Source organism: Flavobacterium sp. BFFFF1, from assembly GCF_002256285.1.
Classification (GTDB): Bacteria; Bacteroidota; Bacteroidia; order Flavobacteriales; family Flavobacteriaceae; genus Flavobacterium.
This window is the reverse complement of the sequence record NZ_NKJE01000006.1, coordinates 78,683-136,353: the sequence shown is the minus strand read 5'-3', so window position 1 is coordinate 136,353 and position 57,671 is coordinate 78,683. Positions and strand designations below refer to the sequence as shown.

The 57,671-nt window shown below is 43.0% G+C and carries 59 protein-coding genes (2 of these 59 running past the window's edge); 24 read left to right on the top strand and 35 right to left on the bottom strand.

Annotated features, from left to right (window positions below):
* From CFE23_RS05795 to CFE23_RS05735, 13 genes are all read right to left on the bottom strand, one after another.
* Positions 1 to 45: the start of a hypothetical protein gene (locus tag CFE23_RS05795; protein ID WP_291085391.1), read on the bottom strand. 1,983 nt of this gene lie to the left of the window's left edge; only the first 45 of its 2,028 coding nucleotides appear in the window; its start codon is at positions 43 to 45; its stop codon lies off the left edge, out of view.
* Positions 46 to 130: 85 nt separating this feature from the next.
* Entirely contained in the window at positions 131 to 877 is a 747-nt protein-coding gene (gene fabG, locus CFE23_RS05790; RefSeq protein WP_291085388.1) for a 3-oxoacyl-[acyl-carrier-protein] reductase, read from the bottom strand.
* Between the two features lie 235 nt (positions 878 to 1,112).
* On the bottom strand, positions 1,113 to 1,301 hold the full coding sequence (locus CFE23_RS05785; protein ID WP_291085385.1) for a hypothetical protein: 189 nt from the start codon (positions 1,299 to 1,301) through the stop codon (positions 1,113 to 1,115).
* A gap of 104 nt (positions 1,302 to 1,405) precedes the next feature.
* Positions 1,406 to 4,177: a T9SS type A sorting domain-containing protein gene (locus CFE23_RS05780; RefSeq protein WP_291085382.1), complete on the bottom strand. Its 2,772-nt coding sequence runs from the start codon at positions 4,175 to 4,177 to the stop codon at positions 1,406 to 1,408.
* Between the two features lie 150 nt (positions 4,178 to 4,327).
* A complete protein-coding gene (locus CFE23_RS05775; RefSeq protein WP_363331560.1) occupies positions 4,328 to 4,756 on the bottom strand; it encodes a hypothetical protein in 429 nt (142 codons plus the stop codon).
* A gap of 119 nt (positions 4,757 to 4,875) precedes the next feature.
* Positions 4,876 to 5,748, bottom strand: a complete 873-nt coding sequence (sucD, locus tag CFE23_RS05770) for a succinate--CoA ligase subunit alpha (protein WP_291085376.1) — start codon at positions 5,746 to 5,748, stop codon at positions 4,876 to 4,878.
* A gap of 103 nt (positions 5,749 to 5,851) precedes the next feature.
* The gene (locus CFE23_RS05765) at positions 5,852 to 6,214 is read right to left on the bottom strand and encodes a nuclear transport factor 2 family protein (RefSeq protein ID WP_291085373.1); all 363 of its coding nucleotides are present in this window, start codon (positions 6,212 to 6,214) and stop codon (positions 5,852 to 5,854) included.
* A 3-nt stretch (positions 6,215 to 6,217) separates the two neighbouring features.
* Complete coding sequence (locus CFE23_RS05760; protein ID WP_291085367.1) at positions 6,218 to 7,147, bottom strand: UDP-3-O-(3-hydroxymyristoyl)glucosamine N-acyltransferase; 930 nt, start codon at positions 7,145 to 7,147, stop codon at positions 6,218 to 6,220.
* Positions 7,148 to 7,239: 92 nt separating this feature from the next.
* Entirely contained in the window at positions 7,240 to 7,806 is a 567-nt protein-coding gene (gene efp, locus CFE23_RS05755; RefSeq protein ID WP_291085364.1) for an elongation factor P, read from the bottom strand.
* A 44-nt stretch (positions 7,807 to 7,850) separates the two neighbouring features.
* The gene (gene lpxA / locus CFE23_RS05750) at positions 7,851 to 8,615 is read right to left on the bottom strand and encodes an acyl-ACP--UDP-N-acetylglucosamine O-acyltransferase (RefSeq protein ID WP_291085361.1); all 765 of its coding nucleotides are present in this window, start codon (positions 8,613 to 8,615) and stop codon (positions 7,851 to 7,853) included.
* Between the two features lie 53 nt (positions 8,616 to 8,668).
* Entirely contained in the window at positions 8,669 to 10,057 is a 1,389-nt protein-coding gene (locus tag CFE23_RS05745) for a bifunctional UDP-3-O-[3-hydroxymyristoyl] N-acetylglucosamine deacetylase/3-hydroxyacyl-ACP dehydratase (RefSeq protein ID WP_291085358.1), read from the bottom strand.
* Between the two features lie 92 nt (positions 10,058 to 10,149).
* Positions 10,150 to 11,169, bottom strand: a complete 1,020-nt coding sequence (lpxD, locus tag CFE23_RS05740) for a UDP-3-O-(3-hydroxymyristoyl)glucosamine N-acyltransferase (RefSeq protein WP_291085355.1) — start codon at positions 11,167 to 11,169, stop codon at positions 10,150 to 10,152.
* 108 nt (positions 11,170 to 11,277) lie between these two features.
* Positions 11,278 to 12,513, bottom strand: coding sequence for an HD domain-containing protein (locus CFE23_RS05735; RefSeq protein WP_291085353.1), 1,236 nt, complete (start codon positions 12,511 to 12,513; stop codon positions 11,278 to 11,280).
* 86 nt (positions 12,514 to 12,599) lie between these two features.
* Here CFE23_RS05735 and CFE23_RS05730 point away from each other — a divergent pair, with 86 nt between their 5' ends.
* The 5 genes from CFE23_RS05730 to CFE23_RS05710 all read left to right on the top strand — a co-directional run bounded on the left by CFE23_RS05730 (position 12,600) and on the right by CFE23_RS05710 (position 15,731).
* On the top strand, positions 12,600 to 13,457 hold the full coding sequence (locus tag CFE23_RS05730; protein WP_291085350.1) for a hypothetical protein: 858 nt from the start codon (positions 12,600 to 12,602) through the stop codon (positions 13,455 to 13,457).
* 24 nt (positions 13,458 to 13,481) lie between these two features.
* Positions 13,482 to 13,886 carry a hypothetical protein gene (locus CFE23_RS05725; RefSeq protein WP_291085348.1) on the top strand — a complete coding sequence of 135 codons (405 nt, stop codon included), beginning with the start codon at positions 13,482 to 13,484 and terminating at the stop codon, positions 13,884 to 13,886.
* Positions 13,887 to 13,979: 93 nt separating this feature from the next.
* On the top strand, positions 13,980 to 14,780 hold the full coding sequence (locus CFE23_RS05720) for an SRPBCC family protein (RefSeq protein ID WP_291085345.1): 801 nt from the start codon (positions 13,980 to 13,982) through the stop codon (positions 14,778 to 14,780).
* 92 nt (positions 14,781 to 14,872) lie between these two features.
* The gene (locus CFE23_RS05715; protein WP_291085342.1) at positions 14,873 to 15,169 is read left to right on the top strand and encodes a hypothetical protein; all 297 of its coding nucleotides are present in this window, start codon (positions 14,873 to 14,875) and stop codon (positions 15,167 to 15,169) included.
* Between the two features lie 169 nt (positions 15,170 to 15,338).
* Positions 15,339 to 15,731: a hypothetical protein gene (locus tag CFE23_RS05710; RefSeq protein ID WP_291085339.1), complete on the top strand. Its 393-nt coding sequence runs from the start codon at positions 15,339 to 15,341 to the stop codon at positions 15,729 to 15,731.
* A gap of 68 nt (positions 15,732 to 15,799) precedes the next feature.
* On the opposite strand, the gene CFE23_RS05705 is transcribed toward CFE23_RS05710, so the two are convergent.
* Complete coding sequence (locus tag CFE23_RS05705) at positions 15,800 to 16,177, bottom strand: hypothetical protein (protein WP_291085335.1); 378 nt, start codon at positions 16,175 to 16,177, stop codon at positions 15,800 to 15,802.
* Between the two features lie 374 nt (positions 16,178 to 16,551).
* Here CFE23_RS05705 and uvrA point away from each other — a divergent pair, with 374 nt between their 5' ends.
* From uvrA to CFE23_RS05660, 9 genes are all read left to right on the top strand, one after another.
* Positions 16,552 to 19,386, top strand: a complete 2,835-nt coding sequence (gene uvrA, locus CFE23_RS05700; protein WP_291085332.1) for an excinuclease ABC subunit UvrA — start codon at positions 16,552 to 16,554, stop codon at positions 19,384 to 19,386.
* Positions 19,387 to 19,603: 217 nt separating this feature from the next.
* Positions 19,604 to 20,332, top strand: a complete 729-nt coding sequence (locus tag CFE23_RS05695; protein WP_291085329.1) for a TIGR00730 family Rossman fold protein — start codon at positions 19,604 to 19,606, stop codon at positions 20,330 to 20,332.
* Between the two features lie 126 nt (positions 20,333 to 20,458).
* The gene (locus CFE23_RS05690) at positions 20,459 to 23,296 is read left to right on the top strand and encodes an aminopeptidase (protein WP_363331559.1); all 2,838 of its coding nucleotides are present in this window, start codon (positions 20,459 to 20,461) and stop codon (positions 23,294 to 23,296) included.
* A gap of 264 nt (positions 23,297 to 23,560) precedes the next feature.
* Positions 23,561 to 25,966 (top strand): alpha-ketoacid dehydrogenase subunit alpha/beta, encoded by a 2,406-nt coding sequence (locus CFE23_RS05685; protein ID WP_291085326.1) that lies wholly within the window; start codon positions 23,561 to 23,563, stop codon positions 25,964 to 25,966.
* Positions 25,967 to 26,068: 102 nt separating this feature from the next.
* Complete coding sequence (locus CFE23_RS05680) at positions 26,069 to 26,356, top strand: hypothetical protein (RefSeq protein ID WP_291085323.1); 288 nt, start codon at positions 26,069 to 26,071, stop codon at positions 26,354 to 26,356.
* An 84-nt stretch (positions 26,357 to 26,440) separates the two neighbouring features.
* Complete coding sequence (locus tag CFE23_RS05675; RefSeq protein WP_291085320.1) at positions 26,441 to 27,124, top strand: peptidoglycan DD-metalloendopeptidase family protein; 684 nt, start codon at positions 26,441 to 26,443, stop codon at positions 27,122 to 27,124.
* On the top strand, positions 27,121 to 27,576 hold the full coding sequence (locus CFE23_RS05670) for a hypothetical protein (RefSeq protein ID WP_291085317.1): 456 nt from the start codon (positions 27,121 to 27,123) through the stop codon (positions 27,574 to 27,576). Before CFE23_RS05675 ends, CFE23_RS05670 begins: the two co-directional genes overlap by 4 nt.
* Positions 27,577 to 27,585: 9 nt before the next feature.
* Positions 27,586 to 28,122: a hypothetical protein gene (locus CFE23_RS05665; protein WP_291085314.1), complete on the top strand. Its 537-nt coding sequence runs from the start codon at positions 27,586 to 27,588 to the stop codon at positions 28,120 to 28,122.
* Positions 28,123 to 28,596 carry a nuclear transport factor 2 family protein gene (locus CFE23_RS05660; protein ID WP_291085311.1) on the top strand — a complete coding sequence of 158 codons (474 nt, stop codon included), beginning with the start codon at positions 28,123 to 28,125 and terminating at the stop codon, positions 28,594 to 28,596.
* Positions 28,597 to 28,606: 10 nt separating this feature from the next.
* Here the strand turns inward: CFE23_RS05660 and CFE23_RS05655 are convergent, their stop codons facing one another.
* The 7 genes from CFE23_RS05655 to CFE23_RS05625 form a co-directional block, all read right to left on the bottom strand.
* Positions 28,607 to 29,641 (bottom strand): o-succinylbenzoate synthase, encoded by a 1,035-nt coding sequence (locus CFE23_RS05655; protein ID WP_291085307.1) that lies wholly within the window; start codon positions 29,639 to 29,641, stop codon positions 28,607 to 28,609.
* The gene (locus tag CFE23_RS05650; protein WP_291085304.1) at positions 29,642 to 30,838 is read right to left on the bottom strand and encodes a hypothetical protein; all 1,197 of its coding nucleotides are present in this window, start codon (positions 30,836 to 30,838) and stop codon (positions 29,642 to 29,644) included.
* A 121-nt stretch (positions 30,839 to 30,959) separates the two neighbouring features.
* Complete coding sequence (locus CFE23_RS05645) at positions 30,960 to 31,637, bottom strand: metal-dependent hydrolase (protein ID WP_291085302.1); 678 nt, start codon at positions 31,635 to 31,637, stop codon at positions 30,960 to 30,962.
* 4 nt (positions 31,638 to 31,641) lie between these two features.
* The gene (gene menA, locus CFE23_RS05640) at positions 31,642 to 32,613 is read right to left on the bottom strand and encodes a 1,4-dihydroxy-2-naphthoate octaprenyltransferase (RefSeq protein WP_291085299.1); all 972 of its coding nucleotides are present in this window, start codon (positions 32,611 to 32,613) and stop codon (positions 31,642 to 31,644) included.
* 24 nt (positions 32,614 to 32,637) lie between these two features.
* The gene (locus tag CFE23_RS05635) at positions 32,638 to 34,137 is read right to left on the bottom strand and encodes a PH domain-containing protein (protein WP_291085296.1); all 1,500 of its coding nucleotides are present in this window, start codon (positions 34,135 to 34,137) and stop codon (positions 32,638 to 32,640) included.
* Positions 34,137 to 34,652 (bottom strand): PH domain-containing protein, encoded by a 516-nt coding sequence (locus CFE23_RS05630; RefSeq protein WP_291085293.1) that lies wholly within the window; start codon positions 34,650 to 34,652, stop codon positions 34,137 to 34,139. The genes CFE23_RS05635 and CFE23_RS05630 overlap by 1 nt, the downstream gene beginning before the upstream one ends.
* A 39-nt stretch (positions 34,653 to 34,691) precedes the next feature.
* Complete coding sequence (locus CFE23_RS05625; protein ID WP_291085290.1) at positions 34,692 to 35,534, bottom strand: 1,4-dihydroxy-2-naphthoyl-CoA synthase; 843 nt, start codon at positions 35,532 to 35,534, stop codon at positions 34,692 to 34,694.
* A gap of 70 nt (positions 35,535 to 35,604) precedes the next feature.
* On the opposite strand from CFE23_RS05625, the gene CFE23_RS05620 reads away from it, so the two are divergent.
* Complete coding sequence (locus CFE23_RS05620) at positions 35,605 to 36,711, top strand: C1 family peptidase (RefSeq protein WP_291085287.1); 1,107 nt, start codon at positions 35,605 to 35,607, stop codon at positions 36,709 to 36,711.
* The gene (locus CFE23_RS05615) at positions 36,711 to 37,142 is read left to right on the top strand and encodes a PH domain-containing protein (RefSeq protein ID WP_291085284.1); all 432 of its coding nucleotides are present in this window, start codon (positions 36,711 to 36,713) and stop codon (positions 37,140 to 37,142) included. Before CFE23_RS05620 ends, CFE23_RS05615 begins: the two co-directional genes overlap by 1 nt.
* On the opposite strand, the gene ygiD is transcribed toward CFE23_RS05615, so the two are convergent.
* Together ygiD and CFE23_RS05605 are read right to left on the bottom strand one after the other, a co-directional pair.
* A complete protein-coding gene (gene ygiD / locus CFE23_RS05610; protein WP_291085282.1) occupies positions 37,139 to 37,969 on the bottom strand; it encodes a 4,5-DOPA dioxygenase extradiol in 831 nt (276 codons plus the stop codon). The two genes, CFE23_RS05615 and ygiD, sit on opposite strands and share 4 nt — an antisense overlap.
* Positions 37,969 to 38,808 (bottom strand): S1-like domain-containing RNA-binding protein, encoded by an 840-nt coding sequence (locus CFE23_RS05605; protein WP_291085280.1) that lies wholly within the window; start codon positions 38,806 to 38,808, stop codon positions 37,969 to 37,971. The genes ygiD and CFE23_RS05605 overlap by 1 nt, the downstream gene beginning before the upstream one ends.
* 94 nt (positions 38,809 to 38,902) lie before the next feature.
* Between CFE23_RS05605 and CFE23_RS05600 the strand changes: the two genes are divergently transcribed.
* Positions 38,903 to 39,460 (top strand): YdeI/OmpD-associated family protein, encoded by a 558-nt coding sequence (locus CFE23_RS05600; protein ID WP_291085278.1) that lies wholly within the window; start codon positions 38,903 to 38,905, stop codon positions 39,458 to 39,460.
* Here CFE23_RS05600 and menD read toward each other — a convergent pair.
* On the bottom strand, positions 39,453 to 41,108 hold the full coding sequence (gene menD / locus CFE23_RS05595; protein ID WP_291085276.1) for a 2-succinyl-5-enolpyruvyl-6-hydroxy-3-cyclohexene-1-carboxylic-acid synthase: 1,656 nt from the start codon (positions 41,106 to 41,108) through the stop codon (positions 39,453 to 39,455). The two genes, CFE23_RS05600 and menD, sit on opposite strands and share 8 nt — an antisense overlap.
* Positions 41,109 to 41,220: 112 nt before the next feature.
* On the opposite strand from menD, the gene CFE23_RS05590 reads away from it, so the two are divergent.
* Together CFE23_RS05590 and CFE23_RS05585 are read left to right on the top strand one after the other, a co-directional pair.
* Positions 41,221 to 42,408 carry a DUF255 domain-containing protein gene (locus CFE23_RS05590; RefSeq protein ID WP_291085274.1) on the top strand — a complete coding sequence of 396 codons (1,188 nt, stop codon included), beginning with the start codon at positions 41,221 to 41,223 and terminating at the stop codon, positions 42,406 to 42,408.
* A gap of 2 nt (positions 42,409 to 42,410) precedes the next feature.
* The gene (locus CFE23_RS05585; RefSeq protein ID WP_291085272.1) at positions 42,411 to 42,911 is read left to right on the top strand and encodes a GNAT family N-acetyltransferase; all 501 of its coding nucleotides are present in this window, start codon (positions 42,411 to 42,413) and stop codon (positions 42,909 to 42,911) included.
* A 23-nt stretch (positions 42,912 to 42,934) separates the two neighbouring features.
* Here the strand turns inward: CFE23_RS05585 and ung are convergent, their stop codons facing one another.
* Positions 42,935 to 43,600 carry a uracil-DNA glycosylase gene (ung, locus tag CFE23_RS05580; protein ID WP_291085270.1) on the bottom strand — a complete coding sequence of 222 codons (666 nt, stop codon included), beginning with the start codon at positions 43,598 to 43,600 and terminating at the stop codon, positions 42,935 to 42,937.
* 111 nt (positions 43,601 to 43,711) lie between these two features.
* Between ung and CFE23_RS05575 the strand changes: the two genes are divergently transcribed.
* Entirely contained in the window at positions 43,712 to 45,880 is a 2,169-nt protein-coding gene (locus tag CFE23_RS05575; protein WP_291085268.1) for a DNA mismatch repair protein MutS, read from the top strand.
* Positions 45,881 to 45,903: 23 nt separating this feature from the next.
* On the top strand, positions 45,904 to 46,314 hold the full coding sequence (locus tag CFE23_RS05570) for a thiol-disulfide oxidoreductase DCC family protein (RefSeq protein ID WP_291085266.1): 411 nt from the start codon (positions 45,904 to 45,906) through the stop codon (positions 46,312 to 46,314).
* Between the two features lie 9 nt (positions 46,315 to 46,323).
* On the opposite strand, the gene CFE23_RS05565 is transcribed toward CFE23_RS05570, so the two are convergent.
* The 10 genes from CFE23_RS05565 to CFE23_RS05520 form a co-directional block, all read right to left on the bottom strand.
* A complete protein-coding gene (locus CFE23_RS05565; RefSeq protein WP_291085264.1) occupies positions 46,324 to 48,390 on the bottom strand; it encodes a cytochrome c biogenesis protein CcdA in 2,067 nt (688 codons plus the stop codon).
* Positions 48,380 to 49,699, bottom strand: a complete 1,320-nt coding sequence (tilS, locus tag CFE23_RS05560) for a tRNA lysidine(34) synthetase TilS (protein WP_363331555.1) — start codon at positions 49,697 to 49,699, stop codon at positions 48,380 to 48,382. Before tilS ends, CFE23_RS05565 begins: the two co-directional genes overlap by 11 nt.
* 8 nt (positions 49,700 to 49,707) lie before the next feature.
* A complete protein-coding gene (locus CFE23_RS05555; protein ID WP_291085262.1) occupies positions 49,708 to 51,009 on the bottom strand; it encodes an anthranilate synthase component I family protein in 1,302 nt (433 codons plus the stop codon).
* A 40-nt stretch (positions 51,010 to 51,049) separates the two neighbouring features.
* Entirely contained in the window at positions 51,050 to 51,592 is a 543-nt protein-coding gene (locus CFE23_RS05550; RefSeq protein ID WP_291085260.1) for a hypothetical protein, read from the bottom strand.
* A gap of 44 nt (positions 51,593 to 51,636) precedes the next feature.
* Positions 51,637 to 51,942: a DUF3892 domain-containing protein gene (locus tag CFE23_RS05545; protein WP_291085258.1), complete on the bottom strand. Its 306-nt coding sequence runs from the start codon at positions 51,940 to 51,942 to the stop codon at positions 51,637 to 51,639.
* Between the two features lie 169 nt (positions 51,943 to 52,111).
* Positions 52,112 to 52,804, bottom strand: a complete 693-nt coding sequence (locus CFE23_RS05540; RefSeq protein WP_291085255.1) for a response regulator transcription factor — start codon at positions 52,802 to 52,804, stop codon at positions 52,112 to 52,114.
* Positions 52,805 to 52,806: 2 nt separating this feature from the next.
* On the bottom strand, positions 52,807 to 53,562 hold the full coding sequence (locus tag CFE23_RS05535) for a histidine kinase (protein WP_291085253.1): 756 nt from the start codon (positions 53,560 to 53,562) through the stop codon (positions 52,807 to 52,809).
* A complete protein-coding gene (locus CFE23_RS05530; protein WP_291085250.1) occupies positions 53,544 to 54,188 on the bottom strand; it encodes a hypothetical protein in 645 nt (214 codons plus the stop codon). The genes CFE23_RS05535 and CFE23_RS05530 overlap by 19 nt, the downstream gene beginning before the upstream one ends.
* 11 nt (positions 54,189 to 54,199) lie before the next feature.
* On the bottom strand, positions 54,200 to 54,514 hold the full coding sequence (locus CFE23_RS05525) for a hypothetical protein (protein WP_291085248.1): 315 nt from the start codon (positions 54,512 to 54,514) through the stop codon (positions 54,200 to 54,202).
* Positions 54,515 to 54,940: 426 nt separating this feature from the next.
* On the bottom strand, positions 54,941 to 55,396 hold the full coding sequence (locus CFE23_RS05520) for a DUF1801 domain-containing protein (RefSeq protein WP_291085246.1): 456 nt from the start codon (positions 55,394 to 55,396) through the stop codon (positions 54,941 to 54,943).
* Positions 55,397 to 55,499: 103 nt separating this feature from the next.
* Between CFE23_RS05520 and CFE23_RS05515 the strand changes: the two genes are divergently transcribed.
* The 3 genes from CFE23_RS05515 to CFE23_RS05505 form a co-directional block, all read left to right on the top strand.
* Positions 55,500 to 56,264, top strand: coding sequence for a dienelactone hydrolase family protein (locus tag CFE23_RS05515; protein ID WP_291085243.1), 765 nt, complete (start codon positions 55,500 to 55,502; stop codon positions 56,262 to 56,264).
* Between the two features lie 81 nt (positions 56,265 to 56,345).
* Positions 56,346 to 57,440: a DUF3667 domain-containing protein gene (locus CFE23_RS05510; RefSeq protein ID WP_291085241.1), complete on the top strand. Its 1,095-nt coding sequence runs from the start codon at positions 56,346 to 56,348 to the stop codon at positions 57,438 to 57,440.
* A gap of 1 nt (position 57,441) precedes the next feature.
* Positions 57,442 to 57,671, top strand: partial view of a M28 family metallopeptidase gene (locus tag CFE23_RS05505; protein ID WP_291085240.1) — the beginning only. 775 nt of this gene lie beyond the right edge of the window; the window shows 230 of its 1,005 coding nt (coding positions 1-230); the start codon lies at positions 57,442 to 57,444; its stop codon lies off the right edge, out of view.

Genomic DNA, 57,671 nt, shown 5'->3' with positions numbered 1-57,671 from the left:
TATCGCAACGGACAGTAGGATTAACAGTATGGTGTTTAAACTCATTAATATTTATTTTAAATTTTGAATTTTAAATTTTAAATGGAATCGTAACAACTCAAAATTTAAAATTTATCATTTAAAATTGTTCTTAGGTCAGCATCCCGCCATCGACGTTCAACACTTGCCCGGTAATGTATGCACTCATGTCCGAAGCGAGGAACAAACAAGCGTTGGCCACATCTTCGGTTGAACCGCCGCGTCTTAACGGAATGGCTTCAGCCCATCCTTTGACGACTTCCTCATTAAGCTTCGCAGTCATTTCCGTTTCGATAAATCCAGGGGCAATCGCGTTGCAGCGGATGTTACGCGATCCCAGTTCCAATGCCACCGACTTGGTAAAGCCAATCACACCGGCCTTAGAGGCGGCATAGTTCGTTTGACCGGCGTTCCCCTTCACTCCTACTACGGAGCTCATATTGATGATCGAACCAGAACGTTGCTTCAGGAACGTTTTCTGGATGGCCTTGGTCATGTTGAACACGGACTTCAGATTGACGTCAATCACTTTATCAAAATCCTCTTCGGACATGCGCATCAAAAGGTTGTCCTTGGTGATGCCCGCGTTGTTGATCAGGATGTCTACGGAACCAAATTCGGCAAGCACCGCTTCCACAAACGCATGAGCTTCGTTGAAATCAGCAGCGTTTGACTGGTATCCTTTGGCTTTGATGCCCAAACCGTTCAGTTCAGCTTCAAGCGCCATCGCCGATTCGGCTGACGAACTGTATGTAAAAGCGACATTGGCGCCATGCTTTGCAAAAACTTCTGCTATTCCTTTTCCGATTCCGCGGCTCGCACCTGTGATGATCGCTGTTTTTCCTTCGAGTAATTTCATAGGGTTTGTAGATTATGTAATAGTTGCACAAATATAATTTTTTTAAGCGTTTATAAAAGCGGATGTGCAAAAAAAGGAAAGCATTCGGCAGGCGGTTGTTTCGCTTCCAGTTTGCGTTCCGTCGTGGTGGCTTAGCCGATGGGAAAAAGGAGGTTGGTCAATTGCCTATGACGCCGTAATTTATGCAAAAAGGCTACCGGATGGCAGCCTTTTTTGTATTTAAAAATCTAAATCTCTATTTCAGGAACTGTGCTGCCCAGCTGATGGCGCTTGCGGCAATCTTCGCAAGCAACCCACCGATTGGAAATGCGGCAGAAACGACCTGCTCTTTGGCAGCAGTGTGTGACACGGCAGTTGCAGTACTTTCAGCAGCACTGGCACCTACCGAAAGTAGGAAAACGGCGATAAGGATGATTTTTTTCATGTTGTCGGTTTTTGTTGATGATTGGTTTTACTGTCTTCAAATATATAAAAAAAAGTAATTTCCTACGCTAACAAAATGATTTTCAGTATATATTTTATAAAAATCTATTCCTTAACAAACTTCGATACCCAGTTCGACGACGCTGTAGCGACTTTAACCACATAATTCCCCGAAGGCAACCCGGAAACCTCAATTGATGTAATTCCCTGAGCCGGGAGTACTCTTATCACTTCCTGCCCCAATACATTATAAACAGCCACCGAATCTATATCTACATTGGACTTGGACGAAATATTTAATTTGTCTGTCACCGGATTGGGATATAATGCAAATCCGGTGACATTATCTAATGGATTTGTTGCCAATGGAATAGCCACAGTAGTCACCGCAGTATTCGTAATCACCGGTGCGTTATAGTTGAAATAAATCCCGGCAGTATTGCTCAACTGATCGCCTAATTGCAGTGTCGGTTTCGTCTTAATTTTAAATACGAGATAACCGTCATTATTCGCATCATCAAAAGGCAGGTTGATGTTGTCAAAAACAAATTCTACCTCGTTGCCATTCGTGATCCTTGTGATAAACGGATGGCTTCCTGAGATGGGTGTTAAAGTAGCAATATCGAATTTTGAAGTATCGATCACATCTTTTATTGTAACAATCGCCGCATGATAATTTCCTGTGTTTTCAAACCGGATCCTATAATGAACGTACCCACCTACCATGGCCGGCGTAATAGTTTCTCCTTCAAGGCAGGTCTTGTCGTTAGGGTCAAATGCGTTGAAAACCCGTTGATGCAGCGTGGTCGTGTTGTCGGACGGCATGCCATCAGACGTCAACGTGATCCCTGCAGAAAACTGCAATAGATCTCCCTGAATCACGGGCGGCGTTTCGACAGGCGAGTTTAGGTTTAAGGTAAAGTCTATAATACGGCTTTCAAAAGGCTGCAACGCGGAATAGTCCCAGGAAATTGTGCCTGATGCCTGTGTTGAAGGCAATGGTACAGCTCCAATAAAGTCCATTATTGCCTCATTGAAAGAAAAATCTATGGTTCCAGCAGCAGCGGTAGTCCCCTTATTTTTGAAAACAATCCTGTATTTCGTATCAAACCCAGGCTGGGCGGTATTCATATTGAATAAGAAAATCTCCACATCGGGGTGCACACCATTTGCGCTGACGCAGAAATCCTGATTCAACGGAGCGGGCTGCTCAGGAAAAGTAACAGTGACACTAGGCGGATAAGCTGTAAAGTACGGATTTTCGAAAAAGGGTACAATGGTATGCATGCCTGCCTGAACCGGGATGTCATAGTACCCGGAATCATCGCTGATAATGGTACCGTTGACCAAGCCATTCGTGATACTAAACTTAAGATTCGGATAACGCAGGTCTGCATTGCTGCAGCCATTATTATCAGCATCATATAGTTGCCGCCCACGAATATGGTAAAAAGCACCGGGTGTATAGGAACAATACGAATTGACTTCACACGATGTTAAACCATATTGACTAAGTCTATCATTTATCATATCAATTTGTGACTCATTTACGCAAATATACTGCAGGTTAAGGTTTTCCTCGAACACCACATTTTCTCCAAGCCAGAAATTGTTATTTTTTATAAACAATGAATGTAAATCGTTATAGCTACAATCCAGTGTAACCAAATCCGAAAGATTTGATACATCCAGTGTTGACAGGAAATTATTACTGCAAAATAAGTCCCCCAAATTCGTGTACGCTGATAAATTGAGGTCTGTAAATTGATTATGTGAGCAATAAAGCGAACCAACGGATTCCTTTGGAACGATATTTAATGCGGCTAAGGAGTTATAGCTGCAATCCAAATACTCCAGAGATGCGGCTGCGGGCACATTTATTTCTGTAAGCTGGTTATTGTTACAACGAAACTCGCCAAAGGGTATGGCGGGTAAATTCAATGCCGTTAAAAGATTAAAGCTACAATAAAACTGGTAAAAACCTATGGCCGGTGATAAATCTAACGATGTAATATAGTTGTTACTGCAATCGAAATTTACAAAATAGCTATGTGGTAATGTGATGCTGGTGAGTTCGTTATTATTGCCTTTAAAGTCACCGAGGGAAGTAAGTGATGATAAATTTAAAGACGTTATCTGGTTATAATCACACCATAAATATTGCAAATTTGGGAGATCTGGCAAATTAAGAGTAGCAAGTTGATTGTTGGAGCAATGGATGTTATTTAAAGTTTCGGTCGATGGAAACGTTATGTTTGTAAGTAAGTTGTTGTCAAGATTAAGCAAGCCCAGCTCACTAAAACTACTTAAATCAATGGATGTTAACTGATTGGACCCAATTTCCAGATCCTGAATGTGAATTGTTCCGGAAAAGTTAATAAGGCTGAGTTGATTGTGATATCCCAATAGTTGTTGCAAATTGGGCAGATTCGACAAATCAATAGTACCCACCTGATTATAATTGAAATGCATCTGAATGAGATTAGTGCATCCTGAAACGTTAATACTTGATATTATGTTATTATTACAATATAATCTTTGAATAGTGGTATTACCCGAAAAATCCAGTGTTGTAATTTGATTATCCGAACAATTTAATTCTAATAAGTTGGAAAATGATTGTATTCCCGTAATCACCGAAATATTTGCCTGCTGGACGTACAATCGATAAACTTTCTGCGCCTCGCTTAACTGGATTTCTGAATCGTTGTTTTCATCAAGTACGAAACTATTCCCAAGAGCATTTATCGCAATGCCGTTACTTTCATTTGCAGATAGGAGCTTCGCCTTAAAATTAGTATCCGGAATATTTACAATCTGTGCGTTGGCAATTTGAAACAGAAATAATGTCAGGACAATCAGGTAGTATTTTTTCATATCAATAGGTTTAACTTAGGCTGGACCAGCCAAATATATAAACTTTTTATACGACTTAGCTTGTAAACGAACAACTTCGCCAATTTAATACAAAACAAAAAACTCCGTACATCAAGGAGTTTTATTATTATTTACGACACTGATGTAGCATTAGAACGCCACGTTCCACCTTGGCAATTTTCCGTTCTCGTCAAGGAAATTCTGCAGCACGTTCCCTTCTGCGAAAGTCGGGATCACTTTATTTTTAGCATTGAAGGTTTCATACCAAACCACTTCGAGCCTGCTGATGTCTTCTTTCTTCATTTGGGCCGGCCAGGAGTATTTGCGCCCGGTCTTGGCAAACTGGTGTCCGTTTACGATCTTGTCATAAAGTCCGCCATTTTTGCTTTTTAAGGTACCGTCATTCTGCACCGTTCCGGTAGAACCGACCATGATCAGCTCCTTTTCTTCGCCATCTACGGCATATACCACAAAAATACCATTCCCGGATTCCGGTGCATTGCAGACCTCTTCGAGGGCGTCATCCGGCGTGAAAGTAAACGTATTGGTGGTTTTGAATTTCTTAAGTTCTTTATACATCATTTGAAAATTTGGCACCCAGTTCCCTGAATGCGGTTAATTAAAAAACCCCGTTTCCGACAGTTCGAAAACGGAGTCTGTATTTGATATCTTTGATTCTTGTCGCTGATCGCTGTCGCTTAACCCAGGACTTCTTTTACTTTTTTCCCGATTTCTGCCGGAGAATCCACTACGTGGATGCCACACTCGCGCATGATGCGTTTCTTGGCTTCGGCAGTATCATCAGCGCCACCAACAATAGCACCGGCGTGTCCCATCGTCCTTCCTTTAGGAGCAGTTTCACCAGCGATGAAGCCTACTACTGGCTTTCTGTTTCCGTCAGCTTTGATCCAATGGGCAGCATCTGCTTCCAATTGTCCGCCAATCTCCCCAATCATGACGATGCATTTTGTTTCAGGGTCATTCATCAGCAATTCTACGGCTTCTTTCGTCGTCGTTCCGATGATTGGATCCCCTCCGATCCCGATTGCCGTAGTGATGCCCAATCCTTGTTTCACGACCTGGTCAGCAGCCTCATAAGTTAACGTTCCTGATTTTGAAACGATCCCAACGGTGCCTTTCTTAAAAACGAAACCAGGCATAATCCCTACTTTAGCTTCTTCCGGCGTGATGACGCCAGGACAGTTTGGACCAATCAGGCGGCAGTTTTTTCCTTTGATGTAGTCGTATGCTTTGATCATATCGGCTACAGGAATGCCTTCGGTAATGGTGATGATTACTTTGATTCCGGCGTCAGCGGCTTCCATAATCGCATCGGCGGCAAATGCTGGCGGTACGAAGATAATTGTAGTATCGGCTCCGGCTTTGTCTACTGCATCTTTCACAGTATTGAAAACAGGACGGTTCAAATGCTCAGTTCCTCCTTTACCCGGAGTAACACCACCAACCACATTGGTTCCGTATTCTATCATTTGCGAAGCGTGAAAAGTACCTTCGCTACCTGTAAAACCCTGTACAATTATTCTGGAATCCTTATTAACTAAAACGCTCATGTTGATATGGTTTAATTTGTTTTTTGAAATTTGTGTTGCAAAAATAAGTTTTTGAAAACAATATTCTTATGACTTTTTAAAATATTGTCCGCTAATTGGTGATTTAGGAAACCTGGCTCATCTGAAAACCACGGAAAAGCTTGTCGTCTTTAACTTCCCATATGACGAAAAAGTGTGCCAATAACATCTCCTCCCTTGGGTTTTCGATGGTTTTTACGAAATGGGAATATCTCGCCGCTACCGTATCGCCGTCCTGTAAAATGTGGCTCATGCGCACTTTCGTCCGGACGTATGCTTTACTGAGCTCTGTCGTGAAGGCAATGATTTCCTCATAATTCATGGTAATCGGTCCTTTGGAACTGTTCCATTCGACTTCTATCTCAGGATGCAGGTATGTCTGCATAACGGCCGGGTCGATCAGTGCATCGGATTTATAAAAAGCCTGAACTAATTTTTTCGCGCTCATAATCTATTTCAGTTTATTAAGTATGTCCGGTATCTTTTTAATATTGGCCAACTGCTTCAACTTTTCCCTGGATTCCTCCACCGGCGTTCCGAAGTAGGTCTTACCGCCTTCAATGGATTTGGTGACTCCGGTTTGGCCTAAAACCACTGCCTTCTCTCCTATCGTGATGCCACTGGTGGCCCCTACCTGTCCCCACAAAGTGACTTCATCCTCAATAACAACGCAGCCCGCAATACCCGTTTGGGAAGCGATCAGGCATTTTTTACCGATTACCGTGTCATGACCTACATGCACCTGGTTGTCGATCTTGGTTCCTGCGCCAATGGTAGTGTCACCGGTGACACCCTTGTCAATCGTACAAAGTGCGCCAATACCCACATTGTCCTCAATGACGACGCGACCGCCGGAAATGAGTTGGTCAAAACCTTCAGGGCGTTTTTTATAATAAAATGCATCGGCCCCGAGGACTGTTCCCGCGTGGATGATTACATTGTCTCCGATAACAGTATGGTCATAAATGGCGACATTCGCGTGGATCAGGCAATTCTTTCCGATCACCACGTGGTTGCCCACAAAGGAGTTTGGCTGTATAATCGTCCCTTCTCCGATCTTCGCGGACGGCGAAATAGCCGTCGCAGCTCTTTCGAATGGCTTAAAATGATGGGTAAGCTTATTAAAATCCCTAAAAGGATCGTCAGAAATCAACAGGGCTTTTCCTTCAGGACAATCTACATTCTTGTTTATGAGGACAATGGTCGCTGCAGATTTTAAAGCCTTGTCATAATATTTCGGATGATCCACAAATACGATGTCACCAGGTTCCACGACATGTATTTCATTCATTCCGGAAACTGGAAAATTCTTATCGCCTACGTATTCGCAGTTGATAATCCTGGCAATTTCTTCTAAAGACTGAATGTTTGGAAACTTCATATTTTAATTGGCAAATGTGATCATTAGTGAATCATGCAGGGCGCAAAATAAAAAAGGCCTTCGCTAAAATGCGGGTGGCCCTTGTTATAGATCTACTCTTTCACACGCTCTAAATAAGAACCGGTAGCAGTATCAATTTTCACCTTATCGCCCTCATTAATAAACAACGGGACGTTGATCGTAGCACCGGTCTCTACTGTCGCAGGTTTTGTAGCATTGGTAGAAGTATTTCCTTTTACGCCAGGTTCTGAGTAAGTCACCTCAAGCACTACGGAAGCAGGCATATCTACAGATAAAGGCGCTTCAGTCTCCGCATTGATGATTACTTTTACGGTAGTTCCTTCTTTCAATAAGTCCGGGGCATCAAGGATCGCTTTGTTCAGTTGGATTTGCTCGTAGCTTTCGGTATGCATAAAATTGTACATGTCGCCTTCCGCATATAAAAACTGGAATTCATGCGTCTCCACACGAACCTCATCGATTTTGTGCCCAGCAGAAAAAGTGTTGTCCAACACTTTGCCATTGGTAAGGCTTTTCAGCTTCGTTCTTACGAAAGCTGGACCTTTACCAGGTTTTACGTGGAGGAATTCGATGATTTTGTAAATATCGTGGTTGAACTTAATGCATAATCCGTTTCTAATATCTGATGTAGATGCCATCTGTTTGGTTTTAAATGTTAATGTTGAATTTTAATGTAAATCTATTAGTAATTTCCGGTGTAGCCTTTCATCACGCCTCTCGATGAATTCCTGATAAAATCAAGGATTTCGTCCCTTTCCGGCGTGGCTTCCATTTCAGCTTCAATGATGCTGACGGCTTGTGAAGTATTGTAATTTTTCTGGTATAATATCCTGTAAATTTCCTGTATCTCCCGAATCTTGTCTGTGGTAAACCCCCTTCTCCTCAAACCTACCGAGTTTATCCCGACATAGGAAAGTGGCTCTTTGGCCGCTTTGGTATACGGAGGAACATCTTTCCTGACCAGCGACCCACCGGAAATCATCGCGTGGTCCCCGATGTGGATGAACTGGTGCACTGCAGCGAGCCCACCGATAATAGCAAAATTCCCCACAGTCACATGTCCCGCAAGCGCAACACCGTTTACAATAATCGCATTGTCACCGATATGGCAATCGTGTGCGATGTGTGCCGTAGCCATTACGAGGCAGTTGTTTCCGAGCTTAGTCTGGCCCGAAGCAATAGTACCTCTATTTATCGTAACACACTCACGTATAGTACAGTTATCACCAATGATTGCAAGTGACTCTTCACCTCCAAATTTTAAATCCTGCGGCACGGCCGAAATAACCGCACCCGGAAAAATATTACAGTTCTTTCCTATTCTGGCGCCTTCCATGATTGTCACGTTAGAGCCAATCCAGGTTCCGTCACCGATTACCACATTATTGTGGATCGTCGTAAACGGCTCGATCACCACATTTTTGGCGATCTTCGCTCCCGGATGCACATAGGCTAAGGTTGATTCATCTTTGTTTGTTTTATGGTTTTGCCTTGCGGCGATTATTGTTTCCTGGCGATCTGCGCCATAAGCTCTGCCTCTGCAACCAGTTTTCCGTTGGCATATGCATTCGCCTGCATGTGGCAAATTCCGCGCCTGATCGGAGCAATCAAATCACATTTAAATACGAGTGTATCGCCAGGCAAAACTTTATGCTTGAATTTCACATTGTCTATTTTCATAAAGAACGTCAGGTAATTTTCAGGGTCCGGAACGGTGCTCAACACCAGGATTCCGCCGCATTGCGCCATCGCTTCAACAATCAATACGCCTGGCATTACGGGTGCTCCCGGAAAATGGCCTACAAAAAACGGCTCATTCATCGTGACGTTTTTCAAACCAACAACATGGGTTTCCGACAGTTCGAAGATTTTGTCGACCAACAGGAACGGTGGCCTGTGCGGCAACATGGACATGATCTTATGAATATCCATCAAAGGTTCCTGGTGCAAATCATATACCGGAACCTGGTTGCGCTGTTCGATCTTGATAATTTTCGACATTTTCTTTGCAAATTGGGTGTTTACAAAGTGTCCCGGCTTATTGGCGATCACTTTCCCTTTGATGCGTGTACCAATCAAAGCGAGGTCACCAATCACATCAAGCAATTTGTGGCGCGCCGCTTCATTGGGGTAATGCAGCGTCAGGTTGTCCAGTATCCCGTTTGGTTTGACAGAGATCTTTTCTTTCCCAAAAGCAACTTTCAGGTTTTCCATTGTAGACGCTGAAATCTCCTTGTCCACATATACGATGGCATTGTTTAAATCGCCGCCTTTTATCAATCCGTTTTCCAACAAAGATTCGAGTTCGTGTAGGAAACTAAACGTCCTGGAATCTGCGATTTCAGATTTAAATTCTGAAATATTTTTCATCGTGGCATTTTGTGTTCCTAACACTTTGGTGCCAAAATCCACCATCGCCGTCACCTGGTAATCGTCGCCTGGCATCACAAGGATTTCGCTGCCTGTGGCTTCATCTGCAAAAGAAATGACTTCCTTTACCACATAGTATTTTCTTTCCGCCTCCTGCTCCACTACACCAGCTTTCTCGATCGCTTCAACAAAATATTTTGAAGAACCATCCATTATCGGCGGTTCAGAGGCATCGAGTTCTATAATCACGTTGTCGACATCACAGCCCACGAATGCCGCGAGTACATGCTCGGAAGTCTGGATTTTTACGCCTAATTTTTCAAGATTTGTGCCGCGTTGCGTGTTGACTACATAATTCGCATCTGCCTCAATCACGGGTTGGCCTTCAAGATCTACCCTCACAAAAGTAAAACCGTTGTTTATTGGAGCCGGCTTAAAAGTCATTTTCACATCCTTTCCGGTGTGCAGGCCAACACCTGTAAGGGAAACTTCGGTTGCGATGGTTTTTTGTTTAACCATTAGAAAGTATTTTTTGTTTGTTTATTTTGAGAAAAGGCGCATTATTCCTGCACCTCGTTACTATTGTTAACCCAAGTAACCTCATTTATTATCTAATCTATTCTCTTTTTTAACTCGTCAAGCTCTGAAATGATCTTCGGCAGGTTTTTAAAATGCACGTATGATTTACTGAAATCGCTGTATGTAAACGCAGGGCTTCCCTGAACGGTTTCGTCGTCTTTTATGTTCCTTCCTATTCCGGACTGTGCCTGAATCCGTACATTATTTCCAATCGTGAGGTGTCCTGAAATCCCCACCTGTCCCCCGATCATACAGTTGCGCCCTATTTTTGTAGAACCTGCAACACCGGTTTGCGCGGCAATTACAGTATTTTCTCCAATTTCAACATTGTGTGCAATCTGTATCTGGTTGTCCAGTTTGACGCCCTTCCGGATAACCGTAGAGCCCATTGTTGCGCGATCTACTGTCGTTGCTGCGCCAATATCAACGTGATCTTCGATAATTACATTTCCAATTTGCGGTATTTTACTATAGGTACCATCCTCTTTCGGCGCAAAACCGAAACCATCAGCGCCAATAATGGCACCGGAATGTATGCTACAGAAATTCCCGATTTTTGTATCAGAATAAATTCGAGCGCCCGCAAAAATAATTACATTATTCCCAATTTCAACATTATCTCCGATAAAAGAATTAGGATATATCTTAACATTATCTCCAATACTTACATTATTCCCAATGTAACCGAAGCTTCCGAGGTAAAAATTCTCCCCATAATGCACATTCTCAGAAATTACAGAAGGTTGCTCTATTCCCTGTTTATTGTGCTTCACCTGGTCGTAGAAAGAGAGGATTTTAGAGAACGCACCATAAGCGTCATCAACCTTTATTAAAGTAGTGGATACAGGTGTTTCAGGAACAAACGACATATTGACGATCGTCACGGATGCCTGGGTGGAATAAATAAAATTGTTGTACTTGGGATTGGAAAGAAAGGTCAGTGATCCATCGGTACCTTCTTCGATTTTGGACAACTTGAACACGATGGCGTCAGGATTCCCGACAATCTCGCCATCCAGTATTCCTGCGATCTGTGCTGCTGTAAACTTCATTTTACTGTAATTGCCCTTTGTTTAAATTCAGACATACGATAAACGGACCAAAAATATCTCCGATTTGCATTCTGCCCGACAAAAATATAAAAAAGTAGCTTTTAATTGTTAATTTTCAACAAGTACTTTCGGGAAGCAGATGTAATATTTTGTCACCGGTTTGCTCAGCGCCTTAAGGTTTAAATGGTCTGACGCTTCGACAACGTCCTCGATGCTTTTGTCTTTCTTGTAGATGCGGATCGGCGCGGCTTCTTTGTCGTAGGCCTGATTCCTGATCCTGCCTTTAAATACAAAGTATCCGGACTCATGCGCCGTAATCCCATTCCTGGCTGAAAAATCACGGATGTACGACTCCATTTCCTCTTTACTGAACTTCTCTTCGCCAAATTTAATCTTCGGTAAATCCCGATTGATAATCATCCTGCTTAGACTGCTCAGCACGAAATCCGAATGGTACTGCCAGGCTTTCAGCGCGCTGATAATATCAGTATCGTCGAGGCGTGAGAACAATTCCAGTACTTCATCATTAAAGTCGGCTGCTTCAATCTTGTGCTCCATAAAGAACTTTAGCGGCGCACTGCAGTCGATTTCGACGCCTTTATGGATCAGCTCCTTAGCTCTTTTTAACGCTTTCGTAAGAATGAGTTCCGCGGCGAGACTCGTCTTATGCAGATAGGCCTGCCAATACATCAACCTTCTGGCCATCAGGAATTTTTCAACGGAATAGATCCCCTTTTCCTCAATCGCCAGTTTGTCATCCACAACAATCATCATTTGGATAAGCCTGTCCGAATTGACATTTCCTTCTGCCACGCCGGTATAGAAGCTATCGCGCTTCAGGTAATCCATTCGGTCCATATCGAGCTGGCTTGAAATCAACTCCAGCATGAACTTCCGGTGGTAGAATCCCCTGAAGATTTGTATCGCCAATGTGAGCTTCCCGTCGAACTCTGCATTGAGTTTGTCCATAAACAACATCGAAATTGACTCATGTGAGATGTTTTCTACAATACTGTGTTCCATAGCATGCGAAAATGGGCCGTGCCCGATGTCGTGCAATAATATGGCGGTACAGAGCGCAATTTCCTCTTCTTTTGAAATGACCGTCCCTTTAAACCTTATCGTTTCGATGGCTTTCTGCATCATGTGCATGCATCCCAATGCGTGGTGGAAACGGGTGTGGTGTGCTCCGGGATAAACCAGGTAAGACAAGCCCATCTGAGAAATACGCCTCAGCCTTTGAAAATATGGATGCTGGACCAGGTCATAGATCAGCGTGTCAGGAATAGTGATGAATCCGTAAATTGGATCGTTGAGTATCTTCAGTTTGTTAATTTGGCCCACATTAAAAAAATTGTTGCCAAAGATAAGCATTTTGGTATTAGCTCCATTGCGGGCAATTTTGTAACTTTAGCCTATACTAATTTCATATGAGCGCAAACAAGACCTTACTTTTCCTAATTATCGCAGCCTGTTCCGGCTGTTCCTCGCAGCCTTCAAAGATCAGTGTGGCCTTTGATTTTCCGAAAAATATAAAAGAAGCATCGGCGCTCGAGTACATTGCACAGTCAAAGCTTTTCTGGACGCTGGAGGATAGCGGGAACGACGCAAACTTATATGCTTTAGACAAAAGCGGAAAACGCGTTAATACGGTAGCGGTTGATGTTGTGAATAATGATTGGGAAGAACTGGCCTCAGACCCTGAGGGTAATCTTTACATCGGCGATTTTGGAAACAACGACAATGAAAGAAAGGATTTGTGCATTTATAAGATCGATGCGGCAGACCTGGCGGGTACTAACGCCGTGCCTTCTGAAAAGATATCGTTCTTTTATCCTGAACAAAAAGAATTTCCGCCCAGGAAATCGGCACGCTTCTATGATGCGGAAGCCTTCTTTTACTTTAGAGGAAATTTCTACCTGTTTACAAAAAACCGAAGTTCAAAATTTGACGGCACTACCCTACTATACCGCGTTCCCGCTGTTCCCGGCAATCACGCTGCCATTTTGATGGGAAAATTCAGGACTTGTACCGATTACAAGCATTGCGCGATTACCGATGCAGATATTTCAGATGACGGAACCACCATCGCATTGCTCAGCAGTTCCACGGTTTGGCTATTTAAAGATTTTAAAAATGATGATTTTTTAAAAGGCAGACTGACGACAATCGATCTGCAGGATTTCACGCAGAAGGAAGGCATCTGTTTTGACGGCAACCGTATTTTCATCGCCGACGAAAAGGACAAACATACCGGCGGAAAGGTTTATGAGCTTAATAAACCTTAATTCAGTTATCTTAAACGAAAAAACATGCTGCAACAACTTTTTGAGCTTTTTATTTTGGCGCTGCCCATCGCCTGCATTGCCTGGACCGTCACCCATGAAGAAGTGTTTAGGGAGCCTCGGGAGTTCTGTGTGAAAAATGCCAAACAGGGCCGCACTATCCTTTACCGGAAGTTTTTCTATCTGTTCACCTGTGAATATTGCTTCAGCCATTATGTGACACTGGCTGTTGTCGTAGTTACCGACTTTCATCTGCTGTTCGATGACTGGCGCGGTTATCTTATCGCAGGCTTTTCATTGGTTTGGATCGCCAATATCTATATGAGTCTTTTTGCCTATATCAGACAAGATATTAAAAAGGAGAAGACTGAGATCACGCTATTGGAGAAAAAGTCAGAAGTGCTTTCCGAGACCACGGATAAAAAATCTTAAAACATAATTAGCATATCCTGTAACCGTTTCAGCTTTCGTTGAAATAACTTTGGGTAAACGCATTGTAAAACCGTTTAACCAAATACCAACGTCATGAAAACAGACCATACCACACCAGGTCCAAAATTGCAGTCTAAAATCGATAAATCCGGGACCGATCCAAACCGATATTCTGCATTTTATTCAGAGGAAGATGCACATCGACTGGGTAACGTCAGCCACAAATCAAAACAAACCATCAAAGGTATTGAGTCCAATGTCAGCACGTTGGAACGTGTATTGATGATTGCGGGCGGTTCCTATTTATTATATAAGGCGCTTGCCGGAAGGAAAAAGAGTGTAGTGAAAGGAATCGCAGGCGGAACGATGCTGGCACGGGGAATAAGTGGATATTGCCCCTTATACCAAGCAGTCGGAAAAAGCGGCTTCCTTAAAACTTCCAATATCAACATCCGCACTTCGATGAGTATTGATAAGCCGGTTAGCGAAGTGTACGCGTTTTGGCGGAATCTTGAAAACCTTCCGCGGTTTATGAAACATCTCGAAACAGTAAAAGAAATCAATAAAACGACCTCGCACTGGTGCGTGAAAGTGCCCGGAGGTATTGGACACATCAGTTGGACTGCCAACATTCTAATGGATGAAAAAGACGAAATGCTAAGCTGGAAATCCGTACCAGGATCAACAATAGACAATGGCGGAAAAATCGTTTTTACAGAAAACGGCCGAGGGGGTACGGATCTCGATATCAACATTTCGTACCATGCACCACTCGGAATCGCCGGCGACGTCGCTGCCAAACTTCTGAATGGATTCTTTGAGAGAATGGTACACACCGACATTGAAAATGTTAAATCCTATATGGAATCAGGACAGCACACTTTGGCAGAATAAAGAAAATCCTTTTGCCCACGGAGACTGCGTCTTTTCTGATCTTTACTTTTAAAATGAAAGCAATGGCGTTTTTTTATTAAAAACATATCGTTATGAATACCAATGACAACAAGGGTCGAGAGGATAGACCCCAGAATATCAATCCTGACGAAGTGAACGTTTCACATCCTGCTAAAACAGATAAGGCAAAAGAGAAAATTCCGATCAAAGAAAGCGGCTTCGGACGCGAACAGGGACAGACGCCGGCAGACGAACACATCGAGCCTAAACTTTCTGAACAGGAAGAACAACCGGGGTACAACGAGATCAACGATGTTGACAATCGGGATCAGCTCGACAGCACCTCAGACTGGGATGCGGAGAACAGCCGAACAGGCAGGAACAAATAGGCAATATTCTGCCTTGTCAGACTAGAAATGTTAAAATGCGAAAATTTGTTTAGCTGTGTTTTCTGGCATTTGGAGCAATGGTGTGTTAATTTATTAGGATATCATTTGTGTTTTGTAATAAATTCGTACTAATCAATTACAATTTTACAAATCTTCAATCTTAAAAAACATGAATGCACAGAAAAAAATTACCCAAAACATGTATGTCGTCGGCGACACCAGCACAAGCGACGTATCAAAGAACCTTACTGTTGTCAAAAACAAAGCATCTGAAAAAGAGGAAGCCAAAACAGCTTTACAGTTGATGACTATTTCGCTGTCCGTCGCATTGAACAGCTATGCATCACAGTATAAGCTTTATGGATTAGGTCGGAAATTCCACTATAACTATGAAAATGTCGCAGTGCTCAATGACAATGAGTTATTGGAAGTCGCTTCACAGGTATTAGAAGCCGTGGCAGAATACGAAAGTGATCTTTGGAAGTATGATGTCAATCGTAAAACCATACTGTCATTTTTAAATACGATGTCGGTATTCCAATTTCTTATCTCACTACCATAATCGAATTTACCAAAATTGAAAAAGCCGCATGCATTTTTGATTAAATCATGCGGCTTTCTGATTAATTATTATTTTCTACGCTCCCGCAGTTTCTCCTTGCGGTCTTCACGAATCTGCTCGTAAATTTTGAACTGGTCTTCCGTTAAAATTACTTTGATCTCTTCATCTTTTGCCATCCGCAGTTTCTTGAGTTCTTTTAGCTTTTCGAGCTTGGATAATTCCGTGTTTGCGTTTACTTCCTTCATTTTTTCGGCATATTTTTTCGTGATTTCCGCGAAGGGGCCTTTCTGTTCCTCGGTTAGCGCCAATTTCTCGCGGTCCGTTTTGAGCTGTTCTACCAACGCGGTCTTTTGCTGGTCATTCAATTGCTTTTTTTCCTGCGCTGTAGTTACCGCAGAAAACATAAGGGCAATAATCGATAAAAACAAGGTGTGGGTATTTTTCATTTTCTTTAATTTAAAAGGTTTAACTATCCTACTGACATAAAATTAGGCATTTGGTTTAAAACACCTTTTTGAAAATTGCGGTGATTGTATCAGGTTTTTCGTTTTTCGATCGTGTTTCATCTCTCGCTCGTATTTCATTCCACCACGTTCCGAACTGCCTAAAAAACGCAAATTATTTTCTCGAAGGTGAGTAGAACGAAACTAGAACAAGACTAGAACAAAACCTAACCAGAAATACACACGGTAAGGTAAGTATTTTCTTTCTTAAATTTACGATCTGAGCCTCAATTTGGTGATTTTACAATTGGGTTTTGTAATCGCGTTCGTACCAGAAATCTCCAATCTAATTCTTACCTTTGCATTTTGCTAAAAATATGCCTGAAATAGAAAATAATATTGAAGTACTCGGGGCCAGGGTACACAACCTCAAAAACATTGATGTTACCATTCCCCGGGAGAAACTGGTTGTTATTACAGGGCTTTCCGGTTCTGGAAAGTCTTCGTTGGCCTTTGACACGATTTATGCCGAGGGACAGCGTCGCTATGTGGAAACTTTTTCTGCGTATGCACGGCAGTTTCTGGGCGGACTTGAACGCCCCGATGTGGATAAAATCGATGGCCTCTCTCCTGTAATTGCCATTGAACAAAAGACAACGAGTAAAAGTCCGCGTTCAACCGTCGGGACCATAACGGAGATTTACGACTTCCAACGCCTTCTTTTCGCGAGGGCCGGCGATGCATACAGTTACAATACGGGCGAGAAAATGGTCAGTTACAGTGATGATCAAATCAAGGGGCTCATCCTGGAAAATTACGATGGAAAGCGAATCAATATCCTTGCACCTGTGGTACGGGCACGTAAAGGGCATTATGGAGAGCTTTTTCAGCAAATTGCCAAACAGGGATTCCTGCGCGTACGCATCAACGGGGAACTTAAGGAGATTACGCCGGGCATGAAACTTGACCGGTACAAGACCCATGATATTGAAATTGTTATTGACCGTATGGTTGTTGAGGACAACCCGGATACAAACAAGCGCTTAAGCGACAGCATCAATACGGCCATGTATCATGGTGACGACGTGCTGATGGTTCTTGATCAGGATGCTGACGATGTGCGTTTTTTCAGCCGCAATCTGATGTGCCCGACAACAGGAATCTCGTACCAGAATCCTGAGCCGAACCTATTTTCTTTTAACTCTCCGAAAGGCGCTTGCGACCATTGCAACGGACTGGGCACCATCAACGAGATCAACCTGAAGAAAATCATTCCCAATCCGAAGGTTTCAATCAAGGCCGGCGGACTCATACCGCTCGGTGAATACAAAAGTTCCTGGATTTTCAAACAATTGGAAATTATCGGTGAAAAGTTTGGGTTTAAGCTCACCGATGCGATTGAGAAAATTCCGGCTGATGCCATGGAGGTGATTCTGAATGGTGGCAAAGACAAATTTGCCGTACCCTCAAAAACGCTTGGTATTACGAAAGAATACAAGATTGAGTTCGAAGGCATTTCAGCGTTCATCAAAAACCAATATGACGAAAGCGGCTCTTCCACCATCCGGCGCTGGGCAAAGGACTTCATGGATGAAGTGCCCTGTCCGGTATGCGAAGGTTCCAGGCTTAAAAAAGAAGCCCTGTATTTCAGGATCCACGGCAAGAACATCGCCGAACTATCCGCTATGGATATTGGGGAGTTGACGGAGTGGTTTCAAAATATCGACAAGCACCTTTCTGAAAAGCAGCACATTATCGCATCCGAGATTATCAAGGAAATCAGGGACCGGTTGAATTTCCTGATGAATGTCGGTTTGGAATACCTTTCCCTGAGCCGTAGCTCGAAATCGCTGTCCGGCGGCGAGGCACAACGCATCCGCCTGGCCACGCAGATCGGATCGCAGTTGGTTGGCGTACTCTACATCCTCGATGAGCCCAGCATTGGCCTGCACCAGCGCGACAACGAGAAACTGATCAGGTCATTGGAACAGCTCCGTGACATCGGGAACTCCGTTTTGGTGGTGGAACACGATAAGGACATGATTGAGCGTGCCGATTATGTGATTGATATTGGCCCAAAAGCGGGTAAATACGGCGGAGAAATCATCAGTAAAGGGACGCCTGCTGAACTGCTAAAAGAGCATACGATGACAGCGATGTACCTGAATGGTGAAATGAAGATTGAAGTACCTAAAAAACGCCGTGAAGGGAACGGTAAGTTCATGAAATTGAGTGGCGCCAGCGGAAACAACCTCAAAAATGTGACGATTGAACTGCCATTAGGCCAGTTGATCTGTGTTACCGGGGTTTCCGGCAGCGGCAAGTCGACGCTGATCAATGAAACGCTTTATCCGATCCTGAATGCGTATTATTTCAATGGCGTCAAAAAACCCCAGCCCTATAAAAAAATGGAAGGCCTTGAGCACATTGACAAGGTCATTGACATCGACCAAAGCCCGATTGGCAGGACGCCGCGGTCGAATCCGGCGACGTATACTGACGTTTTTTCCGAAATACGGAGTTTATTTACGATGACGCCCGAAAGCATGATCCGCGGCTACAAAGCCGGTCGCTTCAGCTTCAATGTCAAAGGCGGTCGTTGCGAAACCTGCGAGGGGTCAGGCGTCAGGACGATTGAAATGAACTTCCTTCCGGATGTGTATGTGGAATGTGAAACCTGCCAGGGCAAACGTTTCAACCGGGAAACACTCGAAATCCGCTACAAAGGCAAATCGATTTCGGATGTGCTGAACATGACGGTTGACGAAGCGGTTCCGTTCTTTGAGAATCTGCCAAAGATTTACCGCAAGATCAAGACCATCCAGGATGTTGGTTTGGGTTATATTACCCTTGGGCAGCAAAGCACAACGCTTTCGGGCGGTGAAGCACAACGCATCAAGCTGGCTGCGGAACTGTCAAAAAAAGATACAGGAAACACGTTCTATATCCTTGATGAACCGACAACGGGATTACATTTTGAGGACATTCGGGTGCTGATGGATGTCATCAACAAACTCGTCAACAAAGGCAACACGATTTTGATTATCGAGCACAATATGGATGTCATCAAGCTGGCAGATTACGTCATCGACATCGGATATGAAGGTGGAAAAGGCGGCGGACAGGTTGTTGCCAAAGGAACACCGGAGGAAATTATTAAAAATAAGAAGAGCTATACGGCGCAGTTTTTGAAGAAAGAACTTTCCAATTGACCGGGTATCATGGATTATTAATTGTCGAAAAACGCTATATTAGCCCGATTTTCCAATGTTGTCCGGCTATAGCCCGTCCCGAAACTTCGGGAGCAGCGGAAATCCTTTTTACTGCGGAGCGAGCAATTAATAAAAAGATTGCAGCGGATAGCCGGGAACAGCTCCTAAAAAATGAATGAGAATTTAATGTTGAATAATCAATTATCAATTTAAAAATATGAGATTAGAGGACTTTGATAACGATGAAGATAAAGTCATTCAGGACCGCCTGAAGCAAAAGACGTGGAACGAGATCCGTACCAATGACAGCTGGGCGATTTTTAAAATCATGGCAGAATTTGTCAATGGGTATGAAACCATGGGAAGAATTGGTCCGTGTGTATCCATTTTCGGATCGGCACGAACCAAACCGGACGAGCACTTCTACCTTTTGGCTGAGAAAATTGCATTCAAAATCAGTAAAGCCGGTTACGGTGTGATTACTGGTGGCGGCCCCGGAATTATGGAAGCCGGCAATAAAGGTGCACACCTGGGCGGCGGAACGTCAGTGGGCCTGAATATCGAACTCCCGTTTGAGCAGCATTACAACCCTTATATCGACCGTGACAAGAACCTGAACTTTGATTATTTCTTTGTCCGTAAGGTGATGTTCGTAAAATATTCGCAGGGTTTTGTTGTCATGCCGGGTGGTTTTGGCACACTGGACGAAATGTTTGAAGCCATCACGTTGATCCAAACCAAAAAAGTGGCGAAGTTCCCGGTCATCCTCGTCGGTCGGGAATTCTGGTCGGGACTGATGGATTGGGTGAAAACCACGCTGGTGGAAAAATACAAGACGGTAAGTCCGGGTGATCTTGACCTGATCCGCATTGTGGACACGGAAGATGAAGTGGTCGAGGTACTGGATAATTTCTACAAAAAATACACACTGAGCCCGAACTTTTAATACCGTGCCGAATAAAACAAAGCGCCACAGGATCTTCGGGTTTTGTGGTTTCTTTTTGGTCTTAAGCAATATTTAAGCAACTTCCGGCGGTATATTACATCCTAAAAGTGTTATTTAGCCGTAATTGTGAAAAAGAACCTATTGAAATTGTACAAATCCTTTGCCGTTTTACTGATTGCGCTTTCGTTTGCCGTCCCGGCACATGCGCAACACGCCTGTGCGATAACGGCAGTGCTGGATGCGGAAGCAAAGACCATTTCTGTATCACAACAGCTGAATTACGTGAATGCCTCTCCCGATACGCTGCAAACCATAGTGCTTAATGACTGGATCAGTTCCTATGCTTCAAAAGACACTCCATTGGCAAAACGTTTTTCAGACGAATTCATCAGAAGCTTTCACCTCGCCAAAGCACATGATCGCGGCGGTACGGAAAATCTAACCATCCGTTTTGAAAATGGTTTAGCCGCAGACTGGTTCCGGATGAATGACCAGCCTGATCTGGTGGAGATCAACCTTCCTGTGAAGCTGCTGCCGGGACAAAGCATCCAATTTTCATTGGCTTACAAAGTAAAAATTCCGAATGACCGTTTTACCCGATACGGCTATGGAAAGGCAGGCGAGTTTTACCTGCGCAACTGGTACCTCGCCCCGGCGCGCTACGACAACCACCATTTTTCAAAGTACAGCAACAACAACTCTGACGATATCGCCAATGCCATTACCGCATACGACATCAGTTTCACCATTCCGTCCGGACTCAAGCTATACACGGACACCGAAACACGAAGTTCCGGATCAGGCAACGTGTACCAACTGCACACGACCAAAAACGATTTCTGCATGTTTGTCTCGCAGGAAAACAGGTTTAAACTTTACAAGAACGACATTACTGAAGTCCTTACCGATCTGAACGACAACAATGTCAATGAAATCCAAAAGGCCTTGTTGATTGACAAAATCGTACGCTATGTGGACAGCAATATCGGACATTATCCACATTCAAAAATCACAGTGGCCCAGGCAGACTATGAGCGTAATCCATTTTATGGACTGAACCAGCTCCCCGCTTTCATCAGCCCGTTCCCGAATGACTTTTTGTACGAAATCAAGTTCCTGAAAACGTACCTCAATAATTTCCTGAAGACCAGCCTCCAACTCGATCCGCGGGCCGACAACTGGATTTATGACGGGCTGCAGGTTTACATTATGATGAAATACATTGACGAACATTATCCCGGCATTAAAATGATGGGAAATGTATCCAAGATGGGACTGTTTAAAAGCTACAACCTGACACAGCTTGACTTTAACGAGCAATACAGCTATTTCTATATGCTGATGGCCCGTAAAAACCTTGACCAACCCATCGGCGCACCCAAAAGCGACCTGATTAAATTTAACGAACAAATTGCCGGAAAGTACCGTGCGGGATTGAGCTTCCGATACCTGTCAGACTATATTGGAAATGAAAACATGCAACAGTCGATTGCTACATTCTACAGCGACAATACGAAAAGTACCGTTCCGACACGACGATCGGATTTTGAGGCCATATTGAAAAGCCGTACTGAGAAAAACATTGATTGGTTTTTTAAGACCATTATTGATTCGCGTGACATCGTAGATTATAAATTCGGCAATGTTTCCAAGACACGCGACAGCATTACTTTCACGATAAAAAACAAAACAGGCACCACCGTGCCCATTCCGATTTATGGAATTAAAAACAAGGAAATCGTCTTCAAGCAGTGGCTCGAAGGAGTCAGCAAGGACAGCACATTTACCGTGCCTCGCGAATCGGCGACAAAAATTGTGCTCAATTATAAAAATGAGGTCCCGGAATACAACCTGCGCAATAACTGGCGTTCGTTAAAAGACTTCAGGATCAGCAACCGTCCGATCAAATTTGTGTTCATGAAGGATTTGGAGGATCCATATTACAATCAGATTCTTTATGTCCCGACACTTACCTACAATCTGTATGACGGGCTGTCACCGGGGTTCCGTTTCCACAATAAGACCATTTTGGATAAGCCATTCATTTTTGATCTCAACCCAATGTATTCCTCAAACAACCAATCCTTGGTGGGAAATTTCTCCGTTGCGGTAAACCAAAACAACCGTGAAGGAAAATTATACGGCATGCGCTATCAGGTAAATGGATCGTACTTCCATTATGCACCGGAATCTGCGTATTTAAAACTCACTCCGATCGTGTTCTTTAAGTTCAGGGATTTCGACTTCCGGAACAATCACAAACAGACCCTTGTGTTGAGGAACGTTATCGTCAGGCGCGACAACCTGCCATCAGATGCGGAAGATGAATTGGAGAATTACAGTGTCTTTAACGCAAAATTCATCGATGGAAATTCAGAAGCGACGAAACACTTTGGCTACACTACAGACCTGCAACTGTCGAAAACCTTTGGTAAAGCTTCCATTGATGTACAATACCGTAAACTGTTCAATGACAACAGACAGATAAGTATCCGGCTCTACGCAGGAACCTTTTTATACAACCGTACGGATACGGATTATTTCAGTTTTGGGCTGGACCGCCCCACAGATTATTTGTTTGATTATGATTTCTATGGACGGTCTGAAAAATCTGGATTATTCAGCCAACAACTGATCATCGCAGAGGGCGGATTTAAGTCGAAACTGGCGAACCCTTTTGCCAACCAATGGATTGCGACAGCCAACGTGGGCTTTAACATTTGGAATTGGGTGGAAGTCTATGGCGATGCGGGTTTTGTAAAAAGCAGGTTTCAGGAGCGCGATTTCGTTTACGACAGTGGAATCCGCCTGAATCTGGTTACCGATTATTTTGAGTTGTATTTTCCTGTCTATTCAAACAACGGCTGGGAAATTGGGCAACAAAATTACAACGAGAAAATCCGTTTTGTGGTAACGCTAGACCCAAAGCTGCTGATCAATCTTTTCACACGGAAATGGTTTTAATTCAATCCGGCTGTGCTGCATAACCGTTCGATGTCACTAAACCGAATACAGCATTCGTTTATAGCTGTTTCCAATGCCAACCCATCAAGCATTTGCAATGCTCATTTTAATTACAACGTTTTCGTAAGATTTAAAAACTTAAACTTTTGAAAATCTATTACTTACAGCACCAGCGAAGAGGCATCGATGCAACTTTGTAAATTTGCAACCTGAATTTCCGCCTTTTTCAGTAAATTTGTCCTGAAAATCCATAATTTTTCCGTTATGACAGAGGCTGAAACGAATGCGGCGTTGACATTTGAAGATTTCAAATCTGAAGTCCTCAACGATTATAAAATTGCGGTCATCAGCCGCGAATGCAGCCTTTTAGGAAGGCGCGAGGTGCTCACCGGTAAAGCTAAATTCGGAATATTTGGCGATGGCAAGGAAGTGCCACAGCTCGCGATGGCCAAAGCGTTTAAAAACGGTGATTTTCGTTCAGGTTATTACCGCGACCAAACGTTTATGATGGCAATAGGCGAAATAAACATCGAGCAGTTTTTTGCCGGATTATATGGCCATACCGACCTGAACTTCGACCCGATGTCAGCCGGAAGGCAGATGGGCGGACACTTTGCCACGCATTCGCTGGACGAAAATGGAAACTGGAAAAATCTGACGCTGCAGAAAAATTCCAGTGCAGATATTTCGCCCACCGCAGGCCAGATGCCACGTTTACTCGGACTGGCCCAGGCTTCAAAGATATACCGAAATGTAAATGGCATTCACAATAAGACGAATTTTTCCATCAATGGGAATGAAATAGCCTGGGGAACCATTGGCAATGCTTCGACATCAGAAGGATTGTTTTTTGAGACGATCAATGCCGCCGGCGTACTGCAGGTACCGATGGTGATGAGCGTTTGGGACGACGACTACGGCATCTCCGTACACGCGCGCCATCAGACTACTAAAGAAAATATCTCGGAAATACTGAAGGGATTCCAGCGCGATGAGCATGGCAATGGTTACGAAATTTTCAGGGTCAAGGGTTGGGATTATGCCTCACTGATCGACACGTACCAGAAAGCTGCAAAAATCGCCCGCGAGGAGCACGTTCCTGTTTTAATCCATGTGCAACAGCTCACACAGCCGCAGGGACATTCCACCTCTGGTTCTCATGAACGGTACAAAAATGAAGACCGATTGGCATGGGAATCTGACTTCGATTGTATCAGGCAGATGAAACTTTGGATGATCGCGACCAATGTCGCCACACCTGAGGAACTCGACGACATTGATAATCATGCAAAGAAGCAAGTACTCGATGGCAAAAAAGCCGCGTGGAGTGCTTTCATTAGTCCGATAAGAGAAGAACAGGCTGCCTTAGTATCCCTACTTGAAAAAATGAGTGGACAAAGCGCTAATAAAGTTTTTATCGACAAATACATATCGGCGTTGAAACCTGTGAAAGAACCAGGAAGGAAGGAACTATTGGTTGCAGCCAGGAAAGTACTCCGCATGCTTTCGAAAGAAGGCGTCGGACAGGAGTTGGCGCAATGGATTACGGATTACAAAGCGAAAATCCAACCCAATTTCAGCTCACACTTATTTTCAGCTTCCGATAAGAACGTTTTTTCGGTAGCGGAAGTATTGCCTGTTTATAGCGATAACACCGAAGATGCTGACGGGCGTGTCATCATTCGGGATAATTTTGACGCCATCTTTGCGAAGTACCCGGAAGCACTTGTATTTGGCGAAGATGCCGGAAATATTGGCGATGTCAATCAGGGATTGGAAGGCATGCAGGAAAAATACGGCGAGCTGCGTGTCGCCGACGTCGGAATACGCGAAGCAACAATATTGGGCCAGGGAATTGGGATGGCAATGCGCGGACTACGCCCGATTGCAGAAATCCAGTACCTTGACTATTTATTATACGCAATCCAGATTATGAGCGATGATCTCGCTACTTTACAATACCGCACGAAGGGAAGACAAAAAGCGCCATTGATTATCCGTACCCGAGGCCATCGGCTTGAAGGCATCTGGCACTCGGGATCCCCGATGGGCATGATTATCAACGCCGTCCGCGGCATCCATGTATTGGTTCCCCGTAACATGACCAAAGCGGCAGGATTTTACAACACCTTACTCGAAACAGACGAACCGGCCCTTGTGGTGGAATGTCTTAACGGATATAGGCTCAAAGAGAAGATGCCCATAAATCTTGGAGAATTTAAGACACCTGTGGGAGTGGTCGAAACCATCCGTGAAGGAAAGGATATTACAATTGTTTCTTATGGATCGACACTTAGGTTGATTGAACAGGCTGCGACAGAATTACAGGAGTCCGGAATTGACTGCGAAATCATTGATATCCAATCCTTATTGCCTTTCGATATTGCGCAGGACATTGTCAAAAGTGTCCAAAAAACAAGTCGACTGCTGGTGGTAGATGAAGACGTGCCGGGTGGGGCCTCTGCGTATATTTTACAGCAGGTACTCGAAGTTCAAAACGGATATAGGTATATTGACAGCAAGCCTGAGACCCTTTCAGCAAAAGCGCACAGGCCGGCGTATGGCACCGATGGTGATTATTTTTCAAAACCTTCCGTGGAAGATATTTATGAAAAAGTATATGCTATTATGAGCGAAAGCAGGCCTTCTGAATTTCCCGAATTGTATTAAAGCAGTTATCGCTTACAGTTTATTAAGGAACTTCAGCATACGTTGACAATAAAACCGGGACTAATCAAGTTAATGGATAAAGTAACGATAAAACAAAAACGTATGAAAAAAGTAATTTTGATGGCCGGATTGATTGTTTCAATGGCTGTTGTTTCGTGTAAAAAAGACCCGCCACCTGCTCCTGCACCACCACCACCACCTGAGGCGCCTGCAGATATACCGCCTCCGCCGCCTCCGCCGCCAGCTCCTGAAAAGTCAACTGACGATGCTAACGGAACTACGGTAAGTGTTGGAAAAGACGCGGTTCAGGTTGATACTAAGAATAACACCAAAACCACCAAGTTTGAAGTCAAAAATAGCGGTACGGCTGTGGAAGTCAAAAAAAAGTAAATTCTTAATTTAAAGTTATAATGCCAGCATAATCTTTTTATGTTGGCTTTTTTTATGTTAACTTTAAGGAAAAAACCAATACAAATGACCGTTTTTGAAAACTACCTTTACGACCTGCAGAAAATCAGGGTGCTCGACAACAATATCCATGTCAGCAAATATGTCCAAATAGATTTGTCGGAGCAGCTTACCGACCACTCGAGAAAGTTTCTCGAAGACAGACACAATTTCGAAGCGTATATCGACAACTTCCTTGAAACCAACAAGGCCCTTGTCGGATATGGCGGTTACAACGAAAGACGTACGCTATACAAACACCATGACCTTTTCAACGACGATGAAACTGAGGAACGGAATATCCACATCGGATATGACTTTTGGGCGAAGGGGGGAACTGCCGTCATTGCTCCGATTGACGGCATTGTGCATAGTTTTGACTACAATACCGGGGAAGGAAATTACGGCCCTACGATCATTTTAGAGCATAAAGCTGATGGGCATCACTTTTACACTTTGTACGGACACCTCTCGCTTGATAGTATTGAGGACATTGAAATTGGAGATCAAGTTGGCAGAAATCAATCCTTCGCGACTATTGGCGAGCCTGCGGTTAATGGAAATTATGCTCCGCACCTGCACTTCCAGATTATCATTGACCTCGAAGGAAATTTTGGTGACTATCCGGGCGTTTGCTCAGAGAAAGATTTGCCGCATTATTTAAAAAATTGCCCTGATCCGGATTTGCTGTTCAAATTTTCAGAATTATGAAAAAACTGGTTGCCATATCCTTCATTTTGCTTCTCTCGATTGGTTGTAAAGCCAGAAAATCCGGGCCTGCCATTGTGATGATCGATATGCCTGAGGTGAACGCCACAGCTAAAAACCGCGCGTATGAGTTGGGAAAACGTGTACTGAATAGCTGCAATACTTCTCGCTTTACGCCTTTTACAAACGAAGAGGCTACGGCACAACTCATTAAAAACATTACACCTGAAAAAATCACGAAGACCTGTCAGAAATTCAGGATTAAGTATGGGAAGTTTAAAGATATTGAGCTCTCACAGGTATTGAAAAACAAAGCAGACAACTCGTTGATTTTCCGCTACAAGGCACAATACCAATGGAAGCACACTTTAAAAGAGCTGCGCGTTGTTGTAAATGAAGAGGGTAAAGTTTCCGCAATAAAGTCGACAAACTGGGTTGACTTGTACCAACCTTAACGGCTAAACATGAATAAAAAACGATTTTTATCCCTATTGCTATTTATCGGCATTTTTCAAAGCTATTCCCAAACCAGTCCAGAAACAAAAGGGATTGCATCGGGACGCCATACACAAAAATGGGAATTCATTTGCGAAGCTTACGTGTATTCGAGGAATCTTGAAGTTCGCATCGCAAAAACCGACAAAGGAGGCACGCTTGAATTATCAGAGGCGGTCAGCAACCCGGAACTTTACATTGGTGGCACCGTATACATTTACCTCGAGGACAATACTTTTATTGTGTGTACCGACAAAGGGTTACATCAAAATTTGGACGGAAATGCAATTTCGCTGTATACATTGTCCCAAACCGAGTTGAACCGACTAAAAAATACTGCGATTAAGAGCATTCGCTTCACAATTAAAGGAATTCGAGGCCGATTCCAGTCACAGGTCGGAAATTTTACAGCAGTTAACAAAAAGCAATATTTTGATGTTTATGATAAGCGTATCCGAAATAGTTTTGAAACTGAAATCGAAATTAAGCAACTAGAAACCAATTAAATGAACCCACACGAGCAACTGATCGAAGAATTTTATGCCGCATTTGCAAGCAACAACCCGGATACCATGTCAAGCTGTTACCACTCGGAAGTGATTTTCCAGGACCCTGCATTCGGCGTCCTGAAAGGAAAAGATGTCAGTGACATGTGGCATATGCTTATTGAACGCAGCAAAGGAAATCTCGAAATTGAGTTCTCCGATATCCACGCCGAACGCAATTTCGGTAGCGCAAAGTGGATTGCAAAGTATACATTCAGCAGTACACAACGGAAGGTCACCAATAGGATATCTTCCCAGTTTGAATTTAAGGACGGACTGATACTCCGCCATACAGACCATTTTGACATCTGGAAGTGGAGTCAGCAGGCGCTTGGACTTAAAGGATTATTATTGGGATGGACTGGATTTTTACAGAAGAAAGTACAACAACAAGCAATTCATTCACTTCGAAAGTTTCAATCGGCAAACAAATAGCTAAAATTTCCTAGAGTGGAAACTCCTGGGGTTTTGTATTATTAAACCAAAGATTTCCATTCCTGACCTCGAGTGGACCCTCAAAATTATTGGTGTACAGAGACCCGGTTCCCAGACCTTGTGGCATTGGATTTTTTAACGTGTAGGTCCATTGCGCGATCGCATTTAATCCAACGTTACTTTCAAGCGCAGAAGTAATCCACCAGCCGATGTTGTACTGTGCAGCAAGGTCAATCCATTCCTGAGTACCGCGAATACCACCTACAAAACTGGGTTTTAAAATGATATACTGTGGTTGAATACGGCGTAGTAATGCTAACTTATCGGCGGTATCAAACACCCCGATTAATTCTTCATCGAGCGCTATAGGCAAAACCCTACTTTTACACAAATCTGCCATACTGTCATGGTTGTTTTTTTGAATCGGTTGCTCTATGCTATGTATTTTAAATTCAGATAATTGCTTCATTTTATATAAAGCAGATTCTAACGAAAATGCACCATTTGCATCTACCCGGATTTCAATCTCATCGGCAGAAAAATTTTCTCGGATTGATCGCAACAACGCCAATTCATGGTCAAAATCCAATGCGCCAATTTTGAGTTTGATACAGGAAAATCCAGAAGCAATTTTCTCTTCGATTTGTTGCTTCATAAATTGCTCATCCCCCATCCAAACCAGTCCGTTTATCGGAATTGACTTTTTTGATGCCGTAAAATCTGAAGGGAATGAAACAAAAGAATTTGCGCTATTTAGGGACCGAAAGGCCATTTCAACGCCAAACTGAATGGAGGGAAACTCGGTTAAAGCCTCCCACAATAGTTTTTCCCCGAGCCCTATATTTTCACAAACCCAACGAAGCTTTTCCTCATAGTCAGGTCGGTCGTCCGCGCTAAGTCCCCGAAGAATACCACACTCTCCTACTCCCCTGCGTGCACCGGATTCAATAATCAGGAACCAGGTTTCCTTTTCCGTCATGATACCGCGGGAGGTTCCTGACGGCCGTTTAAACTGCAATAGGTATTTATGGTAAGATGCTTTCAATCAATTGAAGAGTTTGAGGATCCTGTCAAAGCCGTCAGAATCAATTTTGGCGTTTCTGAATGCCGTGAAATCTGATTTTGTTTTATCTGTCCAGCTTTGCGTGGCGGTAACATTCTGCGCCAGGTATTTTTTGTGCAGCGCTTTTGCTGATTGGAAATCATTATTTAAAAGATAGGCGTGCGCCAGATTGAGTTGGATCAGAAGTTCGGAACTATCGATTCTTTCGCCGTCTTTCAATGATTTGATTGCCTTTTCGTATTGCTTCGAATAAATATAATACTGTCCCAAAGCGGCGTAATCCAATGCTGTAGCGGTGCCGCGGTCAATGATTCCCGCTTTCAGTAACCGGATTGCATGATCGTATTTTCTGTTCTTAAAATGTTTGGCGGCATCAATCCGGATATTCGCCTGTATCGGCAGGTTGTCATCCGATTTTGAAAGACAGGAATTGCCCAGATCTTTGTACACCTTTGTCTTTTCGACAGCCATGAGTTTGGCATATTCTGTAAACGTATATTTTTTCTGCATTTTTTCAAGGATGCAGACACAGTAATCGTCGGGGCTCAACATGAGTTCCGCGATATCGGACGTTTTGCTGATCCCCAAAACTGATTTGCGGTTCTCCGTGGTCCAGCCGCGGTTGAGCTTAATGTCTACCCACGGCACTACTTCAAGCACAATCTTCTGTTTCATGATCCAGTTTTTGCTTTCGAATCCAAACCACATCGCATCCGATGAAAAACACGAAGATTTCTCAATGGAGAGCCGTTTGGCATCCTTGCTAACTGCTTCGTCCTGGTGATAGCAGGATTTCTCCGTCTTTCCTTCCTTAACGTAATTTGCCGCCTCTTTATCCGAAGAAAATACCGCGTAAGTACATTTGTCGTCACCGGAAACCTTCGACATCAGGAAAACGGCGCCAGCGGAACCCTGGCTGATGCCTGTAGGGTCAGGAATCGATTTCAATACGGAAACCAAGCTGTTGGCCATCTGCTGGTTGTCATCCAGTAGGGTAACACGATAAACCACTTCGGTTGTGCCGACAGGAAAATCTTCAGTGCGTACTTTAATCCTATCGCCTGCTGTGAGGATGATTTCTTTAGTGGTGGCACGGTCTTTATCCCAATATCCGTCCTGTTGTGCAAAAGCACAGGAACCGGTGAGTAATAATAATAGGAATGCTTTTTTTAACTCCATTTCTTAATTTTATGAGAAGAACGCCTAGCCCATCCCGAAATTTCGGGAGCAGTGGCATCCTTTTTCTGTCTATTTTCAGCAGGAAAAAGATACAAGGGATAGCTGAATCAGCTCCAGATTATTATAAATCAATTGACTCCCCAATCTCGAGCAGCATCAGGTCTTTGCCTTTGTCGAAAAAACTACGGATCGCGTTTTCCTTGTTGATGATGATGTAGCCAAAGGTATCGTAATGTACGCCAAGTACCTTGTCGCACGCGACAAAATCAGACGCGATAATGGCATCTTCAATATCCATGGTGAAGTTATCGCCGATGGGCAAAATAGCCAGATCCAGTTTTGTCCGCATGGGAATCAGTTTCATATCCATCGTCAGCGCGGTGTCTCCCGCGATGTAAATGTTCTTATGTTCGCCTTCTATCACAAAGCCGCCGGGATTCCCACCATAGGTCTTGTCAGGAAACTGGCTCGAGTGGATCGCGTTGACATACTTTACCTTTCCAAAATCAAACTGCTTGCTACCGCCGTGGTTCATTGGATGGGCTTTAAACCCCTTCCCCTCGTAGTACCATGCAATTTCAGCATTCGAGACAATCACGGCGCCGGTACGCTTTGCAATGGCCTCCACATCGAGCACGTGGTCGCCGTGGGCATGTGTCAATAAAATATAATCGGCCTTTAGCGAATTGATATCGATGTGTGCCGCCTGCTCATTGGCAGAAATGTAAGGATCGACTAAAATGTGTTTGCCACCGACTTCAATGCCCAGTGATGCGTGGCCGTAAAATGTAATTTTCATAGCATTAGTTTTGTTGTGTGAAATATAAATAAACCTGAAGGAGGATATCCGTAAAAAAATAAATCATCGAAAGCGATATTAAAACCGACATTAAAAAAGTACTGATAGCCAGCTTTTTCAATTCGGGATCGAGTTTTTTCGGGTCGGTATTTTTGTAGACCGTGACCAAATGCCTTATGATGGGAATGTAAGCCAACAGGAAGATGTAAATATCAAAATTAAATTCGTTCGGATTGGCGTCCTTATAATAGTCAAAATATACCGCAAATACCAACATCAGGACCATGGCGGTAATCAGCAAAAAGTAGTGGTAAATCTTTGCTTTCGCACCGCCTATTTTTACGACGATTGTGTTTTTATTGGACTTTCTGTCAGATTCCTCGTCACGCATATTGTTCAGGTTCAACACGCCGGTGCTCAAAAAGCCAATCGCGGCGGCAGGCAGTAACAGTAATGGATCGACCGTCCGGAGCACCATAAAACTAACGCCAATTGTACTGACAAGTCCGAAAAACACAAAAACGAACACATCGCCATAGCCACGGTATCCATAAGCGGTATTTCCTACAGTATATCGTATCGCGGAAAAAATCGCTAAAATCCCAAGTATCAGGTAAAACAGCGAATAACTGATGTTTGTGTCCCGGAACGCGAGATAAATCAACGCTACCGCGGATGCCAATGCCAGCACAGATGTAATCATGATGGCTGACTTCATGGCTTTCGGAGAAATAACGCCGCTTTGGATGGCGCGCTTGGGGCCAATGCGGTCCACGTTGTCCGTGCCTTTCATGCCATCGCCGTAATCATTGGCAAAGTTTGACAATATTTGCAAAAGTAACGTCGTACTCAGTGCGGCAATGACAATTTTCCAATTAAAAATTGACTGCGACATCGCGTAAAAGCTCCCGAGTATAATTCCGGATACAGAAAGTGGTAATGTCCTTACCCGTGCTGCTTCAATCCAATGTTTCATTTCTTGTTTTCGTTTATTATTTATTTACATCCAATTGCTGTCGGACGTTTCTAATTCATACAGCCATACATTGGCATATGCCTTAATCGTTTCGAAATTACCCAGTTGAAAACTGACATTTCCGCCTGCAGTATGCAGCGTAAGCGAGCCAATATTCAAGCTTTTATGCCAAAACAATTGTGAAGTCGTAACAGCCTGAATCTTTTCGGGTTCAATAATTTCATGGCTGATATCCCACGCGCCGCTTTGTTTGATAATAAAATCGTCGTGAATGAAAATCCTGCTATTTCGGAATTTAAAATATTGCAAAATAGCAAGCACCCCGATGTAAGCAGCTACAAAATAATACAATTGCGGATCCACATTGCCACTATAGCGCACCACGAGGTAAAAGCCAAAGATGGGAATGATAATTGTCAAAAAAACGGCAAAACCGAGTTTCCTCCAATTGGGTTTCAACATCAATCCGCGTTCGGGAACCCTGTGAAAAATGAGTTTTAGGATTTCATCGCGCTCTAATTCATTGCAACCCGGTATTTCAATCGCTGTGTTTTTTTGTTCTTTTTCTCCGGCAGTGGCTTGTTTGATCCGCAGTTGCAGGATGTTCATTTTCTTTTGGAAGTAGTTTTGGGTAACAACGGCGATTTGAACCCTTTCCGGTTTCAGGATGGTGTTTTTCGTATTCAACAACCCGAAAGACAAAAGTAATGACCCTTGTTGCTTTTGGATTGTATAGTTAAAATAACGGAATACCATTCGGAACACATTGACGACGATGATTACGGCAAACAAGAGCACCAAGACAATAATTACCATTTCGAACAGGTTAAAACGCTGCGTATAATGACCAATCTGATCGGTATCTATCGACGTATCATTATAAAAGTGCTGCACATTTTCATAAGTGGAAAAGAAAAACGCCAGCAACAGCAGAAAACTTTTGATGTAATTGGAGGTAATTCCCATCTTCAACAAACTGCTAAAGCTGATTTTCACAAACGGCTTTGTTTCTTCAATCGCCTTTACTTCTGTAGCCTGTTCCACAGCTTCCATTCTGCCGTCACCGTGGTCTAATAGCCTGCTTTTTAATGCTAGTGCGATATCGTGTGAAATTGCTTTAATCACTACCTCCTCTTTTGAAGAACCGGCCGTATCAACATCAAGCGAATGGACGCCAATTATTTTTTGCAGCAGCGACTGTTTAATGTTTACCTGCTGGATCTTATTCAGGTTTATCGTAGTGCGGGACTTGTTCAATATGCCTTCAGTAATTACAAATTCGTCATTCCTTTCGTCGAGGAAGAACGTAAAATTTCTGAATTTAAGGTAAGCAATAATTGCAAACAGCACCAGAAGCACCATCAATCCTGCAAAAACATAGAGGGATCCCACGGCGTGCGGCTTTAAAATATACACCACCAGAAAAACCCAGAATGCTTTTATAAAATGCCGGATTGTGTCAAAAAACATCACGACAATGCCAACAGCTGATTGTTTCTGCGGTTCACTAAAGTCGACTCCCATTATAAGTTTTTTTGGATTTTGCCCATGAGCAGCTGTTTGATATTTTCGGCTTCTGCTTTCTCGATTCCGGGAATTTCAATATCACTGGAACCACCACCAGCCGTAAAAATCTCAACTTTCGCCAAACCAAACATCCTCGATACAAAACCTTCATGTAAAGAAACGTGCTGCACGCGGTTGTAGGGAATAACAATGGTATTTGTCGCAATGACACCCCTTCGGTAAATTACATCATGCTCCCTGAATGCAAAGGCTTTTTTCCTAAAACCCAAACGAAGGAAGAATACAAGCAATGCTGTAAAAGCTACGTACCCTGTACTGATTTCCATTTGGTAATCAATCCATTCCTCAAGGTTGTACGAAGCAACTCCAAGCACAATCCCGACAATAATCATGACAATCAACGTATTGATCAACACAACCTTCCAATAAAATCGGTGCAATTTTGTCAATTCAACCGCCTCAAAGCGCGGCAGTTGTGCTGTATCTATTTTATTATTGGTGAAATTTTCCATAGTGTGTTTATTTCTGTTAACTGCCAACTGCCTACTACCCTATGGAAGCCATTTGTTTTTTCCGAAATCGGGTTTCCTTTTTTCGAGGAATGCGTTGCGCCCTTCTTTGGCTTCTTCGGTCATGTAAGCCAATCGCGTCGCTTCTCCCGCAAAAACCTGTTGCCCGACCATTCCATCATCGGTAAGGTTCATGGCAAATTTGAGCATCTTTATGGATGTCGGTGACTTTTGCAGTATTTCCTGTGCCCATTCGTAAGCGGTATCTTCAAGTTCGTCATGCGGAATGACCGCATTTACCATGCCCATTTCAAACGCATCCTGCGCCGAGTAATTTCTGCCTAAAAAGAAAATCTCCCGCGCTTTTTTCTGTCCTACCATCTTGGCGAGATAAGCGGACCCGTAACCCCCGTCAAAACTGGTCACATCGGCATCGGTCTGTTTAAATATGGCATGTTCCTTACTCGCGAGCGTCATGTCGCACACCACGTGCAGGCTGTGCCCTCCACCAACGGCCCAACCCGGAACAACGGCGATGACCACCTTTGGCATAAAACGGATTAATCGCTGCACTTCAAGGATATTCAGCCTATGCTGACCATCGTCCCCAACGTATCCCTGATGCCCACGTGCGTTTTGGTCGCCACCGCTGCAAAAAGAATACACGCCATCTTTGGTAGATGGGCCTTCGGCAGACAGCAAAACCACACCAATCGACGTGTCTTCCTGTGCATCGTAAAAAGCCTGATAAAGTTCGCTGGTCGTCTTTGGGCGGAAAGCATTCCTAACATTGGGGCGGTTAAAAGCAATTCTGGCTACGCCATTGGATTTTTTATACGTGATGTCCTCAAAATCTTTAACAGTTTCCCAGTTTATGTCAGCCATAATTGTATTATTTTAGCGTAAAAATAAACCATTTTTTACATTTAAATAAACAAAACCCACTTAAATAAAGATGAAAAAAAGCTTTTTAAGCCTGGCCTTTATGGCTGTCGGATTTGCAGGATTTGCTCAGGCATATGAATTTCAAACAGTTAAAGATATTGAAGCGACGCCAGTCATTTCGCAGGACCAAACCGGAACCTGCTGGAGCTTTTCTACCACATCGTTCCTTGAAGCAGAAATTATCAGGATTACGGGCAAACCAATTGACCTTTCTGAAATGTACAATGTAAGGCAAACCTACACCAAAAAGGCCTGGACTTATGTCATGCGCCAGGGACACGCACAGTTTGGAGAAGGTGGACTTGCCCATGATGTGATCAATAGCGCGATGAATTTTGGTGTAGTTCCCGAGGCTGCTTACACCGGATTGACTGGGACTGCAAAAAAATACAACCATTCCAAAATGGTCGCTGATCTTGAAAAAATGCTAAAAAGCTACGCCGATCCTGAAAAAAAGCTTGCGCCGGAATGGAAAGACGAAGTTAAGAAAGTGCTTGATGAAAATCTTGGAAAACCGGTTACCGAATTTACCTACGGCGGAAAAGTCTACACCCCAAAAAGCTTCCTGGAAATGACCAAACTTAATCTTAATGATTATGTGACAATCACATCCTACATCAACGAGCCAAATTACAAATCGTTTATCCTTGATATTCCAGACAACTTTTCGAATGGCAGTTTCTACAATATGCCTTTAGATGAGTTCATGCAAAACATTGACAATGCAATAGATAAAGGCTACACTTTGGCTTTGGATATTGATGTTTCTGAACCTACTTTCTCGGCGGAAAAACAGATTGCCGTACTTCCTGCTAATGATGCCGATAAAAAGCTGATTTTAACCGAAATTAAGCCCGAAAAACAAATCACTCCTGATTTTCGCCAGGCGGAATTCGAGAATTTCGATACCACCGACGACCATTTGATGCACATCGTTGGCAAGGTAAAAGACCAGAAAGGGAATGTGTATTACAAAGTAAAAAACTCATGGGGCACTGCCGGACCGCATTCGGGATTTGTTTACATGAGCGTTCCTTATGTTCGCCTGAAAGCGATTTCGGTTTTGCTTCACAAAGGCGGATTGCTTAAGAAAACGAGAAAAGAATTGGGCGTGTAATGACCGTTTTCAATTCAGCTAAAAACATTTACACGTTAGCCATCTTATGGGTATTGGTAATCATGTTGCCAGTACCCTTTATTTATGCTGCTCTCTTTTCGGAAGAAGCGATTGAAATTGTGCCCTTAATTGTCATATTGCTCATTGAGGTTTTCTTCCTTTCCATGCTTTTGGATACCAAATATACCGTGGATGGAAATTTGCTTCATTACAGGTCCGGGCCAATACGAGGCAAAATCGACATCTTGAAAATCAGGAAAATCGAGGAAAACAATTCGTTTATTAAAACCAGTACGCTTAAGCCTGGCCTTAGCAATAAAGGTTTCACTATTCATTACAATGCTTACGACGATATTTTTATTTCGCCCGAAAGAAAAGAGGATTTTGTAAAGACACTTGTAGCGATAAATCCCCAAATCGAGGTTTGCTAACCCCATTTTACAGAAGTCATCGTCAATGAACCGCCCACCGCCTTGTCATTAAAGAAACGAATTTCTTCGCTTTTATCGGCTAATGCCATAGCATAAAGCAAAGGATAATAGTGGTCTGGTGTCGGTATCGCTAATTTTGCAGCAACATTTAGTTTTTCATAATCTATTAACGCGCGGGAATCGCCGTTTTCAATTTTCTGCTTAAACACTGCATTCATCTCCACAGCCCAATCGTAGCCATATTCCGGTTCGCTTAGTTTGTCCCAGGCGACCATCCTTAAGTTATGTACCATATTGCCGCTCCCAATAATCAGCACACCTTTTTGACGAAGCGAGGCCAATTGTTGTGCCAATTCAAAATGGTATTGCGGCGGCTTTGAATAGTCAATGCTTAACTGAAGGACCGGAATATCGGCATCGGGATACATATGCCGCACCACCGTCCAGGTCCCATGATCGAGACCCCAGTCATGGTCGAGTCCAACATCGGTTTTCGATACAATCTGTTTAGCAGCTTCCGCTAAAGAGGGATTGCCAGGTGCCGGATACTGTACTTCAAACAAGGCCTGCGGAAACCCTCCGAAATCGTGAATGGTTTTAGGATTTGGCATGGCCGTGATGCGGGTACCCTGCGTAAGCCAATGCGCCGATATCACCAGCACCGCCTTTGGCTTCTGGATTTCAGCACCCATCTTTGCCCAGGAATCTGAAAATTCATTGTGCTCAATACCGTTCATTGGTGAACCATGACCGATAAACAATACGGGATGTCTCCCGTCTTCTTCGGCAAGATCCTGTGACCAGTTATAAAAATGGTGTAAAGACATTAAATCAGGTAAATTCCGTCGTCCTTAATCTCGATCAGTTTTGCTTTGTACAATGAGCCGATTGACTGCTTAAAAGTTTTCTTGCTCATGTGCAGCACCGATTTGATGTCTTCCGGATCGCTGCTGTCATTCAACCTTAAAAAACCGCCGCGGCTCGCCTTTAATTCATCGAGGATTTTCTGGGCATTCGACTCGATTTTTTCATATCCGGGCTTTTCCAGCGAAACGTCAATCTTGTTGTCAGGCCGGATGTGCTTGATGTAGCCGATCGCATGGTCGCCCGTCCGTACGCCATCTTCAAAGACTTCGTTCTTGTAAAGCAGCCCTTTGTGTGTTTCGTTGATAATCACGTTAATGCCCAAATCCGTGATATGTGAAACTATCAAATGCACTTCATCACCAACCTGAACGGTCAATTCGTCGTTTTTAAGGAATTGGTTGATTTTACTTGACGCAACAAGGCGATTCGTCTTTTCATCCAGATAAAGGTACACCAGGTAGCGTTTTCCTTTTTCCATCGGCCTTGCCTGCTCCCGGAAGGGCACAAGGATATCTTTCTCCAATCCCCAGTCGAGGAACGCACCCACCTTATTCACGTAATTTACGCGCAATAACGCAAATTCGTTCAGTAAAATGTAGGGCTCTAACGTGGTTGCGACGGGACGCTCTTCATGGTCGAGGTAAACAAAAACCGTCAACTCATCGCCTATTTCATACTGTTCCGGAACGTATTTATTAGGAAGTAAAATGCCTTCCGCGTCTGCGTCTTCACCCAAAAAAAGGCCAACCTTTGTTGTTCGTAATATCTGTAATGTATTGTATTTGCCTATTGCTATCATTGCCTGAAAAATCAAGGCACAAAGGTACGAAGTTGCTTTGGTTTTAAACTGCCCGGAATAAAATTAGTATTTTTATCAAAATCATTGCAAACACATGAAGCCTAAATTTTTCAAAACAGCCGCCGATTTCCGGAAATGGCTGGAAGAAAATCACGATAAATACAGCGAACTCATTGTCGGGTATTACAAAACCGGGAGCGGGAAACCTAGCATGAACTGGCCTGATTCTGTAGACCAGGCGCTCAGTTTTGGATGGATTGACGGGCACCTCAAACCGATTGATGCGATTTCATACACCCGGCGTTTTACACCCCGAAAACCAAACAGCATCTGGAGTAATGTCAATATCAAAAAAGCGGAAAAACTGATCCAGGGCGGTTTGATGCACGAATCCGGAATGGAGGTTTACCGATTGCGAAAGGAAGACAAATCAGGAATTTATGCGTTTGAAAAGCCTTTGGAAGTTTTGGATAAAGAAATAGAGAAACAATTCAAAGTCCATAAAAAAGCCTGGGACTTCTTTGAAAAACAGGCGCCCTCTTATAAAAAGGTTATCATACACTGGCTAATGCACGCGAAGCAGGAAAAGACACAGCATACCCGACTTGAAAAACTCATCCTCGCTTGTGAAGAAGGTAAAAGAATCAGGTAAGTTCCCGGAAATATTGCAGCAAAACGCTGTCATTTACATATGTAGGTGTAAAAACCTCCAGGATTGCCGGTTTGTCATTTGAAGCGAATACGGCAGCTATTCCTTTACCGAGGCTGCTTTCGTCATGGGCAGTGAAATAGTCAAACCCGAACATTTTAGCCAAATGCACCGCGGTAAGTTGGTGTTCGGTCTCAAAATAAGTATTAAAAACAGGCGTTTCCTGATGCCCCGGTAAAATCCGGAAAATACCGCCACCACCATTGTTTACGAGGACAATCTTAAAATTCTTTGGGATGTAATTATTCCAAAGTCCGTTGCTGTCATATAAAAAACCAATATCTCCTGTAATCAGCGTGGTTTGCTTTTCAGACCCTACCGCCGCGCCTACTGCTGTCGATGTGCTGCCATCGATCCCGCTCGTACCGCGGTTGCAGAACACTTCAATGGATGGATCGATATCAATAAGCTGCGCATATCGGATTGCAGAACTGTTGCTGATCTGCAGCTGCGAATCTTTCGGTAAGGCCGTAATGAGTTTATCAAACACCTTAAAATCGGAAAACGGAATCTTAGAAAGGTACTCGTCGTGGCGCTTTTTTCTTAGCGATTTTACACTTTGTCCGATGTCAGTATAACCGCTTACTGTTGTTTCTGCCAATGGAAACAGGCTGGCGAAAAAATCATTTACCGAAATTTCGAAATGCATCGTCAACGCACCAAAAGTATCATACGCGCGCAATGGATCGATGTGCCAATGGTGTTTCGGTTTGTATTTACGCAGAAATGCCTTAATGCGTTTAGAGACGATCATCCCGCCAAAAGTAACCAGCAAATCAGGCTGAAAAGCTTCAAAATCTTCCCCAGTAAATGGCGTGATGATCGTATCAATATTGTTGATAAAAGTAGGATGGTGCAAATTTGACGTCGTTTCCGTCATCAAAATCACCGACGGATCGGATGCTAATCCTTCCGATACCGCCGCATCAAAAATGTTGGGTTCATTTGAACCGACAAGCACCAATTTCTTTTTGGCGTTATTCCAAATCTCAACAACCGCATCGGAAATCTGAAAATTCGGTTTCTCGATATTTAATTTTGTGATCTTTGGGTTTACCATCAATTCCGGGACTGTTTCATACAAAGGTTCTTCAAAGGGCGCGTTGATGTGCACAGGACCTTTATGCTCCATGGCGGTGTCGATTGCGAGGCTAATCAGATGATCATTATCTGCGGAGGCGTTTTCCATGAGATTTGCATTGAACAGCGAATGGTTTGCAAATACATCTCTTTGACGGATGGTTTGTCCGTCACCGATGTCAATCTTATCGTAAGGCCTGTCGGCTGAAATCACAATTAGCGGAATCTGGCTATAAAACGCCTCAGCGAAGGCCGGATAGTAATTCAATAATGCAGACCCTGACGTACAAACTACCGCCACCGGTTCGTGCAATTGCTGTGCCATTCCGACGGCAAAAAATGCAGCACAGCGCTCATCAGCGATACTGTAGCATTTAAACCGCGATTGGCTCGCAAAGCCTATGGTTAAAGGAGCATTTCTTGATCCGGGGGAAATAACAATATTCCGGATTCCTTTCTGTGCACAAATTTCGATGATGCTTTGCGCCAAAGGGATTTTAGGAAAAGTCATGTGGCAATTTTTACAGCGCAAAGGTACAAAGTATTTGTGTTTTTTCAATCCGTTCACGCGCCTCGATTCCGCAAAGTTTTTTGATTAAATTTGTGCTCGTAATTTAATTGAAATGAGGAATTTTCTGCGGTTTGGTTTCATTTTGTACTTGTGCTTTTCGATGGGGAAAGGTGTTGCCCAGGTGGGTACGCAGTTCCGGGAAATTAGTTATAAGGACGCATTGAAACAGTCTAAGGAATTGCATAAGCCCATATTTTACATGATTTTTGCCACGTGGTGCCCGCATTGCCACAAAATGCGCGAAGAAGTTTTCACGGACACGGCCTTAGCCAATTATCTGAATGCCAATTTTATTTGCGTGATTCAGGATGGCGAAATCGGCGAAGGCCCCACGCTGAGAAAGAAATTCAACGTTTCCGCGTTTCCCGGACTGCTTTTTATAGACGAAAATGAAACATTGCTGTATACGCTTAATGGCGAGTTTAAGACAGATGACATGCTCAACGAAGCGAAAAATGCCCTGACACCGGAAAAGCAATTGCCGTTTTTGAAAGCGGCGTTTGAAGCTGACCCTTCCAATGCCGACAAATGCCTGGCGTACCTGATTACTTTACGCAAAGGAAGTGATCGGAAAACGCTTTCGCCGGCAGCACATGCTTATCTGGCCACACAAACCGAAGCGCAACTGCCCAGTGCGATCAACTGGCGCATTATTGCCAATGCGGTAACCGATATCAAATCACGGGAATTTCAATACGTATTGGCGCATCAGGACCAATTTGCGGCAGTAGCGTCAAAAGTTCGTGTACAGCGGAAAATCGGGAATATTGTGAGCGAGTTGTTAGAGCCTTATGTCGGGAAAAATGACAGTGTTGGGTATAAGACGCAGCGCGAAATGGTCAAATCCATGCAGGTGCAAAAAGCCGATTCGCTGGTATTCAGTTACGATATTATGCTCGCAGAAAGAACAGGCAACTGGCAGGCATATCGCAAGGCCGCAAGAGACGGCGTGGAGAAATACATATGGACAGACCAAAAAACCATTAAGGAAATTGCCCAGAATTACCTATTGCATTGCCCTGATCCGGAAAGCCTTAAACATGCGGTAAAATGGACAAAACATGCGTTGGAAATAATGGACTCTTATGACGGGAATATCATTCTGGCTAAACTCTACATCAAAACCAATGACAGAAAGCAGGCAGTAGTACATGCCCGTGCAGCCATGGAACTCACGAAAAGCCTCGGTTGGAATTCAAAGGACGCTGATGCCCTTTTCAAAGAACTAAACATCAATTAAACATGTCAGTACAGATCAGAAGGGCTGCTGCTCCCGATATTCCGGCGATTTTGGACATCGTGAACCATTCCATCTTATTTTCGACATCAATCTATGATTATGACGCAAGGACTTTGGAACAACAGCAATTGTGGTTTGCCGAAAAAAACGCTTTGAATTTCCCTGTTATCGTCGCTGAAATCGACGGAAAGGTTGCCGGTTTTGGAACGTATGGCAGCTTCCGCGTGAAGGTCGCTTATCAGTATACCGTCGAGCATTCCGTGTATGTTGCAGAAGATTTTAAAGGCCAGGGCATCGGGAAATTATTGCTGTCAGAATTGATCGAACTCGCAAAGCTTGATGGTTTTCACGTGATGATTGGCTGTATCGACGCAGCAAATGCGTCGAGTATCGGGTTTCATGAAAAGTTTGGCTTTAAAATCACCGGAACCATTAAGGAAGTGGGCTTCAAATTTGGGCGCTGGCTTGATCTCGTGCTGATGCAACTGATCCTCAAACATTAATCCGGAAAAACGCTGCTCCTGCCCTACCAGTTCACTTCCGGTAATCCCTTGGCTTTCAAGAATACATTCGTTTGGCTAAAATGCTTATTCCCAAACCAATGTCCTTTGTTGGCACTCAATGGTGATGGATGCCCTGATTCCAGGACTTCGTGAACCTGCCGATTGATACTGGCGCCTTTCTTTTTGGCGAAACCGCCCCAAAGCAGGAATACAATATCCTTCTTTTGGTCAGAAATTTTTTTGATTACAGCATCGGTAAAAATTTCCCACCCTCGATTCTGATGGCTTCCCGCCTCGCCCTTCCGGACAGTTAAGGTCGCATTTAACAACAATACGCCCTGATCTGCCCATCGCTCCAGATTTCCGGTCAAAGGGATATCCTTGCCCAAATCAGTATGGATTTCGCGAAAAATATTAACCAAAGACGGCGGAAACGGAATTCCGTCGTGTACCGAAAAGCAAAGGCCGTTTGCCTGTTTCGGTCCGTGATACGGATCCTGGCCGATGATGACCACTTTAACCTGATCAAACGGGCAATGGTTAAAAGCGGCAAATATCTCCGGTCCGGGCGGATAGCAGGTATTTGCAGCATATTCTTCCTTCACAAAGCCAATCAGGTTCTCGAAATAAGGTTTGGTGAATTCTTCGGAAAGTACTGTTTTCCAGGTAGGATCAATATGAATGTTCATGCTGTCAATTTTGGCAAAAATAAACATTTTCAAAGGAAAACCTTGCCCGTCAATTCCTCAAACTCGATTAAAATTAAGTAAATTTGCAATTAAAATACGCTAAGAAAATTAATGATTTCCATTACCGACAAGACACTGCAGGATTTGCAGTTCAATACCATACTTGAAACCATTTCAGCCATTTGCAATACCGACCCCGGAAAGCAAAAAGCACTGGAAATTATCCCCTTTAAAGACAAGGACACGCTGATGGAAGCGCTGGAGCAGACTTCAGAGTATGTTTCGTCATTCCAGAACAACAATGCCATTCCCAATCATGGATTTGATCCGGTGGCGTATGAGATTAAATTCCTCGCCATCGAAAACAGCTTTCTTGAAGCGGGAAGCTTGCGCAAGATTGCAGCGCTTTCAGAAACTACAAACATCCTTTTACAGTTTTTTAAAAAGTTTGATGATTATTATCCCACGCTAAACCGAAAAGCCGGAGAAGTTGAATTTACAAAGGAAATTATCCGTATCATCGATGAAGTGGTCGATAAATATGGTGAAATCCGAGACAATGCATCACCGGATTTACTGAATATCCGTCGGGAAATGAACAGTGTCCGTGGTAAAGTAAATCAAAGCTTCGGTGTCGCTTTAACCCAATATTCCGGGTTAGGCTACCTCGACGACATCAAGGAAAGTTTTGTACAAAACCGACGCGTGCTCGCTGTATTGGCTATGTACAGGCGGAAAGTAAAAGGATCGATTCTAGGCAGTTCCAAAACCGGCAGTATCGCGTACATTGAACCGGAAGCAACGCTGAAATATTCCCGTGAACTCAGCAATCTTGAATACGAAGAGAAGGAAGAAATCACCCGGATACTGAAAATGCTCAGCAACCAGATCAGGTATTACCTGCCGTTGATTATACAATACCAGGAATTCCTAAGCGACATTGATGTCATCGCAGCAAAAGCGAAATATGCCACACGCATCAACGGTATTTTACCGCGCATCACTGAAGACCGCCGGTTGTATTTCCGGGACGCCTTCCATCCTATCTTATACCTGACCAACAAGCAAAAAAACGAAACTACGTATCCACAAACCATCGAACTGGAGCAGGATAACCGAATCATCGTGATCTCTGGCCCAAACGCGGGTGGAAAGACGATTTCTTTGAAGACGGTAGGTTTACTGCAACTGATGCTGCAATCCGGAATGCTGATTCCTGTTCACGAACGCAGCGAGACATTTTTATTTGACAGGATCCTGACCGATATTGGCGACAACCAATCCATCGAAAACCATCTGAGTACTTACAGTTACCGGTTGAAAAATATGAATTACTTCCTGAAGAAGTGCAACCGAAAGACACTTTTCCTGATTGATGAGTTTGGAACAGGCTCCGATCCTGAACTGGGTGGTGCTCTGGCCGAGATTTTCCTGGAAGAGTTTTACCATCGTGAGGCCTTTGGAATCATTACCACGCATTATTCAAACCTGAAAATCCTGGCAAATGAACTGCCTCACGCGATGAATGCGAACATGCTCTTCGATGAAAGGTCACTTGAGCCCATGTACAAACTGGCACTTGGGCAGGCTGGAAGTTCTTTTACTTTTGAAGTAGCACAAAAAAATGGCATTCCATTCGGTCTGATTAATCGGGCAAAGAAAAAAATCGAAGTGGGCAAAGTGCGGTTTGACAAGACCATCGCCACGCTGCAAAAAGAACGCTCCAAGCTGGAGAAAACATCGAATACGCTTAAGGAAGAGGAAACGAAAGCACGGGAAGAAAGTAAGAAGATGCAGGCCATCAATACCAAAATCCAGCAAAAACTTGAAAGCTACCAGGAATTGTATGACAGCAATCAAAAGCTAATATACATGGGCCAAAAAATTGATGAACTCGCTGACCGGTACGTGAACAACAAGGATAAGAAGGTCATCATTGGTGAATTCCTAAAGTTAATTGAGATTGAAGCGTCGAAGCGAAAAAAAGCCACAGTTAAAGAACAGCTGGCGAAAGAAATTCAGCAAAAGGAGATCAAAAAAGAAATAGAGGTTAAGGTCGAGGAAATTCGCAAGGAAAAAAAGGAAAAGAAAATCAAGGCGTCCAGCATCCAGGAAAAACCAAAACCCGTGCTTAAAGTAGGCGACCGCGTCAGGATGTTCGACGGCAAGTCCGTGGGTACGATTGACAAAATCGAGAAAACGAAAGCAGTGGTTAACTATGGGTTGTTTACGTCAACCGTCAGTATTGAATTGCTTGAATTTGTTGAAGCGAAAAAGTAACACAAAATTTACGCCCCAAGAAAATGAATTTACCCGAGCATAAAAAAATAATCCTTTTCGATGGCGTGTGTAACCTTTGCAACCGCATGGTACAGTTTGTGATCAAACATGACAAAAAGGATTTATTCCGGTTTGTCGCGCTCCAGTCTGAGTTGGGCCAGGAAATACAAAGGCATATCGGGATCGATACCAAAAACATCGACAGCGTAATTTTGTATGATCCGGGGCACGCCTATTATTATAAATCATCTGCCGCGATTGAAATCATGCAGGAATTCGGAGGGGTTTTCTACGCCGCACGCCTATTCAAAATTATCCCCAATGCCCTGCGAAATGGTATTTACGATTATGTTGCACGAAACCGGTACAGCTGGTATGGCAAAACGGAACACTGCATGATGCCGACGCCGGAAATCAAAGCAAAATTCCTGTAGCAAACGGTTTTACTTTTTAAATCGCGAAACACTCTCTTTCAACCATTTGTAGTATACTTCGACATCTGGTTCGTAAGCCATCGGTTCGTTTAAACTGTTCTCATTCAGATCCAATAATACGTAATAAGGCCTCGCATTGCTTTGGTATCTTTCGCGTTCGAATTCAGACCACTTCTGGCCAACATTCGTGATCGCTGACCCTGTACTTTTCGAAATGAACTTTTCGTTCTCCGGAAGTTCAATCCGCAAATCGCAAAAAAGAGAAATCAGCACCACATCGTTCTTCAGGATTTCCAAAACCCTCGGGTCGGACCAAACGTTATTTTCAGTCTTCCTGCAATTTACGCAGGCCTTCCCTGTAAAATCCAGGAACACCGGCTTGTTTACCTTTTTTGCATAGGCTAATCCGGTGGCATAATCTTCAAAGGAAACGATATGATGTGGCCCGTAGACCGCTCCTGGAGGCAACACTTCTTTTGTTCCTGATGCAGATGGACCTGAAGTAGCTCCAACACCTTCGGGGCTTTCGCTATAATTTGGCGGCGGCGGGAACGCACTGATCAATTTCAGCGGTGCTCCCCAAAGTCCCGGAATCATGTAAATGGTAAATGCCAAAGATACCAACCCCAACAACATCCGCCCAACGGAAATATGGTCCTGCTTCGAATCGTGTGGCAGCGAAATCTTACCAAAAAGATACAGTGCCAATAACCCGAATATGGCAATCCAGATGGCGAGAAAAACCTCCCTTTCCAATAAATGGGTGTCCAAAACGAGATCGGCATTCGAAATAAATTTAAACGCCAAGGCAAGTTCTATAAAGCCAAACACCACTTTCACCGTATTAAGCCATCCGCCTGATTTGGGCAGGTTGGTCATCAATCCCGGGAATAAGGCGAGTCCGATAAAGGGAAAAGCGAGCCCCAATCCAAATCCTAACATCGCAATGGTTAAAATGGTGGCACCGCCATCTGTCGAAAGTACACTTCCCAGTACCAGGCCCAAAGCCGGACCGGTGCAGGAGAACGATACGATAATGAGCGTTAACGCCATAAAGAATATGCCAAACAATCCTCCCGAATTGGAAGCGTTATCGGCTTTGCTCGCGAGCCAGTTTGGCATTGTAATTTCAAATGCCCCAAAAAATGAAATGGCAAAAACTACGAATATGACAAAGAAGAATAAATTCAAGTAGACGTTTGTAGAAATCTCACTGAACATGTCGGGATTAAGGCTTTCAAAAATGTGAAACGGCAGCGAAATCAGTACGTAAATCGCAATGATACAAAAGCCGTAAAAAAAAGCGTTAAACTTCCCTTTCGCCTTGGTACCGGACTGTTTGATAAAGAAACTTACCGTCATTGGAATCATTGGGAACACACAAGGTGTAATCGTAGAAAGGAAACCTGCCAGTAGTGTCCCGATAAAAATAGTCCAGAGACTTTGTTTTTCCTTTTTTTGGCCAGACTTGCTATTGCCAGGGTTTTCGGTTGCCTTAACTTCAGTCTTTTTAATTGTGTCAGGAAGCACCGATTCTTGTAAATTGGCCGTAGAATCAACAACTGCCGCAGTACTGTTAGCGCCTGCCGGAGCCTCTGACTTTTCCACGCTCATTTTAGGTACATCGAACGTAAAGTCCTTCGTGTCATTTACACAACGGTCTTTACAAACCTGGTAGTCAACCGCGGCGTTTATTTTTGCAAGCGATGTATTGAGGACTTTAATCTTTTGTTTTAAAACGACGATCTCTTCGAAAAATACTTCGTCGACCCCGAAATCCTTATTAAATTCACGGTGGGTTTTACTTTCAGAGGTTTTGCCAATCAGCGTATAATTGCCTTTTTGATTTTTATAGTCGATTACGATCGGAAGCGGCCCATCTTCAGGAGTAAATTGTGAATAAACATGCCACCCTTCCTCGATTTTACCTTCCATGACAAGCGTAACCTCGTTGTTTGATCCTTTTTCAACGCGGGAACTCCATTTTACCGGCACAAAAATCTGAGCGGAAAGATTGGTTAAAAACAGCAAGGCAAAGAGCAGGTAACTGAATTTTAAAGGGAATTTAAGTTTCATTATCTAGTTTTATTTGTAGTATATTTTTTGTGTTCGGGGTTACTTTAAAGCGATCATCCTGCCTTCTGCCAATGATCCATATGACCTTTGTTCCGGTGCAAAGAAGCCAGGCCTGTTCTTTCTCAATCGCCGAAAATTTTTCGTCTTTGAAGTATTTGCTTACTTTTTTCGATTGCCCGGCCATGCCAATCGGCTGAAAACGATCGCCTTCCTCCCATTTTCTTATCATCAACGGAAATCCAAGCAAATCTTCGTCCACAAATATAACCGTATTTGAGGCGCCGATTTTGTCGGCTACTTTACAGAACGACAATTTTAAGGGAAATTTAACTTCCCGGATTCCTTTCTCAATTAGAAATGATAATTGGTCGGAAGCTGGGATTGGTGCCAACAATAAACATTCACGGTCCTTAATCAATCTGAACCCTGAAGAAAACACCTGTTTCCCGGACTGGGCATTGACCAGTTCATAAATATCATTCCAAGCCGTAAATCCCAATGGCTGAAGCCAATGCTGGAGGTATGACTTATAGTTTGGTAAAACCAAAAGTTCTTTAAGATTGATTTTTTTTTGTTCGGCATCGCCTGAAACTACTTTCCTGTACACAATCCTTGCAGCGTCATCGGCCATGGAAAGCTTCTGACGGAGATATTCTGAAGTATGTTGGAAAGAATTCAAAAATGAAGGATTAATCTCTTTCAGCACTGGAACGATCTGGTGCCGTAATTTATTTCGAAGATACTTATCCGAAGCATTGCTGCTGTCTTCCCGCCATGGAACGCTATTGATTCTGGCATACTTTTCGATTTCTCCTCTCGAAAACGGCAACAATGGTCTAATAACATTACCGTTTTGAGGCGGAATACCGACAAGTCCATCCGGACCGGTACCGCGGCTGAAGTTAATGAGGAAGGTTTCCAAGCTGTCATTGAGGTGATGCGCCGTCAACACATAATCAAAATGTTTTGTTTCGAGCAATTCCTGAAACCAATTGTAACGCAATTGCCGGGCTGCCATTTGAATGGACACTTTGTAATCATCGGCAAACCTTTGCGCATCAAGCCTTTCAAGAAAATACGGGACTTTTATTTTTTCAGCATAGGATTGCACCAACGCTTCATCAGCATCACTTTCCTGAAAGCGCAGCCCGAAATTACAATGCGCAATACCCATTTCAAACGGCAACTTAGAAAACAAATCCGCCATCACCATGCTGTCGATGCCGCCTGACACAGCGAGCAATACTCTTTTGTGTGTAAGGAAGGGGAAATACTCGGTGAGGTGTAAGCGCAACTTCGTAATCATCATCAAATATACTAAAATTCAATTTTCTTAACGCCAAGTGCTTCAAACATCGCTTTGGCCTTCAAAAGGCATTCTTCATATTCCCTTTCGGGGTCTGAAAGTGATGTAATTGCACTTCCTACTGAAAATGAGGCATACCTGGTATCAGCATTGTATATAATGCTTCGAATGACTACGTTCAGGTCAAAATCAGACTCCGGAGTGAAATACCCTAAAGCGCCGCTGTAAACCCCGCGCTTCGATTCCTCGAGTTCTTCGATGATTTTCATCGCCGAGATTTTTGGTGCGCCGGTCATACTTCCCATCGGAAATGTTGTTTTAATCAAATCTGATACCGTATATTGACAATCGAGTTCGGAAGTGATAGTGGATATCATTTGATGCACCTGAGGAAAAGTGTAGATTTCGCACAATTCACTAACCTGTACCGAACCCTTTTGCGCGGTACGGGACAGATCGTTGCGCACCAAATCGACAATCATGATATTTTCAGACCGTTCTTTCGGATCGCTGCGCAATGAAGAAATGATGGTTTCGTCAGCATCTGCAGTAGCTCCTCTGCGCGCTGTTCCCTTTATTGGCTGGGTTATAATGCGGGAACCCGTTTTCTTCAAATAGCGTTCCGGAGAGGCGCACATCAGGAAATTCTTGTCTCTCTTAAAGAATGCGGCGAAGGGAGGGCCGGAAATCGCATTGAGTGAAATGAAAGTTTCCAAAGGATCGATCCCGACATTTTCTGCATAGAACTCCATACAGAAATTGGCTTCATAAATATCGCCACGATGGATATACCCGAGCATTTTTTGTATCTTCTCGATGTACTTTTCCTTAGCAATACGTGCTCGAACTTCAAGGGATGGAAGACCATGACGACGACCGCAATCGAAATCCTTTATTTCCTGTAAATCCGATTGTATCTCGTCGTCACATAAATAAAGGTATCGCATTTCCAGTTGCGTTCCTTTTAAGAGCAATAGTTTCTTAGGCTGAAAAAAATAAAGTTCGGGAAAATCCGGTCCGTCAAAATTTTCAGAGGATAGCGCTTCTGTACTGTTCTTTAAATCGTATGAAAAATAACCGAAAAGCCAGTCTTTGGTGACACTAAGATAATTGCTGAATTCGCCGAATGCCAGTTCGACATCAGTCTTTAATGACGTAAAGGCATCCACAGCCAGAATACAATCGTAGTCGGAATACTTCAGGTCATGCTCGTTGCTGTCAAGGAACACTACCTCTTTAAACTGAGAGGACCAACGCAAAAGTTTTTCTTTAAAATCGGTTTGGTTAATTTCTGAAATGAATGACGTTCTCAAGTAAAATAAATTTGCGCTAAATTACTGAGAAAAATCGAATTTAAAATGCTGAGAGGTTTCGCAATGTCCAGCCGGATTCCGCGTGAAATATATAAATATCAATCTTTTTGGCGGCGTCTTTAAGGTATTGGCTGTTGGCATCAGTTTTGGTTTTTTCAAAATCAGCCTGGGGCTTGAAAAAAGTTTTCCACATGGCAAAAAGTTCGTCATACATTGCCGTGATTTCATTTAATTTATAAGTCACAAACTCAGGTCTAACCGCATTAATATCTTCTCCGGCATTGTAAAAAGAGAAGTCGATTGTAATGAAAGCCTGCCGTTGGGCCTCGGTAAAACTACCGTTTTTTAAATCCTCATCTGTCAGTGACTGCTGCACGAACCGAAACCTTAGGACGCCTGCATTCTGAGATTCCTTCATCGTATAAAGTCGGTATTTCGAAGGCGCAGCGGAAACCAAAAGATTCGCGATCTGAGCCGCCGTCTCTTTACTCTCAGCCCGTTTTGCATTTTCTATAAGCTTATAATCCTGAGCCGGTGCGGCAACTGTAGATAAAAATACGAGGAATAAGAATAAGTGTTTCATTTTGGACTTTTCAGGCAAACGACTGCAATGGGGAAATATTGTCTTTACCCCAATTTAACTTCATATGGGTAATCCGGAAGCAGCAATAAAAGTGAAAGATCAAGGTAGTCCAGTTCTGTCTTAAGATATTTTTCAGCATCCGGGCTTACTGCTACCAACACCCTTGAAAACTCTTCATTGCAATTGAGGTAGAACATCCATTTACCGCTCTCCATGCCTTTGATGGCTTCCTGTTGTGAAATTTCCCAGGTAGAACCGTCGGGGTTGATCCCGCCGATGTGTGATATTTTCTCGTTACATTTTGTTTGATTTGTTTTTTTTACGAATCGGATTTGGTGCGTGGTACGCATAATTTTGTTGCTTTAGGGGTTGATAATAAAAAATGTCATCATCAATTTTGATGTAGAACCGAACGTAAAATTAATCAATCTCTAAAGATCAAAAATCAGGGTAAACCCTGATTTTTTTAAGGGTAAACCCTGATTTTTTTATATATTTTCCTGAAATGAACGCCGCAGTTTAAAGTTGGGCGTAAGTAAAATACTCATGTTTTAATGCAAAAATTATAGCGCCGATAAAATTTTTGGCAGAAGTCTTTTCGAGTATATGCTTCCGATGGCTCTCTACTGTCTTTACGGTGATACAGAGTTTTTCGGCAATTTCTGAGGTATTATACTCCTTACAAGCCATCTTGAGAATCTCAACTTCCCGCGATGATAATTTTTCCTTTTCCTCCTCAGATTTATATTTCTTTTTTTTGCTGTTTGACGAAGGGGACGCTTTCTTCTGCCATAACAGCGCTTCCCGAATGACGGTTCCCAATTCCATCCCAAAATAATAGCCGATTTCCTGAAGGCTTTTAATAGCGAGCTGTAATTGACCCGGATCGGAATTTTTTGTAAAATAGCCGTGGGCGCCGAGTTCCATTGTTTTATGAATACTTTCCTTGGTGGTAAGTTGCGAAACGATCAATACTTTAATATCGGGATAATTAACACGAAGCAGCGCACACACTTCAAAACCGTTCATTTCGGGCATTTCAATATCGAGCAGTACAATGTCCGGAACCGACTCGCTTAAAGAGAGTTTTTCAAAAAAATCCTTGCCGTTACAAGCATCAAAAATGGATTTAACCCCTTCGAACGAATCGATCAGCAGGCATAGGCTTTTTCTAAAAAGCTGGTGATCGTCAACAATGGCAACTTGAATCATCGTTATTTTTTTAGCATAATTACAAAATGATTCCCTGCTTCGGTGGGTCGCTGTTCTAATTTGGCCTCCAGTATTTTTACCCTCGACCTGATGTTTGAGATGCCGGCACCTTTCGAGGACTTAAAAAGCGCCTCAATATCGTATCCTACTCCGTCATCAAACATCTCAACAATCTGATGAGCTGAAGTAGATGAAAAAACTACCGTAAAATGGCTTGCGTTGCCGTATTTGACCATGTTTGTAGTGAACTCCTGAACAATTCTGAAAATCTCATAAGCGGTAGACGCATCTAATTTTAACTCTGCTTTCTCATCAATTGTGAACACAATTTTGGTTGCAATAGAGACACGCTGGAAATAATCATCGAGCGCTACTACAATTCCAGCCGACTCAAGTAAGGGCGGCATCAGTTTATATGAGATGGCGCGCGTGTTTTCCAATGCGGCTTCCACACCTGTCTTGATACTTTTGAGCATGTCGCTTTTTTCAGGGTCGGCTTCGATTTTTTGAAATATACTCACAAAATTTCGGATGGCATTAAGGTCTCCCGATAACCCATCGTGAATGTCTGCAGCGATGCGTTTACGTTCATTTTTCTCGCTCTCTAAGTTGGCTTTCAGCAGTACTTCAGCTTCCTTCCTTTTAATTTTTGCCAAGTGGTTTTGGTAAAAAAATACGATGAAAATAAGTCCACATCCGAGGAAAAGCATTACGGAAGTTCCGACTAAAAGAATGGTGTTTACTTCTTGATTTTCCATATGCCTTTAATTAAAAATAATTTTAAGATAATATTGAAGATATTATTGATAATCCAGTATTCTCCAAATTTTTCAGGGTCTGAACTTAAAATCTGGCTGCTTACCAGAAACAAGAATATAGGTCCTGAAAGGTAAATTATCAACCCTGAAACGAAGTAAAAATTTGGCATATCTAAAAGCGATATATCGGGCAAGTACTTAAATAACCTTGTAAACCAATGAATTGCAAGCACGTAAATCACAATCAATTCAAATGCAGATAGATACGAGTCTGTTTTCAAACTCTGGCTGAATGACCATTCAAAGCCAAGACATGCAAAAATAAAAAACAATAAAAACAGCACTCCAAAAGAAATGTACAGCCATTTCATTGTTTTCCCGGATAATTTATAAAAGAGATTTAGCAGCACATAAAACTCAAGAAAAATGTACACTTTAAAATATACCGCTGAATGAACTGAAAAAATATCGGTCGCAATCAGCTCATATAAGTTTGAAAATAGCTCTAAATATAAAAAAGGAACTATTAAAGATGCCTCAAATTGTTTAGTTTTCTTTCTTTTGAAATAGATAATCAAAAGTGAGAATCCAATTATTGTATTTAAATAAAAAACAAATTGAGACATCTTTTATTATTTTAGTAGCATAAAGGGCTCGAGTTATCACAATCGGACGGACACGGTTTCGTCCTATCCATAATCACACCTTCGTACAAGTCGTTACCACTGGAATCCGTCCCCACGATTACCAGATTTGTCGCCTTATTTGCCGCATCATAACCATTGTAAATCCTTAAGCCCTGGCAGCCATCCTGGTTCAAAATCTGTTGAATGTTTACCGCCGATATCATATACCCTTTCGTTGAATTTGGGTATAAATTTCTGAAATCTCTGGTCATCGTTTTAGCCTCATCCAGGCTGATTGATTCTCCTGCGTTTTGAATTGGTTCCATAATATTTGTAAGGGGTTTAATTGTTTGAAACAAATTAAAACAAAAAAAAACAATAATCCATCAGGGTTTACCCTGATAGTACTCAGGGTAAACCCTGATTTTTTTAACTACCGTTTAGTAATACTGGCTAAACACGTAGCGACAGCGTTAAAATGATCCCATATTCTGCTCAGAAAAATCAGGGTTTTCAGGTATTGTGCCTTAAGTAATCGTATAGTAATTTTACAAAATAAATAGCTGTCTCAGTGTATATTTGTTTATACAGCATGGCAAAACACTTAAAAAACATGAAACCCCAGCGCAATCACAGAAAACTTATTTTAAGTAAAAACAAAGACTATGATCCGCAAATTGGCTTAATTCGCTTTCTGCTCGTAATCACTGTATTAATTATGGGTATGGCAGTCTACACTTTATTCAGATAAGCTATCTTTTCAAATTTGACTCATACAGTGTAATCCAATCATCTACCGTAATTTTTTTACACAATTCCGCAATAAGTGCAAACGGTATGTCATCAGGCTTTTTAAACCGAATACATCCTTTTCCCATATCCAGTTTATATTTTGAATGTTTAGGGTATTCGGACTGAAACCAATCCAATAGGTCTTTGCTCCCATAAATACCCATATGGTGCAACGCAATAAAATTCTTCTGAGACGCAATACTGATAAAAGGCAGCGGCATTTTTGGATCGCAATGGTAACCTGCCGGATACATCGAATGCGGTACCACGTAGCACGCCATTCCATATCCCATCCCCTCAGTAAATCCTTCCGGAAGATTTTCCTTAACCACTTTTCTCAAAGTCTGCATCGCGACTTTCCTGTCTTCAGGCACTGCTTCAAAATATGCCTCAACCGTTATTACTTTAGTATCCATCTCATTTTCTTTTAGATCCCAAAGCTATTAAAACAAACGTTAATTTTCAACAGCTTTATCCTTCGCCCAAAACAATTCCCGATATTTGTTTAAAAGCAAAAAAATGAAAAAAATTTACCTACTCCTGTTATTGTTGGTTTCGATTCACCTCTCAGCACAACTAAAGGCAGTCGCCTACAATGATGGTGATCAAAAGTTAAATGGATTTTCGATTGTGCCAACTAAATTAGGCAAAGAAACTAAAGGAATCCTGATTCTTCCTGCATGGAAAGGCATTGATGAACACGCAAAAGAAAGCGCAAAAAAATTAGCTGAACTGGGGTATTACGCGTTTATCGCCGATATCTATGGAGAAGGAAATTACCCAAAAGACGCAGCTGAAGCAGGGAAACAGGCCGGATTTTACAAACAGAATTTTAAATCTTACCAAAAGCGGATCAGTCTTGCATTGGAACAATTGATCAAATCCGGTGCAGATGCCAACAAAATTGTCGTTATCGGCTATTGTTTTGGCGGCACTGGCGCACTTGAAGCAGCGCGCTCCGGAATGCCTGTGAAAGGCATCGTTTCATTTCATGGCGGATTGAAAAAAGATACCGCTAGGACAAACGAGCCAATCTCAACAAAAGTACTCGTGCTGCACGGCGCTGATGATCCAAATGTTCCTCCTGCAGAAGTAGCAGCTTTCCAGCAGGAAATGAACGAATCGAAAGCCGATTGGCAAATGGTTTATTATGCCAATGCCGTTCACGCGTTCACCGATCCTTATGCAGGAAATGATAATTCAAAAGGCGCGGCATACAACGAAAAGGCTGACAAACGCTCGTGGGAGCATATGCTCACCTTCCTAAAAGAAGTGCTAAAATAGCGAATCACGGCCCAAAACGGTATAATTCTGTTTTTTTTAGTAGATTTATCTCCTAAACCTAACCAGAGCTATACCTTTTTTATGTCCAAAAACCAACTGAGAAGTGATAAGACCTGCCTGAATTGCAACCATGTCGTGCATCAGCGATTTTGCCCGAATTGTGGCCAGGAGAACACGGACTCCCGTAAAACTTTTCACCACCTCTTTATCCATTTCTTTGAAGACCTGACGCATTATGAAAATGCATTCTGGAAAACCATCCGGAATTTACTACTTAAGCCCGCTTCGCTTTCCAAAGAATACCTGTCTGGTAAAAGGCTCTCCTATCTCGCGCCGGTCAGACTTTACATTTTTATCAGTTTCATCACCTTTTTTGTCATATCGATTGTAGCAGAAGGAACCGAGCTGGAGTCAAAACCCCTGCGGGAAATCAGACCGCCTGCGGGACTTAAACTAACGCCGGCAGAGATGGCGGAATTACGGGAAATTGAAGCTGTTGAGATAAAGCAGAAGAAAGTTGATTCGCTACGTGTCGCAGGCCTTTTTACCAAAGACGAAGCAGAAAGCATGAAGCAAAGTCTCGAGAAAAACTATAAAGCCGTGAAAATTGGGGAAGAATTCGGTTACAGAACTGTCCGACAACTCGATTCAGTACAGCATTCGCTTCCCGAAAGCAAAAAATTCAGTCCGGTAAAATATTGGTTTTACCGGAAAATGACACTCATAAACCAAAAAGGCATGACCGGGGAAGAACTGGTGAATAAGTTCAAGGAATCATTCCTGCATAATTTTCCGAAAGTACTGTTCATCTACATGCCGATATTTGCGTTCTTTCTTTGGCTGTTCCATAGTAAGAAACGTTGGTACTACTTCGATCATGGCATATTTACGCTGCATTACTTTTCATTCCTTTTGCTGGTGACCCTTATCTCAATTTCGCTGGATTCAGTGTTGACACTGTTGCATTCTGACATAGCTGATCTCATTTCACAAATCATGATATTTGGCGTCATTTGCTGGATGCTGTACTACTTCTTTCCGGCGCATCATCGTTTCTATGGCGAATCGAGAGGCGTGTCATTTATTAAAACGGCAGTATTGTTTTTCATCAACTTTATCATCGTTTTTATTTTATTGCTTAGCTTTATGGTTTACACGTTAATTAACCTACACTAAAATGAAAAACATATTATGGCTCACAGTACTTGCAATATCTGTAGGATGTTCCATCAAAAAACCGCTGGTTTATGAGCAAAAATACATGAATACGATTACCGCTGAGGAACTGAAGAAACACTTGACAATCGTTTCATCCGATGCGATGGAGGGACGGGAAACGGGTTCCGAAGGACAAAAAAAAGCCGGAAAATACATCGTAGCACAATATCAGGCAGATGGGGTTTCATT

Excerpts from the sequence above, each read along its gene's own strand:
- fabG (WP_291085388.1), bottom strand. The coding sequence starts at position 877 with ATGAAATTACTCGAAGGAAAAACAGCGATCATCACAGGTGCGAGCCGC.
- CFE23_RS05785 (WP_291085385.1), bottom strand. The coding sequence starts at position 1,301 with ATGAAAAAAATCATCCTTATCGCCGTTTTCCTACTTTCGGTAGGTGCC.
- CFE23_RS05780 (WP_291085382.1), bottom strand. The coding sequence starts at position 4,177 with ATGAAAAAATACTACCTGATTGTCCTGACATTATTTCTGTTTCAAATT.
- CFE23_RS05775 (WP_363331560.1), bottom strand. The coding sequence starts at position 4,756 with ATGTATAAAGAACTTAAGAAATTCAAAACCACCAATACGTTTACTTTC.
- sucD (WP_291085376.1), bottom strand. The coding sequence starts at position 5,748 with ATGAGCGTTTTAGTTAATAAGGATTCCAGAATAATTGTACAGGGTTTT.
- CFE23_RS05765 (WP_291085373.1), bottom strand. The coding sequence starts at position 6,214 with ATGAGCGCGAAAAAATTAGTTCAGGCTTTTTATAAATCCGATGCACTG.
- CFE23_RS05760 (WP_291085367.1), bottom strand. The coding sequence starts at position 7,147 with ATGAAGTTTCCAAACATTCAGTCTTTAGAAGAAATTGCCAGGATTATC.
- efp (WP_291085364.1), bottom strand. The coding sequence starts at position 7,806 with ATGGCATCTACATCAGATATTAGAAACGGATTATGCATTAAGTTCAAC.
- CFE23_RS05745 (WP_291085358.1), bottom strand. The coding sequence starts at position 10,057 with ATGGTTAAACAAAAAACCATCGCAACCGAAGTTTCCCTTACAGGTGTT.
- lpxD (WP_291085355.1), bottom strand. The coding sequence starts at position 11,169 with ATGAAGTTTACAGCAGCACAGATCGCAGGAATACTGGATGGCGAGATT.
- CFE23_RS05730 (WP_291085350.1), top strand. The coding sequence starts at position 12,600 with ATGAGCGCAAACAAGACCTTACTTTTCCTAATTATCGCAGCCTGTTCC.
- CFE23_RS05725 (WP_291085348.1), top strand. The coding sequence starts at position 13,482 with ATGCTGCAACAACTTTTTGAGCTTTTTATTTTGGCGCTGCCCATCGCC.
- CFE23_RS05720 (WP_291085345.1), top strand. The coding sequence starts at position 13,980 with ATGAAAACAGACCATACCACACCAGGTCCAAAATTGCAGTCTAAAATC.
- CFE23_RS05715 (WP_291085342.1), top strand. The coding sequence starts at position 14,873 with ATGAATACCAATGACAACAAGGGTCGAGAGGATAGACCCCAGAATATC.
- CFE23_RS05710 (WP_291085339.1), top strand. The coding sequence starts at position 15,339 with ATGAATGCACAGAAAAAAATTACCCAAAACATGTATGTCGTCGGCGAC.
- CFE23_RS05705 (WP_291085335.1), bottom strand. The coding sequence starts at position 16,177 with ATGAAAAATACCCACACCTTGTTTTTATCGATTATTGCCCTTATGTTT.
- uvrA (WP_291085332.1), top strand. The coding sequence starts at position 16,552 with ATGCCTGAAATAGAAAATAATATTGAAGTACTCGGGGCCAGGGTACAC.
- CFE23_RS05695 (WP_291085329.1), top strand. The coding sequence starts at position 19,604 with ATGAGATTAGAGGACTTTGATAACGATGAAGATAAAGTCATTCAGGAC.
- CFE23_RS05685 (WP_291085326.1), top strand. The coding sequence starts at position 23,561 with ATGACAGAGGCTGAAACGAATGCGGCGTTGACATTTGAAGATTTCAAA.
- CFE23_RS05680 (WP_291085323.1), top strand. The coding sequence starts at position 26,069 with ATGAAAAAAGTAATTTTGATGGCCGGATTGATTGTTTCAATGGCTGTT.
- CFE23_RS05675 (WP_291085320.1), top strand. The coding sequence starts at position 26,441 with ATGACCGTTTTTGAAAACTACCTTTACGACCTGCAGAAAATCAGGGTG.
- CFE23_RS05670 (WP_291085317.1), top strand. The coding sequence starts at position 27,121 with ATGAAAAAACTGGTTGCCATATCCTTCATTTTGCTTCTCTCGATTGGT.
- CFE23_RS05665 (WP_291085314.1), top strand. The coding sequence starts at position 27,586 with ATGAATAAAAAACGATTTTTATCCCTATTGCTATTTATCGGCATTTTT.
- CFE23_RS05660 (WP_291085311.1), top strand. The coding sequence starts at position 28,123 with ATGAACCCACACGAGCAACTGATCGAAGAATTTTATGCCGCATTTGCA.
- CFE23_RS05650 (WP_291085304.1), bottom strand. The coding sequence starts at position 30,838 with ATGGAGTTAAAAAAAGCATTCCTATTATTATTACTCACCGGTTCCTGT.
- CFE23_RS05645 (WP_291085302.1), bottom strand. The coding sequence starts at position 31,637 with ATGAAAATTACATTTTACGGCCACGCATCACTGGGCATTGAAGTCGGT.
- menA (WP_291085299.1), bottom strand. The coding sequence starts at position 32,613 with ATGAAACATTGGATTGAAGCAGCACGGGTAAGGACATTACCACTTTCT.
- CFE23_RS05635 (WP_291085296.1), bottom strand. The coding sequence starts at position 34,137 with ATGGGAGTCGACTTTAGTGAACCGCAGAAACAATCAGCTGTTGGCATT.
- CFE23_RS05630 (WP_291085293.1), bottom strand. The coding sequence starts at position 34,652 with ATGGAAAATTTCACCAATAATAAAATAGATACAGCACAACTGCCGCGC.
- CFE23_RS05625 (WP_291085290.1), bottom strand. The coding sequence starts at position 35,534 with ATGGCTGACATAAACTGGGAAACTGTTAAAGATTTTGAGGACATCACG.
- CFE23_RS05620 (WP_291085287.1), top strand. The coding sequence starts at position 35,605 with ATGAAAAAAAGCTTTTTAAGCCTGGCCTTTATGGCTGTCGGATTTGCA.
- CFE23_RS05615 (WP_291085284.1), top strand. The coding sequence starts at position 36,711 with ATGACCGTTTTCAATTCAGCTAAAAACATTTACACGTTAGCCATCTTA.
- ygiD (WP_291085282.1), bottom strand. The coding sequence starts at position 37,969 with ATGTCTTTACACCATTTTTATAACTGGTCACAGGATCTTGCCGAAGAA.
- CFE23_RS05605 (WP_291085280.1), bottom strand. The coding sequence starts at position 38,808 with ATGATAGCAATAGGCAAATACAATACATTACAGATATTACGAACAACA.
- CFE23_RS05600 (WP_291085278.1), top strand. The coding sequence starts at position 38,903 with ATGAAGCCTAAATTTTTCAAAACAGCCGCCGATTTCCGGAAATGGCTG.
- menD (WP_291085276.1), bottom strand. The coding sequence starts at position 41,108 with ATGACTTTTCCTAAAATCCCTTTGGCGCAAAGCATCATCGAAATTTGT.
- CFE23_RS05590 (WP_291085274.1), top strand. The coding sequence starts at position 41,221 with ATGAGGAATTTTCTGCGGTTTGGTTTCATTTTGTACTTGTGCTTTTCG.
- CFE23_RS05585 (WP_291085272.1), top strand. The coding sequence starts at position 42,411 with ATGTCAGTACAGATCAGAAGGGCTGCTGCTCCCGATATTCCGGCGATT.
- ung (WP_291085270.1), bottom strand. The coding sequence starts at position 43,600 with ATGAACATTCATATTGATCCTACCTGGAAAACAGTACTTTCCGAAGAA.
- CFE23_RS05575 (WP_291085268.1), top strand. The coding sequence starts at position 43,712 with ATGATTTCCATTACCGACAAGACACTGCAGGATTTGCAGTTCAATACC.
- CFE23_RS05570 (WP_291085266.1), top strand. The coding sequence starts at position 45,904 with ATGAATTTACCCGAGCATAAAAAAATAATCCTTTTCGATGGCGTGTGT.
- CFE23_RS05565 (WP_291085264.1), bottom strand. The coding sequence starts at position 48,390 with ATGAAACTTAAATTCCCTTTAAAATTCAGTTACCTGCTCTTTGCCTTG.
- tilS (WP_363331555.1), bottom strand. The coding sequence starts at position 49,699 with ATGATGATTACGAAGTTGCGCTTACACCTCACCGAGTATTTCCCCTTC.
- CFE23_RS05550 (WP_291085260.1), bottom strand. The coding sequence starts at position 51,592 with ATGAAACACTTATTCTTATTCCTCGTATTTTTATCTACAGTTGCCGCA.
- CFE23_RS05545 (WP_291085258.1), bottom strand. The coding sequence starts at position 51,942 with ATGCGTACCACGCACCAAATCCGATTCGTAAAAAAAACAAATCAAACA.
- CFE23_RS05540 (WP_291085255.1), bottom strand. The coding sequence starts at position 52,804 with ATGATTCAAGTTGCCATTGTTGACGATCACCAGCTTTTTAGAAAAAGC.
- CFE23_RS05535 (WP_291085253.1), bottom strand. The coding sequence starts at position 53,562 with ATGGAAAATCAAGAAGTAAACACCATTCTTTTAGTCGGAACTTCCGTA.
- CFE23_RS05530 (WP_291085250.1), bottom strand. The coding sequence starts at position 54,188 with ATGTCTCAATTTGTTTTTTATTTAAATACAATAATTGGATTCTCACTT.
- CFE23_RS05525 (WP_291085248.1), bottom strand. The coding sequence starts at position 54,514 with ATGGAACCAATTCAAAACGCAGGAGAATCAATCAGCCTGGATGAGGCT.
- CFE23_RS05520 (WP_291085246.1), bottom strand. The coding sequence starts at position 55,396 with ATGGATACTAAAGTAATAACGGTTGAGGCATATTTTGAAGCAGTGCCT.
- CFE23_RS05515 (WP_291085243.1), top strand. The coding sequence starts at position 55,500 with ATGAAAAAAATTTACCTACTCCTGTTATTGTTGGTTTCGATTCACCTC.
- CFE23_RS05510 (WP_291085241.1), top strand. The coding sequence starts at position 56,346 with ATGTCCAAAAACCAACTGAGAAGTGATAAGACCTGCCTGAATTGCAAC.